Consider the following 52,164-nt stretch of genomic DNA (forward strand, 5'->3'; position numbering starts at 1 on the left):
ACGGCATCGCTCTGTCCCTCGACCATCGCAAAAAGCAGCAGTAGAGCGCCGTATCTCTGCGCCCAACCGTGCGATCAGCCCCGAAACCTCAAACAACAACCAAGCTCGACGTTTTGACACGGCCTGGACCCTTTCAGGACGTTCAAGCCAGTCCCGCCGTTCCTCGAAAGCCGCCGCTCCCGATCGGTAGGTCACACGGGTTCGGGAAGGCCAAGCCAGCGGCGCCACTGTCGTGCCGCTTCGCTGCGGTCGTTCAAGACGTAGGTGGTCGGTGGGAGTAGCGCCCATTCGCCGTCCGCAGCGTGCGCTTCGAGGTAGCGTCGCTCCCGCTCTCCCGGTTCTGCGGCTTCGTCGCGGAAGAAATCGAACTCGATGCCCCGAAACCCGGTCCATCCAAGATGGCTCTGGATCAGAAGAAACTCGGGAAGGGTGTGATCGATGAACCAGCCCGGAGCGTCGGAGCCGGTGTGGTTCAGCCAAAGAAGGCGACCGGCTTCATCCGCACGGTCCACTCCAATATGGTTGCCCCCAAGGTCCATTCCGAGGGGAAACGCTCGATCCCACCATTGCCGGTGGCGCTGGTAGTGGAGCCGCACCCCCGGATCGTCGGCTTCCATCGTCTCTACGTCGCGAAAGTTCTGCTTCCACACCTCCATGTCCCTCAGAAGCATGGGAGTCTCATCGAGAAAGAAGCGGATATGGCCGGCATTGATGGTCGGCTCGACGGGATTGGGCGGCTCGCCCACCGGCTTGCGGAACGGCGCGGGAGGAACGAGATCGTAGACGACGCTCGACCAGCCTTCCGGCATGACGACGCGTCGCCCGGGCAGCAGCCATTCGATCTCCAAGCCCGCCGAAACGTCACGATAGAAGCGGCGGAGTGCCGGCGGGATGGGCTCGCCGATCTCACGCTCCACGGCGCCAACCGCCTCCTCGCCGGCCGGCGGGCGGATGTCGACGGTGATCGGCACGGCTGGCCGATCCCAACTTCCCGTGAGGCCGAGCCGGGCAGCACCGGCACGGAAGCCTTCCACGTTGCGCAGCACCGTGTCCCACGTCTCGTCGCCCCTCGTCGCGGCACGCCCGTCACCGTTGCGCATGACGACTGGCAGCGTCGTCATCAGGACGAGAAAGGTCCGCCGGGTCGTCAATTGCCAACCTCCTGTGCCTCTCGATCTCGCCACCTGCTGAGTCGAGAGCGATCACGCATGCGAGCGGGTCGGTATCATCCGCTTCTGACCCAACCGTAGCTAGAACCGGACCGTCGCAAAGCCACCCTAAAATAACCTGGTCCGTGCGGCTCACTCGGGCGCACGGCGGGGTGAAACCGGAAGGCCGCTGCTCAGCTTGACCCCCGGGCGAGGCGTTCAGATGATCAGAAAGTCAGCATAAGACAGGCTGAGCCCGGCCGTCAGTTTGGCGAACTGAGTGCCTTGGATCGCGCCAGATCCGTCGGGGTCGTAGAAGAGCTTTCCGGTATCCGCCTCGTAGATGATGCGATCGTCTCGTTCGGCCGCGATGCCGGTCTGATTGGCCGCGAAGGCGGCCTTGCGCAGCGTGCCGACCGCGCCTGCGTTGTTGAAGATCGCATGATCGAGCACGATGCTGTCGTCGTCGCCGGATCGCGTTCCGAAGTCGACGATCGTATCGACGTTCGTTTTTCCGAGGGCGGTGTCGAAGACGAAGGCGTCGTTGCCCTGGCGTCCGACCAGACGATCCGAGCCGAGGCCGCCCGCCAGGACGTTGTTGCGGGTCGTGCCGGTGATCGTGTTCGCGAGGGCGTTGCCGAATCCGTCCAGGTGAGCGCCACTGACAAGCGTCAGGTTCTCGACGTTGACGGGAAGCCGATAGTCGACGCTGGAGGACACCTTGTCGGTTCCGCCACCGGCAAGCTCGACGATCGTGTCGCCGATGTCGTCGACGACGTAGCTGTCGTTTCCGGCCCCGCCCGTCAGGATGTCCGCGCCCCGGCCGCCGTCGAGGATGTCCGCGGCAGAGCCGCCGGTGATCGTGTTGACGGAGCCGTTGCCCTTCCCGTTGAAGGAGGCTGTTCCGGTGTAGATCAAGTTCTCGAGGTTTTCGGCAAGGGTGAAGCGCGCGAGGCCGGTCCGCACGGTGTCCATGCCGCCGCCGGCCGCCTCGGTGATGGGCGTTCCCGCGACATCGATGACGTAGGTGTCGTTCCCCATTCCCGGCTTGGTCGGATCCACATCGTCGATCTCGACGACGATCGGGTGATCGGACAGGGTGAAGGAGACGCTTCTTCCGTTCTGAACCGTCTTCGTGGCCGTCGTGCCGAGGAGCGGATCGAAGACGGAGATCGAGTCGATGACGTCGTCGAACGTCACGGTGACGGTCTGCCCGGCTGCCGAAATCGGCTTGTCGTTCGCCTCGTCCCAGATGTCGGGCTCGGCCCATAGAACGACCTGGAACGTGCCGTCCGTCTTCTGCGTCAGGTAGCTTTTGGCGCCCGGCGGCAAGCCCGCCATCGTATAGCTGAGGCTTCCGCTGATGAAGCTCGAGGCCGCGCTGTCGTCGTCCTGGAGTATCGAGGTGAGATTATGGACGGCGGTCGCTGCGGGCTTGGGATTGTAGCGCGCGTCGAAGAGGCCGAAATGGTTCTCCTGGTCGGCGCCTGATCCATCTGCGGGCGAGTTGAGCAGCTGATAAAGATAGGTTCCGCGCGAGCCGAGACTGGCCGCGTCCATGTAGGCGTTGAGCGTGAGCTTGGCTTGCGTGATCAGGTCGACGCCTTCCCAGCCGCCGCCCGTGTCGGCGCCCATCGAGTTGTGGTAGCCGAGTTCCGTAAGGACGAAGGGCTTGTTCGGGTCCAGGCTCTCCAGCCTCGCCTTCGCATCCCTGATCGCGTTGAAGGGCTGACCGCCGTTCTTCGGATAAACGTGCTCGTTGCTCCAGTCCGAAGCGGAGGAGGTGTTTGGCCAATCCGTGAAGCCCAGCACCGGGATCGATCGCAGCAGGGCGTCCGCGTTGACGCCGTTGTAGAGGTCGGACTGAAAAACCTTTGCCGCCGACGTTCCGGTCAGCCCCTTGTACGAGACGGGGAAGTTGTTGACCTCGTTCAGGCCCTCGATGCCGACGATCGAGCCCGGATGAATATCCTCGAACGCGTGGAGGTTCTGCACCACGTCGCGAGGGTCCTCCTTGCCGAGCGGGTGGAAAACGAACTTCAACCCGGCATCCGCAGCCGTTTCGAGGTTCTTCTGCCCGACCAACGCATAGGTCGGATTGGGGGCTCTGGCGCGGACGTGATCGATTCCGAGATAGTCGAGCGCCGACAGAACCTTGTCGATTGGCGCGTAGACACCGTCGGTGAAGGTTATGGGAGCGACGACGCCGAACGTATCGACAAGATCAGATGCCCGCACTGCGCGTTCGATGGCCAACTTCCAGTCTCCAAACTCAAGTGGCTATTCTGGGCGAACCAGTAGCGGTTGGAGCTTGTGCCATGGTGTCCAGGCTGCAACATCTGTACGGCCGGCTGAGTGGCCGTGCGTAACGTGTCCATGAATGTTCGCTGGCTGATGGTTGGGGCACCTGAGCGCTTGAACACTCGAAGGATGATTGGTTTGCAGCTGGTTCGAACTGGAAAGTAACCACATCGACCTGCGATCATCGACAAGCCGACGCTGTCGGCATCAATCGTCGGAAAATTCCCGCGGCAGCTCGCCGAACTTGGCGAGAAGCACCGGCTCGCCTTGAGGGTCGCCGCTCTCCTCGTCGACGTCCATCTGCAGAGCGATGAAGCCGACGAGCCGGCCGTTGAAGTTGTCACGGCCGCGCTCGGCGCGCCGACGTGCCTCGTCGGCCGTCTTGAACGGGAAGGGCGTACCGGGACGGAAGCCCTTGCCCTTCCTTTCGAATCCTTGCGCCAAGTAGACGGTCTTCGTGGGCATGCGATCCTCCGGGTACGACGGGTCAGGTGCCGTCAGGGCTTCGACGTCAGGCGGTGGCGGACGTCGCCGCGCCGCACCGACGCGTCCAGGCGGTCGACCTCGATCCACGCACTGCGTAGCAAGATTTCCCACACCGCGTCGCGCCTGTCGCCGCCTCGACGCTTGCCTTGAAGCCGGGAACACCTCCGGAACATCGCGTGGCACCTCGTTCCACGGATTGCCGCCGTACGCCATCCGTTCCGCGCGGGAGACGCAAGGCAAGCGTCGGAAGGCTCTTCGAAGCTCTGGGAATAAGAGGATTGCTGGAGCGGGCGATGGGAATCGAACCCACGACATTCAGCTTGGGAAGCTGATCTAATTACCGTTCGCAGTGTTTCGCCGATGTTCAGGAATCCTAGAAAAGCAGGGCTTTGCGTTGACTTTTGTGTTCGCGCCGGTTTGTGCTGATGCGCGGTTCCGCGCCGCCATCCGTCCAATATCCGTCCAAATCCGTCCAAGGCAACCGATGCCCGACCTGCCTCCGACCAAAGCCGGTATCGACGCGCTGCCGCTGCCCGAGAAGAACGCTGTCGACTACCGCGACCCGAAACAGTCGGGCCTCATCCTGCGCGTCTCGCCCGGCGGCACGAAGTCGTGGTCCGTGCGCGCCGACAAGGGCGGCCGAGGCGAGGTGGGCCGCTCGAAGAAGATCACCATCGGCCGCTATCCGGATTTGCCCTTGAGCCTGGCGCGGGAGAAAGCGCGCAAGATGCTCTCGGCCGTCGCCGACGGCATCGACGTCGACGGCGAGAAAAAGGCGGCAGCCGCCGCGAAAGCGAAGCGCCGTGTCGAGACGATCGAGGCGGTCGGGCGCGACTACATTGAGCGGACCGCCACTGGTCGGCATCGCTTCAACGGCAAGCCGATGCGTCCGCGGCCGCGCGCGCTGGAAAAGGACTACCTTGAGCGCGTCGTCATCCCGAAGCTCGGCAAGCGGCCACTTGCCGACATCACGCGCGCCGAGCTGCAGCGGACCGTCGACGCGATCGAGACGGAGTTCTCGCCCGGCGCCGCGCGACACGCCCGGAACGTCATCCAGAAGATCTTCGCCTTTGCGGTCTGGCAGGAGATCGTCGCCAACGATCCAACCCGCTTCGTCTCCTCGCCGACCTGGACGGAGCGCGAGCGGGTGCTCACCGACGAGGAGATGGCGGCCCTTTGGCGGGCCCTATCGAACCCCGGCGCGCTGAAGGGCGTCAGCCTGTCGGTCGCGATCGCCACGGCGATCAAGCTCGCGGCCGTCACGCTCCAGCGCCGCGGCGAGGTCAGCGGCATGCGCCTCGACGAGATCGACCGGAAGGCGCGGACCTGGACGATGGCCGGCGAGCGTACGAAGAACGGCCGGACCCACGTCGTGCCGCTCTCCGCGCTTGCGATCGAGCTCATCGACGAGGCGCTCGCCGCACGCACCAAGGCGGGAACGAAGAGCCAGTTCGTTTTCCCGTCGCCGCGCAACCCGGCCCAGCCGGTAGCGCCGAACGCGATCACGCATGCCTGGGGGCGGTTCCTGCCGCTCCTGCGTATGGAGAAGGACGGGGAGGAGGTGCCTGTCACGGGGATCACCCCGCACGATCTGCGCCGGACGGGCTCGACGGCCATCACGAGCGAGCGGATCGCGATGCCGCGCTTCGTCGTCAGCCAAGTGCTCAACCACACCAGCGACAGCGGCGGCACGGCGGCTGTCACGGCCGTCTACGACCGCAACGCCTACCTGAAAGAGAAGCGCGCGGCCCTCGACGCCTGGGCCGCGCTGCTTGCCGAGATCGTCGGGCTCAGGCCTCCGCCTGCGCCTTGACGTAGGTTTCGAGGTCCCGTTGGCGCCAGCGCTTGAGGCGCTGCCCGTAGGTGATCGCCTGCGGAAAGGCCTTGTCGGTGCGCTCGAGCTTCCAGAGCGTCGTGCGGCCTATCTTCAGGAAGTCGCACGCCTCAGCCGTCGTCAGCAGTGTGCCCCCGGTCGTTTCACCCATCGCGGTCTGCCTTTCCTTCGTCACCCACGGCGACCCGCGCACCGTGCAGCGGGCAGCCGACCGTCATCCAGAAGAGGCCCGAGCCGAGGTGTCCCTCGCCGCGGGCGTTGTCGACGACCGGGCAGCGGCAACCCGGCGTACCGGCGAACGGGCTGCCTGGGTTCGGCACCTCGTCGAAGTCAGCCGTGCTCATGTTGTGACGCCCCTCTTTCGATCTCTTCTGCGCTTGTCCTTCCGCCGAAGGCTCTCTCGACGCGCCGCCGCGTATTCGGGATCGGCTGCCATCCGTAAGGCGCGGTTCTGCTTCTGGGTCAGGTATCTGGACCTGACCTTCTCCTTGTGCTGCTCTCGATAAACCGGATCCTCCTCCATTCTCTTGGCATGCCGCTGCTGGCGGCGGATTTCGATCTCACGGATGACACGCCGCGCGATCGGATCAGGCAGCCCGGCCCGCGCCCGGGCGAGGCGCAGGCGATGCTTAACCGTCTCGTTCAGGATGACAGCTTCCATCAGCTCCGGCGGAGCGTTGTGGATGGCGAGGCGTGCGGTCACCCCAAGCCAGTTCGGGAAGAGAACCCAGTTCGAGGCATCGGTGTTGAGGCGGTCGCCATCCCTGGCCTTGAGCACGTAGCCTTCCGGGAGGGGGCCGTTCGCCTCCTCCCAGTTCAAGTGGCTCAAGAGCTTCCAGCGCCGGGCGTTGGCTACCTTCTTGAAGACGTGGCCGTTGTGGATGGCCACGCTGCCGACGGGCTCCGGACGGCCCCTCATTCGTCCCTCTTTCCCTCGATCGATCGCAGATATGGGGCGGGATCATTGCCGTAGTCGACAACGAGCTTGGCGGCCGAGACGGAAAGCGAGGCGAGGCGAACCACCTGATCTGCGACGCCCGTCATGGCCTCGGCGCGCCGGGCCTCGGCCTCGATCTGCTCGGCGGTGAGCCCCTCCTCGCCGAGGCGTTCGAGTTGGGCGAAGAGGTGGTTGTTGAGGTCGACAAGCTTGTTCTTCACTGGCCAGTATCCTTCACGAGAGAGGCGGCGCGAGCAGGGATCTCAGCGCGTATGAAAGACGCCATGTCGTCATGTCGGCGCCGCCTCGCGACCTCATCCTCAGGCGTCATCGAGTGACTGGCGGGCTCGACTGCGTCGGAGCGGTTCACAGCGCACCTCAGTTCTTCGGTAGATCCACGACCATGCCGAGCGCCTCGAGGTAGAGGTCGAGGATGGCGTCCTGTTCAGCGCGCTCGTTGGCGTCCTGCTTGCGCAGCGAGATGACCTTCCGGAGCACCTTTGTGTCGAAGCCATTGCCCTTGGCTTCGGCATAAACGTCCTTGATGTCGTCGGCGATCGTCTGCTTTTCCTCTTCCAGACGTTCGACTCGTTCCACGTAGGACCGCAGCTGGTCCTGCGCGACTTCCTGCACTTCGCTCATGGGTATGCTCCTGGTGGTGCGGAAAGGGGGTGGGGATGAAGGGGAGGGCACGGCCGGAGGGGCGCTCACGCGTCGTGGCGGATCTCGGCGCGCAGGCCGGCGCAGGTGTTCACCGCCAGCACGATGAGGCTAGCGATCGTCGCGACGTCGGTGTCGTCCATGACGCTCTCCACGTCGACGACGAGGATCTCCTCGCCATCGGCGGCGAGGATGGCGCCCAGATCCTCGGCGCTCTCGCGCAACGGCAGCGCGACGCCGATCTCGGCGAACATCGCGGCGAAGCGCTCGCTGACGGTGGGGTTCTCGATACGGAGATCAGGCACCAGGGGCCTCCATAGAATCGATGTTGCAGCGATGGACGGTGAAGGTGAGGGCGCAGAAATGGAGGGGCCGGTCTGCCATCATGCCGCCTTCGCGACCGGCGCGGCCGCGACTAGGGCGTCGACCCAGGCAATGAACGCGCGCAGGACCGGCTGGACGTTATAGTTGTCGATCTCAGCCAGGCGACATAGCCGTGCGCGTGCGCTAAAACCTCGTACGGCACCGGCTGCGGGCTTCCCGCGGCGACCCAGGCCTGCAGCGGCGAGGCGCAATCATTGGCGGCGACGCGCGGCATCGAGGCGCTGTGCCCGGCAGGATTGCCACGCTCCTTTGCCGCGCGTCGCCTCGCCGTCATCCCCGCACCTTTGCCTGTCGGGTGACGGTGGTCTCGCTGTTCTCGTCGGCGTTTGCCTCGGCCGCCCGCGCGATCGCCTCGTCGCGCAGCCGCTCCAGCAAGGTCCGGCGCCGCGCGCGAGCCGCGACGGGATCGGGCCGCTTGTCGACGGCGATGCCGCGATCAATCTGGCGGCGACGCGAGAGCGGCGAGGCCTCGTCCAGCTCCTCGATGTCGAGAAGCGCGAGGTTGTGCTCGACGAGGACGAGGAGATCGTCCTCGTCCGTCAGCACCCGCTGCGCCGACGATGTCGTGCGGCGGCCGATCGGCACGAGCCCGTGCTCGCCCACGATGATGATGGCGGCGGCGCGCTCGCGCTTCGATAGGGCGCGCCCGTCTGACCAGACGGTGTCGGGATCGGCGAAGGACTCGTCGGGCTGCCGGTCGACGTCGGCGAGGGGATCGTCGACGTTCGTGCCGTCCTCGAAGGGCGGCAGCTGCGAGAGATCGTCCTCGACGTCGGCCGTGCGCGGGTTGGCCTTGCAGAAGGCGAGACCGCGCGAGATGAGCTCGTGGCGCGGATAGCCGGTCGCGGCCGAGAGCGCGGCGAGGTCGCGAGCCGCGGGATTGAGGTGAACGCGCGGCGTCATCGGGTGACCTCCGGTCGCGGCCGTCGCGACAGGTCGACGCCTGCGATGGCCAGCGCCTCTTCGATCGAGGCAAGCGTCGTGCCGCCGCCCGCGGTGTCGATCGCGAGAAAGGCCTCGCGGGCGGCGAGGAGCGCGGCCACCATCGGCAAGTGAGCGTTCCAGGAGAGGACAAGGCGCTCGGCGAAAGCCTCCGCGACGACGGGCCGGCGGGTGATGCCGCCGGCGGCGAAGTCGACGATCAGCGTGCCGCTGCCGTCGGCGACGACGGCGCGCGCCATGGGGCCGCCGGGATTGGAGGGGCGCACCTCGAGCGTGGCGGGGAGGATGCCGATCACGACGCGCTCCCCTCGATCCCGGCGAGGAGCTCGTCGACCTTCGCGACGCGATCCTTCAACGCCGCGACGACATCGGCCGGCGTGTCGCTCGGCAGACGGTCTAGGGCGATCTGGAGTGCCGCCCGGTCGTTGATCGCGCTCTCGACGAGCCGGTCGTGCGAGTTCCAGGCGAGCCGGATGAAGGCGGCGTTGGCTTCGTCGTCACCGCGCGGCAGCTGGCCGCTCTCGGTGCTCGCGATCAGCGCGCCAGTGTCGGCGGAGTAGAGGCGGCAGGTGAGGTCGCGACCGGCATCCCCGGTGTGGGCCGGCCGGATGAGGCCCGGCGTGCGCCCGCCGCGCGGCGGAGCAGGGGTGAACTCGGCGATCATCTTGCTCATCGAGCGGCGCTCACCAGCATGACGACATCGCCGCCGGCCGGAGCCGAGGTGCTGCGGTCGCCCAGCACCGAGAAGGACGCGACTAACGCGATCACGGCGGCGAGGGATGCGATCTCTTTGAGGATGGCCATGCGTGCGCTCCATCAGGTAATGGAGGCATTCAAGCATCACTTGAATGTTCAATCAAGTGATGCTTGACCAAAAAACCTAACTGACCCCTCTCGACACTCTAGGTTCCGGTATCGATCATAGAACGAATCATGAACGGAGCGAATCATGGCGCTGGCCCAGGAGGTCGTTTTTCGTCACGTCCGGGCAGTTCGCATCGAGTGCGGTCAGTGCGGAAAGAACCGTTGGAGGAACAAGGAAGATTTGCGCCGCTTCGGCGTCCGCGAAGAGACGACGCTCAATGACTTCGCGTGCAAACTGCGCTGCACCTATTGCCGGCAGGAGGGCGTTCCGGACGATCATTTCACGGTCGAGCCGCTGTTCTATGACGAGGTGCAGAGGACGAAAGCCCTCGGCCGGCACCTCAGAAGCCGAGAACTTCTTTCCAGGGGATCACACGGTGAACGGCCTTCACCTCTCGCGGATCGAAGTCGATTTCGGCTGAAGGATTGAACTGCGAGACCAGGATCTTGGACGTGGACCGCTTGACCAAGCGCTTGATGAAGCCTCGCCCCGCCGGTGCATCCTCGGTCGGCAACATCTCGATCACGCAATCGTCGCCGGGCACGGGCGGGCGACCGCCGCAGTACACCATGTCGCCCGGCTCGTAGCGTGGAGACATGCTGTCTCCGAGCACATGGAGCGCGAAGACGTTGGAGAGGTTCGCTATGCCTGCCGGGCGGCGAACGTGCCCGATGATCTCGCCGTTGAAGCTGAAATCCCCGGAGCTGCCGCCGACTGTGAGGCCCAATACCGGCACATCAAGAGGGCCAAGTGCGGGGCGACCGACATCGGAGACGCGCTCGACCTCATTCGGCGGAGCGGCATCGTCAAGGAGAACGACCTCGCCGCGATAGGCGGCGGTCGCGTCGATCTTGAGGAAGGCCGCGACGGTCCGCAGGTTTTCCATCGTAATCTGATTGTCGCCGCGCTCCCATTGGCTGACCGCCTGCACGGAGACACCGACGTGGTCCGCCACGTCTACCTGACGCAGCGCCCGGCGCTTCCGAGCGTTCTTGAGAGCTGATCCGACCGTCGCTTCCATCACCGCCGATGTGAATAATGGGGACGGCTCGGGTCCACTAAAGAGATGCTTGATTTGATAATCAAGCGGTGCTTGAATAGGCGTCATGAGTGATCGTGATGCGATGAGCGCGGCCCTGGGGGCAGCAATTCAGGCCGTTGGCGGGCATGCCGTCGTTGCCGACAAGCTCGGCATCTCGACCCAGGCTGTGTGGCAGTGGTCGATTTGTCCTCCCGTCAGAGTTCTGCCGCTCGAGGCCCTCTCCGGCGTTTCCCGGCATCGGCTCCGACCCGACATGTTCGGCGAGTGCGACGAAGGTTGCTCGCTCGTCCCTGCCGCGGAGGCGGGGCTTGTTGCGGAGGCGACGCAATGATCGAGAGCCTCGCCATCCTCCTTGCGTGGCTCGCGTTCGCGCTGATCGGCGGCATCGTGCTCGGCCGGCACTTGAGGCGCCTGCGCCGCGCCCACCCGGTCGTGCGCTGGGCTGCCAACGACGACTTCATCCGCTTCTCACCCCCGTCTCGCCGCCGCCGCGCTCGTCGCGGCGGCTGATCTCTCGACCCGTCCAAGATGTCGCATCCCTCGCGCCACTTCACGGAAATTCGCCGCCTACCGGTTTCCGCTCCTCAAGGCCTGACCATGATCCAGCCCTTCACCGATCTCGACGAGCGCGCACTGAAGACGCTGACGGGCGAGCTCGTCTCTGCGGTCGGCGGCACGGCCTCGGCCGGCGAGGCGCTCTGGTACGTCGACGCGAAGGGCGAGCGCCGCGCGTTCTCCGAGGCGCGGATCTCCGGCTACTGCACCCCGAGCGACATGTCGCGCTCGATGCCTATTAGGCAGGTCGTGCGTCTGGAGATCGCGGCGAAGGCGCCGATCGTCAGCCGCTGGATGCTCAACCGCACCCAGCGCGACGGCTCGACCAGCCGCGCTCCGGCCTGCGTTCAGGACCTGCACCGCATCGTCCGCGAAACCTCGGATCTGCACCGCGCGATGTGCGACGCGACCGACGACGACGGCCAGGTAAACACGGCGGCCGAGAAGGCGGCCGTGCTCGACGCCATCACGGACCTGCGGCGCGTCCTCGACGATCTCGAAGCGAAGGTGGTGTGACGATGCCCGCCTCGCTCCCGCAGCCGCCCTGATCCCGTGATCGCCCGCGCGCGCATCCTCCCGTAGCGCGCGGGTCTCCCGCCGGCCCCGCCTTCTTCCCAATCAAGCGGGGCCGGCACCCTTTCACATCACCGACATGGAGCACGCCGATGGCACCCGTCCGGCGCAACGTCACCACTTTGTCTGCTGAAACCGCCGCCGAGCCGAAGAAGCCGGGACGCAAGTTGAGCCGCCGGCCGAGCGCCGCCGTCGCGGCCGAGCGCAAGGCGCTGGCGATCCGGCGTCACGCCGAGAAGGCCACGCCAACTCAGATCGCCGCCGAGGCGAACGTCTCGCTGCAGACGGTCAAGACCTGGATGCGCGACAAGGTGGCGTTCCCGCCGCATTCGCCCGAGCCACCCGTTGGGTCTGCCGCCGAGCCGTCCTTGGTCGACCCGCTCGTCGAAGCCATCGCCGCCATGTGGGCCGAGGGGAAGACCTATGGTCCGATCATGCAGGCGACGGGCCTGACGAAGGGCCGTTTGTCCTGGATCATCAAGTGCAATCCCGCGCGCTTCCCCAAGCGGGATCGCTCGGCGAGCGGCCGCGTCGCCGGCGCGCGACGCCGCGCTGGGCCGGACCAGCTGACGCCTGCGATCTCCAACGGCTCGGTCGAGGTTGACGAAACGACGGTTTCGATTGACACGGCGCCCGTTTCCGCGCCGATCGCGGCCGATCCGGTTGACGCGGCGCCTGCGGAGGTTGCCGACGGCGACACGGGGCCGGCCGAAGCTGCCGACGAGCGGCCGGCGCGCGACGATGCCTTCCGTCCGCTGCCGGGCTTTCAACCCGTCCCGCTGATCGATGCGCTCTCTGCGACATGCCGCTGGCCCGTTTACCCGGCCGGCCGGACCCGCTTCGGCGTCGCAGTCCATTGCTGCGGGCGCGCGACGGGCGACCTGAAGCGCTCCTACTGCGACACGCACACCCGCATGGCGCGCGGCGCCGGCTCCTCGGCCGAGCGCGCCGCGCACAAGGTGTCGCGCCTGCAGTCGCCCGGCGCGGTGCCCGTCTTCTTCGCCTCTCAGGCAACGGGAGCCTGAACCGTGCAGGCGCTGCGCCCCTCCGCCATCGTGCAGGCGCCCGGCAGCCTGGCGAACGCCTGCAGCGTGCTGGCGGAGCGTGTCGAGCTGTCGGGCGCGGCCAACGTCGACCTCGACGAAGACATCGCCGACTGGCTCGGCGAGGTCCCGGGCTTCCGGTCCGATGATCCGGCGAAGGCCCGCACCGCGATCTGGGTGTCGTTCTGCGGGCGGTTCGTCGGCGACCTGACCGCGACCGATCGGCTCCTCGACGCGCTCTTCCCGAAGGCCCGCTACCAGTTCGATAGCGGCCAGCGCGGCGCGAGCCTGCCCGCCGCCTTCGTGCGCGTGCCGGGCGTCGTCGTTCCCTTCGCCGGCATCGCGCCGGTGCGCGCCAACGCGCTCCTCGCCGCGACGCTGCGCGCGGCCGCCGACTGGCTCTCTTCCATGCCCCCGCCCGCGGCCAACGACGCCGCGCCCGTCCTCCTCTCCATCGTCACGTCCGAGGCCGCCCCATGCCCGCTTCCGCCCATCGCTCCATCATCGACCCCGACCAGGCCATCGGATCCATCATCCAGCGCCGCCGCGAAATCGCCGGCCTCTCGGCTTCGGCGCTTGGTCGGGCGTTGGGGCTGACCTACCAGCAGGTCCGTAAGTACGAGGGCGGCCAGAACCGCGTTTCGACCGGCGCACTCCTGCGGATCGCGGAGGCGCTCGGCTGCACCGCCGTCGAGATCGTCGCCGAGGTGGAGCGGGCACTGCGGCCGGCGGGCGAGATACCTTCGGACGGCGAGGCAGTCGAAATCGCTCGCCAGATCGCGGCGCTGCCGGTCGCGAGCCGGCAGAGCGTCGTCAACATCATCGGCGCGCTGTCGGGCGCCGGCGTCGGCTATCGTGCGGAGCGGGCGCCGTGAGCGCTTCGGCACGCGGGCTCTTTCACGCCACCGGCAAGCGCTCGAAGCCGGTCCATACGCGGGATCTCCTGACTGGCGAGATCGTCGTGGCGCCTGCGCTCGCACGTCGCGCCGGCGAGTTCTATGCCACACCGCCCGAGCCGTCTCGCGCCCTCGTCGCCGCCGAACTCAGCCGGCTGCGCACGTTCCCTGCCATCTGGGAGCCGGCGGCCGGCGACGGTGCGATCGCGCGCGAACTGGAGTCGGTCGGCCTGCCGGTGATTATCTCCGACCTCGTCGATCGCGGCTGCGGCGCCATCGTCCGCGACTTCTACGACTTCGACAAGGCGCCGGCTGCGGCGATCCTCACGAACCCTCCCTTCGACCAGTGCTCATGGAAGGGGGCAGAAGCCCGGTGGATCTATCACGCGCTGGAGCGCTTGCGCGTCGCTTACATGGCCCTGTTGCTGCCTTGGGGCTGGCCGGGCGCGGCAGGACTGGCCCACCTCTGGCGCCGGTTTCCGCCGGCTCGCGTCTACCTGATGCGCTGGCGCGTCGACTTCACGGGGCAGGGCGCCTCGCCGGCGCTGAACGCCTGGTTCGTCTGGGACTGCACGCATCGCGGCGCACCCGCCCTTCTCATGCTGGATCGAGCCGACGCGCGGCAGTTCGACATGTTCGGAGGCGCACGCTGATGTCGCAACCGACACGTCCTGCACTTCGCTGGTTCGGTGGCAAGTGGCGCCTGGCCCCCTGGATCATCGAGCATCTTCCGCCGCACCGGACCTACGTGGAGCCCTTCGGTGGTGCGGCGTCCGTGCTGCTGCGCAAGGAGCGTTCCTACGCCGAAGTCTACAACGACCTCGACGACGATGCCGTTTGCCTCTTTCGGATCCTGCGCGACCGTAAGCAGGCGGCGGAGCTTGAGCGCCTTCTCTATCTGACGCCCTTCGCGCTGTCCGAGTTCCGCGCAGCCTACAAGCACACCGACGATCCTCTCGAGCGATCTCGCCGGCTGCTTGTTCGCTCGTTCATGGGCTTCGGCGCCAATTCGGCGACGACGTTCGAGCGCGGCGCCAACACCACCGGCTTCCGCCGCTCATCATCGCGCAGCGGCACCACGCCGGCGCACGACTGGCGGAACTACCCGGAAGCGCTCGGCGCGATCGTCGACCGCCTGCGCGGCGTCACGATCGAGCATCGCGACGCTCGCGAGGTCATGGCCTACAACGATCGGCCGGATACCCTGCACTACGTCGATCCGCCCTACGTCCACGCGACGCGTTCGTTGCGGAACCCCTATTGTAAGAAGAGCCGGTACCGGCACGAGCTCAGCGATGCTGATCACGCCGAGCTGCTGGCTTTTCTTACGCATCTCACGGGCATGGTGGTTCTCTCCGGCAATGCGACGGCGCTGTATGACGAGGCGCTGGCAGGCTGGAAGCGGGTCCAAACGGTCGCGATGGCCGACCAGCAGCGCCGGCGGCTTGAGGTTCTCTGGATCAACCCCGCGGCTGTGGCGGACCTGAACCTCTATCGCAGTCGCGGGCTGCTGCCGCTCTTCGGTTCTGAGGTGGCGGCATGACCGAGCTCGCCCGATACAAGATCCCGTTCCCGATCTCGGTCAACGCGATGTACGCGCGCATGGCCGGCGGCATCCGCAAGTCCAAGCGCTACAAGGCCTGGAAGAAGGAGGCCGGGCTGGAGATGATGATCCAGCGCCCGCGGCCGACGAGCGGGCCGGTGACGATCGTTCTGGAGCTGACCGCGCCCGACGATCGGCGGCGCGACGCCGACAACCTCGCGAAGTCGGTGCTCGACCTCCTCGTCACGCAACGCGTCATCGCCGACGACAATCAGCAGTTCGTCCGCTGGGTCAAGCCCGAGTGGGTGAAGAGCACCACGCCCGGCTGCGTCATCGTGATCGCGCAGGCGGAGGACGTGCCGTGAGCCGCCGCATCGATCCTCGCATCATTGGCTGGATGCGCGCGCACCGCTCGGAGCTTCGCGAAGCCTATCGCCTGGAGTTCGGTACCGACGAGCCGCCGGCGCCCGAGCCGCTCCCGGTGCGCGGGTCGACCGTTGGGCTGACGGAGAAGCAGGGCACCGCTTACCGCTTCATCTGCGACTACGCCGACGAGCGCGGCCACACGCCGAGCTACGACGAGATCGGAGCCGCGCTCGGCCTCGCCTCAAAGTCCGGCGTCCATCGCATCGTGACGGCGCTGGAAGAGCGCGGCCGCATCCGGCGCCGCCCGAATCGTGCCCGCGCGATCGAGATCGTCGAGACGCGGCCATGACGCTTCTCGCCGTCGTCCTCGCCGCGGCCGGCACCGCGCTCGCCCTGTCGGGCCACTCCCTCATCCTCGGCCGCAACGGCCCGGACCGCACCAACCCTCGCGCCGGCGCGGTCTCCCTCGCCGTCGGCAGCGTTCTCCTCGCCGCCTGCATCCTGGTGTCCTGATGTCCTCCGTCATTCCCGACGCGCGCGTCCTCGTCGCCGTCGACCTCCTCACCGGCGCCGGCCAGCGCATCGTCGCGATCGACGAGGCGGACGGCCTGCACCTCGCCGCGCTGCGGCCGACGTCGGCCACCGTCCTGCAGTCCGAGCAGAGCTTCACCCGGGAGGGCGCGCTGCGCCTCGCCCAGATGGTGCTCGCCGGCCATGAGCACGCGATGACGGCGCCGCATACGCTACGCACCATCGCCGCCGCCCTTGCGGCCGAGCACGCGCTTGCCGCGGAGGGCGCGTGACATGGGGCTCCCGCATCGCGACCTCTTCGCGCCGGCCGAGCGCGAGTGGAGCGAGCCCTTCGGCCCGCACCTGTCGCGCCCGACCGGCGAGCAGCTGACCGGCCGGCGCTTCAGCGGTCAGGTTTCGTTGATGCTGGCGCTCGCCACGCGCAACGACATCCCGGCCGCCGGCCTACGCAAGGTGCGCCGGCGGCTCGCCACCGAGCGCGGGCTTCTCCTCACCGTGCGCGAGATTTGGACGCTGAACCATCGCGACTGGGCGCGGCTCGGACGGCGCGAGGTGCCGTCCTACGCTGAAGCCTTCGAGCGCGCCGGCGCCGACTTCCACGTCCTCCTCGCAGAATCGGACCGCAAGCTGTGACGCGCTCTCGCCAAGCCACACTCGTCAACGACGGGCGCCGGATCCTTCAACCCAGCGCCCGTGCCTGGTTCTCAGCTCAGCGGCTGCCCGCTGTGACTCTGCATCGCTCTCGCGGCGACCACATCGTCGACCTCGGGCGCGAGGATGCCAGCTCGCTTGGCGAAGCTGACAAAGGCGGCTCGTGCAACCTCCGCATCGAACCCGCCTTCAATAGCGCCGAGGCAGGCGTTCCGAGCCAGCCGGTGCGGCAGGGTCTGAAAGTCGCCGGCGTGCTCGGTGAGGAAAGAATACGCCTGAAGCGGCGTCTCGATGTTCCGCGGCGCCTGCAGTCCGATGGCGACGCGAACGGGCTTTCTGAAACGGCTGTGCCCCATCTCAAGCTCCTGGTGAACGAGGAACGGAACGCCCGACAGACGCACGAGCTCAGAAAAAGTTCCCGTAGCTGCAGGGTGCCGGCGTGAGCGACCTCCTCATCACCCGGGACGCCGTGATCGACGGCGCCTACCGCTACTGCCTGACGCGCGACCTCGGCATGCCCGGCCGATCGGCGGCGATCGTCATGGTGAACCCGTCGACAGCCGATGCCGAGGAGGACGATCACACCATCCGGAAGCTCTACGGCTTCGCCATCCGCAACGGGATCGGCCGCTTCACCGTCGTCAACAAGTTCGCCTTCCGCTCGAAAGACGTCGTCGCGCTGCGTCGGGCAAAGGATCCCGTCGGCCTACTCAACGACACGTGGATCGGACGAGCCGTCGCCGAGAACGACATCGTCATCGTGGCCTGGGGCGCGCTCGTGAAGCTGCCCCAGCCGCTGCGCTCTCGCTGGCGCGCCGTTGCCGCCATCGTCGAGGCCTCCGGCAAGCCGATGCTCTGCCTCGAAGCCTGCGGAGACGGTCACCCGTTCCATCCGCTCATGCGCGCCTACGACACCCCCCTCGTGCCGTGGATGCCGCCCACATGATCGCCGGCAGCTCCCACGATCGTTCAGGCCGCATCGCGAACGTCGAGCACCGCCTGCTTGCCGAGGACGGCCAGCGCCGCCTCGAGGAGCGGCAGGCCCGTCGGATGATGCGGGTCGAGGATGCGGCGCGCCTCGGTCTCGCGCTTGCCGAGACGGCGGGCGAGCTCCGTCTTCGTGATGCCGGCCGAGCGGAAGGCGAGGATCACCGCGATCTTCAGCGCGTCGGCCACCGAGACGGCGATGACCTCGCCCGCCGTCGCACGCGGCTCGGGCAGGGGCTCGCCGGCCTCGACATAGCCGCGCAGCGCCAGGCCGAGCGCCTCGCGCGCGCTGGCGAGCGCAGCCGCGCGATCGGGCGCGTCGACGGTCACTTCCGGCACGTCGGGAAAGACGACGCGGATGTCGTCGTCCTCGGGCTCGAAGGAGGCGCGGTAGGCGTACTGCATGGGTGGTCTCCTGAGGCTTCGAGGTCGGAAGGAAGCGGGACGCCGGAAGGCCGGGGATCAATCGATCCCCAGCTGCTTCCTGATGTCCTTCACCCGTTGGGGCTTCAACTCGCCGCTCTGGATGATCGTTCGCTTGGTTCCGAACCGGACGAGGTAGTGGGACCCCTTGCCCGCGTTCGGTGTGACGACGAACTCCACACCGGCTTGTCTGGCCAACTGGCGAAGCTCTCGGATCAGGGCTTCGCGCTTCATTCCGACCGCCTTTCGATGAAGAGATATTCGCACATCCAAGTGCGAAGCGCAACAACAATCGCACATGAAAGTGCGAGACAATGGGTGCGCTCGTGAGCGACTGGGGCAAGGTCCCGCGCGAGGTCTTCATGGACAAGCGCCTGACGCGCCTGGACATCCAGGTGCTCGGGATCCTCTGCGCGCATGCCAACGGGAGGACGGGCATCTGCACGCGCCGGCAGGAGGCGATCGCAGCCGAGGTCGACGCCAAGCGCGAGAGCGTGAACCGCTCGCTGAAGAAGCTCGGCAACCTCGGCTACGTGCAGGCGCGCGCTCGCGCGGGCATGAAGCGGAGCCTGGAATATCGCGTCCTCATCAACGAGGGCGCGCCAGGCCAGCTCGGCCTCTTCGACGCTCACGAAGCGCCTCGCGCGGCCAAGGCGAAGGCCTCCGCGCGGGCCGCAATACGTGATCGGCAGATCACATCTGATGTGACCCCAGACGTCACATCTGTTGTGACCTCTGACATCACATCCAATGAACAGACCCCCGTTAACAGAAGCTGTGCTGCTGCGCCTGCGGCGCCCGCGAACGACGATCGTCCGGCCGAGGTGATCGAGGAGGCGGGTGCCGTCCCGCTCCGTCGCCCGCCTCAGCCGGCCGAGCCTGCCGGCCAGGTGCCGTCCTGGACGCGGGCTCAGACGGACGCTCTCGGCGCCCGGCTTCGCGACGCGGCCGGCGCATCGATCAACTCGGCTTCGCCCGGCTTCCTCGTGCTCGCCGAACCCATCGGCTGGCTGGCGGCCGGCTGCGACCTGGAGCTCGACGTCCTGCCGGCCGTGGCCGGCCTCGCCGCCCGCAGCCGCGGTTCGCCCATCCGATCCTGGTCCTACTTCGCCGGAGCCGTCCGCGAGGCGCGGGACCGGCGCATCGAGATGGCGAAGCCGGCCGGCACCGGCAGCCCCACCGATCCCCGATCCACCGCCAGAGGAGGCGACTATCATGCCCAACGATCTCGCGGCCCGTCGGGCCATCGCGCCGGCTCGGGGCGTCGCAATCATGCCGACGAGCTCGACGCCGCTTTCGACGACGCCTTCGCCGCTCTCCTCGGCCCTGTCGATGCTGGATAGCCTCGATGCGAGGACGCGCCAGGTCGCGCCCGGTCTCGTGCGCTTCGCGGCCGGCGCCGCGCCGACCGACGAGGAGTGCGAGGCGGCGTTCGCCGTCGTGATTAGGCTCGAGCGCGATCTGGCGCCAGGCTTCGACGTCGACGCGCTGAAGAGCGAGGTGCGCCAGCTGAAGGCCGCCATGACGAAGCCTGCCGACGGCTTCGACGCGCCGGGCATGGTGGCGGCGCTCATCCGAGTGCTTCCCGGGCGATCGGGCGCCGCGTTCAGCGAGGCGGTGCGCCGCGTCCTCGACGACGACATTCCGGCGGACTTCTCGGTCGTCTACATGCCCACCGTGCCGCAGCTCATTCGGCTGACCAAGATGGTCGAGGGGGAGTGGCGCGTCGCGGCCGAGCGTCTGCGCCGCATCCTGGAGGCCGAGGAGGAAGAGCCGCCGACGCCTGTGCCCGATCTGACGCCCGGGCAGCGCGCCGACCTTGAACGACGCATCGCTGCGCTCGGCAAGAAGGTGCCGCCGCCTGATCGGCCGGCTCCGGCCAAGCTCGAAGGATCCTCCCCAGCCGCTCGCGTCGCTGCCGAGACCGCAGCACGGAAGGCGGCGCGCTCTCAGGCTGAGATCGGGGAGGGGCGCTTGCCGGCTGCTGCGAAGGATGGCATCCGGAGCGGCGATCCCACCGACTGATGCTCGCAGATGAAGGAGCGACCAGAACCCATGCGCATACTCCTTGGCACGAACCAGCTACAGAAGGATGCCGGCGCCGAGGTTCTGCTGGCTGAGTTCGCCCTACATTGCCGGAAGGCGGGCGCGGACGTCGTCGTATACGCCAATTGGGACGGCTTCCCCATGACGGGGAAGATGCAGAAGGCACGGATCCCGATCGTAACGGAGCCGGGCGCCATCCGACCGCTCGATTTCGACCTCGTCTACTTTCAGCACCAGGTCGCGGGCCTCTTCGACTACACGCCTCACCCCGAGAACGCCGAGCGCTCGCTGGTCGTCTTCGCCAAACTGGCATCCGAGGGGTTCATGGAGTCATCCGGCTGGGAATTGGAGAACGCTCTCGGCGACCTGATATTCGCCAGATCCCCGGAAACGGCGGCGGTCGCCGCGGCGCAGGGCAGCACGCTTCCCATACACATGTTCTACAACGCGGTCGCAGGTGACTTCGACGAGCCGCGGCCGCGCGCTCTGCCGAGCTCCCCTCGGCGCATCATCGCCGTCGCCTGCCATCCCGAGTCCGACTTGAACAAGGCGCTTCAGCTGCTCGGCGATCAGGTGCAGGTGCAGCACTTCGGGCGGACGAGTGACCTCGCAAAAGCCGGCGCGGCCGCGCAGCTGCTGAACGCCGACCTCGTTATCGGCCTTGGTCAGACGGTTCACTATGCCCTTGCCGCCCGCACCCCGGTCTACGTCCACAATCAGTATGGCGGTCCAGGGTACCTGAACGACGAGAACTTCGAAGCGGCCGAGAAGGCGAGTTTCTCAGGCCGATGCACATCGCAGACCCGAAGTGCTCAGGCGATCGCCGCGGATCTCATGACCGGGTATGAGGAGGGGCGCCGGTTCGTGACATCGCTCCCGAGCGACTTCGTGGGACGCTACAGCCTCTCTCGCCAGTTCGATCGGCTGCTCCACGCTCCTCGTGCGTCGAACGCCGATCGTCAGGAACGGCTTGCGAGGATCCAGGGCGCGATCTCACGAGAGCGCAACCTGGCCGAATACGTGCGATCGACATACCGCAAGATCCAGATGCTGACGCGCATGACGAAGGCGTAGTGCCTTAGGCCGCTCCTCGAAAGCAGCCGGTGCGAAGCTCTGGAAAGAGCCTCTGATCCTGCGATCGAGATCAGGCTCGGCGCCGATTGTGGTCCGCCCGGTTGAACCTTCTGCTATCTCACGGTATATGTACAGCCGTCACATTCTGTCTCCACGGGATGATGCCTGATGGCTCGGCGGGATAGATGTCCTTCCGGGCCATCGCCTTTTATGCGAAAGGGCGGCTCCTGTAGCGTCGTCCAAAATCGCACAATTTGTCGACATGGGTGGAACTACACCGATCGCTAGACGGTGGCGGATGCGATGTATATCGTAGCTGTATGCCGACATTGGCCCGGCATCTCCAACTCTGACGTCGAAATGGTCGGGCCGGCTCTGGCGCGACGCATCGGCACGAAGGCATCAGCATGGGCGCTCAACCGAACAAGGTCGAAGATCCGGAACGCCTCGCTCTACGCAAGCGGGGTGGGGTCTGGCTAAAGGAGCGCCGCGAGGCGGCCGGTCTGACGCAGCGCGAGTTCGCTGAGAAGGTCGACGTCGGCTACTACACCTTTATCTCGCAGATCGAGCTCGGGCGAGGTCGTATCCCGCCGGAGCGCTACCACGACTGGGCCGTGGCTCTCAAAATGGAGCCACGCGAGTTCGTGCGCGAGCTGCTCGCCTTCTATGAGCCGGGCACCCACGCGATCTTATTTGGCGATAGCGAAAATTCGTAGTCGCGTCGTTGGAACTGCTCTGACGGGATGATGGCCCCTCCGCCACATCGGCAATCGCGGCTATCGCGGGACGGCTCCGCATCTTCTTGGCTCCGCCCCAGCCATTCATCGATGAAGATCATTAACATAGGTCTAGCCGAAACCCTCTCCGTGCCCATTTCTCGTCCCGGTTCCGCCCAGCGGTGCCAGATTGCAACACGGTTTCGAGGGTCTGTTCAGGTTCGGGAAATGTTTGCATCCCACTGTACAAGGGCACTTGCCAAGGTAGTGTCGCTGCTGTAGCAAGTCCGGCGTCCGGAGGAAAAGGTCACACAGTTCTGGTTCGAAGTAGGGTGGCTGCAGCAAGTCTGCAGTCGGCCGACGGGATTTCTGTGCCTTCACTCCTAGTAGTTCGCAGGTACTGAACCTGCATAGATAGATTGGGTAGGGGCAGCCCGACCCTTACGAGTGCTTTTGCACTCACTTCACGTGGAGAGAAGCGTGGCTACGATCGACGATATCCGCCAATATTTCAGCAACATCCTGCAGCGCTCCGGCACTGAGGTCTCCGACGCCGAGATCAACTCGTACGTCTCGGCCGTGGACTCGGGCGCCCTGACGCTGGCCCAGGCCCGCGCCGCCCTGATCAACTCGCCGGAAGGCCAGGACGTCCAGGACGTCGTCCGCCTGTACCAGGTGGTCTTCGGTCGCGTTCCGGACCAGGCCGGCCTGAACTTCCAGGTCGACGCGCTCCGCGGTCCGGCCAACGAGCAGAACATCGCCGAAGGCTTCGCCGCCTCGCCGGAGTTTGCCACCCGCTTCGGCGGCAACACGGTCAACACGGCCTTCATCAACGCCGTCTACCAGCAGGTCCTCGGCCGCGCTCCGTCGGCTGGCGAAGTCCAGTTCTACCTCGACTCCGGCTTCTCGGCCGCCCGCATCGCGCTCGCCTTCTCCGAGGCTCCGGAGTTCCGTAACTCGGTCAACACCGCGGTCACGAACTTCCTCGACGCCGCCGGCCAGGGCACGGCCGTCTACTCCGGTCCGCTTGGTGGTGCTGGTGGTGTTCCGACCAACCCGGGTCAGACGTTCACGCTGACCAACAACATCGACAACGTCGTCGGCACTGCCGGCAACGACTCGGTTGTGGCGAGCTCCACGACGCTCAATGCTGGCGATAACATCAACGGCGGCGCCGGCACCGACAAGCTGTCGCTCTTCATCGATGGCACTGCCATTCCGGCTGTGACGGTTTCCAACGTCGAGCAGATCTTCGTTCAGAACACCGGCGCTCAGTCGATCAATGCCAACACCTTCACGGGTGCGCAGCAGTTCTGGGCTCAGTCTTCGTCGGAGAACATCTCGTTCACCGGTCTCGCCGTCGCTCAGACGGGCGGCATCAAGGGCACGATCGCCGCGGGCAAGAACGTCGAGTTCGCCTACAACAACGTCGGTGGCACGGCCGATGCCGCGACGCTCGCTCTCGACGGCGCTTCGGTGACCGGTGCTAGCACCGTCACCATCAACGGCATCGAGACGCTCAACGTCGCGGGTTCCGGTTCGATCGTCGGTCTGACCGACACCTCGCTCAAGACCCTGAACGTTGCGGCTAACGGTGCTACGTCGATCACGACGGCTGCGACCACGACTGCCACGACGATCAATGCTTCGGCCTCCACGGCCGGCGTGACGATCAACACGGCCGCTCAGGGTGCTTCGGACCAGACCTTCACCGGCGGCGCCGGCAACGACAAGTTCATCGTCGCCAACGTCACGGCTGCTGACAAGTTCGACGGCGGTGCTGGCACCGACACGCTCTCGGTCGCAGGCGGTGACTTCCGTCTCGCCACCAACGACGTCCTGAAGGGTGTCAATGGAGCCACGAACATCGAGCAGCTCGAATTCACTGGCGTCACCGGCGCTCAGGTGAATGGCGACACCTTCACCAACACCACCATCAACAAGCTGATCTTCAACGGCGCCGGCAACGACGTGGTTGAGCTAGGTGGCGCTCGTGTGTACGCCTTCGGCGCCAACAACTCTGGCGACGCGAGCATCGCTCAGCGTGTCGGGTCGACCACGCTGAACGTTGCGCTCGAAGGTGCTGCGGCTGCCGACGGTGCGAACGCTGAAGTTGGTACGCTGACCACCAGCGGTGCGACGACCATCAACATCGCTTCGAGCGGCGTTGCTGGCGTTGCCGCCAACACGATCGGCTCGATCGCTGTTGCCGCAAACACGGTTGTGAATGCCACGGGTTCGCAGGCTCTCACGATCGGCGGGTTCACCGCCCCCGTCTCGTTCGACGGCTCGGCTGCCGCTGGTGTGCTCACCATCACTGGCTCGACCGGTATCGACGTGCTGAAGGGCGGCTCCGGTAACGACGTTCTGAACGGTGGCGGCAGCGCTGCAGTGGCCGCGGTCGCTGAGGTGCAGAAGTTCACCGTCACCAACGGTTCGGATGCGGACGGTGGCACCGTCACGATCGCTGGTGTTGACGTTGTCATCGGCAACTCGCAGTCCATCGACCAGGTTGGCACGGCCATCCAGGGTGCTGAAGCTGCGATTAAGGCTGCTAACGCCAACATCGATACCGTCACCTACGATGCGGTCACGGACACTGTTAGCGTCACCTACAAGAACACTGCGGGTGATGTTGCCACCACCACGGCGACCGACAAGGCTGCATCGACTGGTGTGACCTTCGGCACGGTCACTGAGACCACCAAGGGTGTCGCTGGCTCGGCTGGTGTCGCCTTCACGGCGGACACCTTTACCGGTGGCGCTGGCAACGACAAGTTCATCGTTGGCACCGCCAGCGCTGCGACTGCTACGGATGCCGACGTCATCACCGACTTCCTCACGAAGGCGGACACGATCGACTTCCAGGCTTACGCTGTTGCAGGCAGCGCGACGACCTACAAGGAAGCCACGGCCGCTGTTGCGGACTTCACGGCTGCCAAGACGGCTGCGGACGCCCTGTTCGCCGCCGACACCACGACGGTGTACGTTGCTCAGCAGGTTGGCTCCGACACCTACGTGTTCGCTGCCGCTGCCGCTGGCAATGCCTCGGAGCAGGTGGTCAAGCTGACCGGCGTCTCGCTCGCCGGCATCGAAGCTACCGACATCGTCGCCTAACACTCCAAGTCAGGAGCTGCCTTCCGAGGCAGCTCCACCATCTACCAAGGGGCGGCAGGGGGTCTACTAGGCTCCCTGCCGCTTCGTTGTGGAAGGTGCACTTACTCTCAGAAGGCGCGGTTATGACTGCTTGGACTGACGGCTACGTGGCCGATCTCGGCTACACCTATGGCTTCTACCGCGAACTGACGCCGCAGATGCTGAGCTTCGGCGCGCTAGCCGCTGGAGAGACGCCGCTCGATACAGCCTCACCGTTTCGCTTCTGCGAGCTTGGCTGCGGCCAGGGCTTCTCGGCCAACCTCCTCGCGGCCGCCAATCCGCACGCCCAGTTCTACGCTACCGACTTCAACCCCTCGCAGGTTGCCAACGCTCGCGCCCTCGCCGCCGAAGCGGGGCTGTCCAACGTCACCTTCTTCGACACGCCCTTCGCCGCTTTCGCGGACGAGCCGGACCTGCCGGAGGAGTTCGACGTCATCGCGCTGCACGGGATCTATTCCTGGATCGGCCTCGAGAACCGGCAGGCCATCGTCGACTTCATTGCCCGCAAGCTGAAGGTCGGCGGGCTCGTCTACATCTCCTACAACGCCCTTCCCGGCTGGTCGGCCGCCGCGCCGCTGCGCCACCTCATGTACCTGCACGGCAAGGCGACGGGCGGGCCGACCGCCGGGCGGCTGGAGCCGGCGCTGCAGTTCACCGACGCGATGCTCGCGGCCGGCGCCGGCTTCTTCCGCGCCAATCCGGCGCTGAAGGAGCGTTTCGACAAGCTCAAGGGCATGAGCCGCAACTATCTCGCCCACGAATACTTCAACGACGCCTGGGCGCTGTTCTACCATTCCGAGGTGGCGCAGGATCTCAGCGCCGCCAAGCTCACCTTCCTCGGCTCCGCCGCGCTTCTGGAAGGCGTCGACGCGATCAATCTCACCGCCGAGCAGCAGCAGCTTCTCGCCGGCATCGCCGATCGCACGCAGCGCGAGGTGATGAAGGACTACATGTTCAACCAGCAGTTCCGCCGCGACGTCTTCGTCAAGGGACCGCTGCCGCTCCCGCCCCGCCGCCTCCAGGAGGTCTGGGCCGAGCAGCGCTTCGCGCTCTCGACGCCGCGCGCCGACGTGCCGCTGACGGTCAAGGGCGTGCTCGGCGAGGCGACCCTCCAGGCCGAGGTCTACACGCCCATTCTCGACGGCCTCGCCGAGGGGGCGAAGACGCTGCGGGCGCTCTGCGCCGACAAGGCGGTCGAGGCGCTCGGCTGGGCGAAGCTGACCCAGGCGCTGACCATCCTCGTCGGCGCCGGGCACGTCCAGCCCTGCCTGCCGGCCAAGGACGAGAACAAGCGCGCCAAGTCCACCCGCGCCTTCAACGCGGCGGTCTGCGAGCGGGCGCGCGACAATGCCGATCTCGGCTTCCTCGCCTCGCCGGTCACCGGGGGCGGCATCGCCGTCGACCGCTTCGCCCAGCTCTTCCTCCTGTCGATCGGCGCCGGTGCCAAGCAGCCGAGGGACTGGGCGGACTTCGCTTGGAGCGTCCTCGCCGCCCAGAACCAGCGCATCGTCAAGGACGGCAAGCCGCTGGACACGCCGGAGGAAAACGTCGCCGAGCTGGCCGCCCGCGCCGCCACCTTCGCCGAGAAGACCCTGCCGGTGCTCAAGAGCCTCCAGGTGGCGTGAGGGAGGGGCGGGCGGAACGGATAACCGCTCCGCACCATCATAACGGCTAGTCGGCCGACGGACGCGGCGGCCCGTCGCAGATGTCGATGCTACTCGGGGCCGTTCCGCACAGGGTGCAACAGAAACGGCTCTGATAGCCGGCCGGGTGGAGGCCGGGATCGAGCACGCGGCGGAGCGCCTGGCACGAGGCGTAGGTGTGCTTGCCGCATCCGCCGCAGATGATCCGCACCCACGCGCCGTAGCGGATGCCGTCCGTCAGATCTCGAATCACCCGGTAGCCCATCGCGCCATAATGCCGGAACGGAGCGAGAACGACAGCGACTGGGACGATCTTCCTAGCGCGGGTGCAATCTGGCATATCTCATTGGCTGGACCATAGGATTTAGGACTGCCTCCCGTGCAGAGGGATGCAGGCGTAGTGCTGGACCGACTGACTGACACCCGATCTTCCGACATCGTCGTCGCGGCCGCCGCCGCATCATCGAATCGTCCCCGCTTCGAAGCGCTCTCCGGCCTCGCTGCGCGCTGCGCCGAGCTCGGCATCGCCGCGCCGACGCCGCAGCAGCTCGCCGCGATCCGCCGGAAGGCGCGGGCCGAGGATGTGAGCGAGGATGACGCGCTCGACGCCTGGATGGCGAAGGCGCAGCGCCGCGCCGCCAACCGTGCTGCCGAGCAAGCCCGAACGGCCCGCAAGACGCGCCTCACTGCCCGGTCGGAGCGGATGGCAAGGGCACTGGCGGCGCGCAGCACGGCACCGAAGAAGCGGCGCGCCGCCGTCGCGCGGACAGAGGAAACGGAGCCGCGGCGCGAGCTTCATTATCGCGACGTCGAGAACCCGTTCTTCCAGAAGGAGCACCAGGGCGCGGCCGGCAATCCGGAGACGATCATCGTCGCCGTGAACTTCGGCGAGAGCCCGCTCGTGCGTCTCAGCGAGAGCGGCGTGCTGCAGGCGGCCGAGGCCCAGGCCGGCCTGCGCTTCCGTGATCTCTACGAGCGCGCCGGCAAGCGCTCGCCGTCACCCGGCGACGTGAAGGAGCGCGTCGACGGCGGCAGCGCGCCGGACGCCTTCAACGACGGGCGCATGGCCGCCGGCTTCGAGCTGCGCAGCGCGTACCTCGCCGTTGGCGAGCGGAACTACGGCATTGTGCGCTTCGTGGCTGGGGAGGGGCATTCTCTTCGGGAGCTGTCGAAGAAGATCAAAAGCAGCCGGCGCACGGCTCGCAAGGTGCTGCGGGCCGCGCTCGACGCGCTCGTCCAGCACTGGGGCCTGTCGAATGGGCCGGCGCGTGACCTGGACGAGGATGATGGGCGAGCGAAGCACTGATCCGGCCGGCACGCCCGGCCTCTGCGACCGCATCGAGGTGCTCGCCAGCCGGGTCGAGCGGCTCAGCCTCTCGCATCGCGATCCGGAGGCGTTCTTCGAGGAGCGCTCCGAGATCGCGCACGCGCTGCGCCGCGAGGCAGCAAGGGCGGCTCGGGGAGGGGCTTGACCCCGGGCGCCACGAGTGGCAGTAAATGCGTATTCCACAGAATTGCGAGTAGGCCGAAAACGGTGCGTTTTTAACGCGCTTGACCGCGTTCGCGCGGTGCGGCAACTCACCAGACAGAAGCGCGGAACGGGGTTCGAACAAGCCCGTTCCGCGCTCTTTTCTTGCGCTCCGGATGGGCCGGGCGCGAGGCATGGCGGTCCTACGTCATTGTCGTCCAGCCCGGGCTGCGGCTCTGCACAGCTGCAGCCCGTGACGGCGCTAGGCGCCATAACCCACTCCATCTGTGGATAGTTCCGCCAGGTCGCGCAACCCTGCGCCAGGAGGCGGCCAAACCGGAAGCCTGTCTCGGAGGTCACCATGGCATTGGCGGGCAGCGTGCGGGTCATGCTGCACTGGTCGGATGTCGGTGGGCTCCGGCGCTTCGAGGACGCGATCCGCGCGCTGGGCAACGACACGTCGCGCAAGGTGCTTGCCCGCGCCGTCAACCGCACCGGCGAGATGGCGCGCACGAAGGTGCGCAGCGCGCTGACGAAACAGACCGGGCTCAAGCGCAAGGTCATCGTCGCGGCGGTCAAGACGAACCGGTCGGACTGGGAGGACCTGACGTTCTCGCTGTATTCCAGCGGCGGCGACGTCAGCCTGAAGTTCTTCGAGCCGAAGGAGACAGACCAAGGCGTGAGGGCCAAGCCCTTCAACCGCTCGACCGTCTTCCCCGCGACCTTCCTGCGGGGCGGCGAGTGGCCGGGCGGCCGCGGGGCGCTGCTCGCCGGTGGCCATGCCTTCTTCCGCGCTGGCACGAAGCGCCTGCCGATCGAGCGGGCGCGTTCGGGCGTGATCATCCCGGCCGAGATGGTGAAGGACGCGAGCGCCGAGGCGTTCACGTCGACCGCGGCCACGGTGCTGCCGCGTCGCGTCGAGCACGAGATCAAGCGGGTGACCAAGGGCGTCGTCTCGTAGCTGCCCACCTCAGGGTTGTTGCGGCGCACCATCAGTCAACCTGCGGTGTGTCTTTTTGTGTGACAGTGTTGCATTTTTGCACCAAGCAGGCCCCCGGGTCGGGTCCTCCCCGACCTCCCAGGTACTGCGGTGGGGATCAGCCCGATCCCTCACGCTGCGCAAAATCTCTATAGGGGGGTTCAGGGGTGAAATCGCGGCAGACGCCGGCGACCTCATCGCCGGCTAAGTCGCGGACGAAGCTGGCCAATCGCGACGAGGCCGGCTCCTTCGAGCAGATCGGCGACGCGCTTCCGGACGCGGCACGGGGTTCAGCCCTGCGCGGTCGGGCGAAGAAGCCAGCGGCATCGCTGCCGACCGAGGTGTCGACCAAGGATTTCGGCGACCTCGTCGGCATCTCGGCCCGCACCGTGCAGAACCTCATCGCCGAGGGGACGATCGAGCGGACGGCGTCCGGCAAGATCCCGCTGGCTGAGGCGACCGCCGCTTATTGCGAGCGGCTCCGCAAGTCCGCGGCTGGACGCGCCGAGGCCGGTGACCTTGACCTGACGGCCGAGCGCGCGCGCCTCGCCAAAGAACAGGCTGACGCGCAGGAGATGAAGAACGCCGTCGGGCGCGGCGAGCTTCTGAAAGCGGCCGACGTCCAGCGCGCCTGGGCCGACATCCTGCGCATGGTACAGGCGCTGATGCTCAGCCTGTCGTCCAAGGTTCAGCAGAAGCTGCCGCACCTCACCGCGCACGACATTGATGAGATTGATCGCGTCGTGCGGCGCATCCTGGAGGAGGCGAGCGGTGGAGCTGCTTGATCAGATCCGGGTCAAGGCGCTCGCCTCGCTGCGACCGCCGCAGCGCCTGCCGCTCTCCGAGTGGGCGCCGCGCAACATCAAGTTCCCGCAGGGCGTCAACAACGATCCCGGCTGGATGGAGCTCTGGCCGCCGCAGCGGGGCATCGGGGACGCGATCACCGACCCGTTCCTCGAGCGCGTGACGGTCCTGAAGTGCGTCCGCGTCGGCTACACGACGCTCCTGACCGCGGCGATCGCGTCCTACGGCCTCAACGAGCCGTCGCCGATGCTGCTCTACATGCCGACCGACGACGACTGCCGCGACTACGTCGTCTCCGACATGGAGCCGATCTTCGACGCCTCGCCGGCGGTTGCGGGCCTTTTCTCGACGGATGCCGACGAGAGCGGCCGATCGACGATCACGCAGCGCCGCTTTCCCGGCGGATACCTGAAGGTGCTGGCGGCGAAATCGCCTCGCAACTTCCGGCGACACTCCGCGCGCGTCCTCCTCATTGACGAAGAGGACGGCATGGAGCCGACGAAGGAAGGCGATCCGGTGACGCTTGCCGAGCGCCGGACGCTGGGCTTCGTAAACCGCAAGATCATTCGCGGCTCGACGCCGACCGACGCCTCGGTGTCGACGATCCTGCAGGCCTATCGCGAGAGCGACATGCGGATCTACGAGGTGCCGTGTCCGTCCTGCGGCGCACGGCATCAACTCGTCTGGGCCGACATCCGGTTTCCCGAAGGGCCGGAGAGCGCGCACTGGCGCTGCCCGACCTGCGAGGAGGCGATACCCGAGCGCTTCAAGGCCGAGATGGTTTCGAAGGGCGCCTGGCGCGCGACGCGGCCGGAGGTGAAGGGCCACGCGGGCTTCCATCTGAACGCCCTGATCTCGCTGTTCCCGAACGCGTCATGGGCAAAGCTCGCCGACGAGTTCCTGCGGGCGCACAAGGATCCCGAGCGCCTGCGGGTGTTCAAGAACACGCTTCTCGCGGAAGCCTGGGAGGACGCGGCCGACACCATCGACGACGAGGTGTTGTTCAAGCGCCGCGAGCGGTTCGGGCTCGGCGTTGACTGGGCCGACGAGGACGGCGAGCTGCACCGCCTCGACATGCCCGAGGCGGTGGTGATCATCACCTGCGGCGTCGACGTACAGGACGACCGCGTCGAGGCGACCGTGATGGGGCACGCCGAGGACGGCACGGCCTTCGTGCTCGCCCACTTCGTCTTCTACGGCTCGCCCGAGGACGAGGGCACCTGGCGCGAGCTCGACGAGATGCTGCTTTCGCGCTGGAAGCATCCTCTCGGCGGGATGATCGGCATCAGCGCGGCCTGCGTCGACTCGGGCGACGGCGGCTGGACGGACGAGGTCTACGCCTTCTGCGTCCCGCGCATGCGGCGCGGCGTGATGGCGATCAAGGGCATGGCCGGCTTCTCCCGGCCGGTGATCGAGCCCTCCAAGGGCAAGATCCGCGGCGGCACCGAGATCGGGCGCGGCACGCTCTGGATCGTCGGCTCCGACGCGGTAAAGACGCAGATCATGAACCGCATCACCCGAGCGCCGGAGAGCATGCGGTTTTCCGCGAGCCTGCCGCGCGTCTGGTTCGAGCAGTTCGCCTCCGAGCGACGCGTGGTGCGGCGCATCGGCGGCCGGCCGGTCCGAAAGTACGAGCGCATCGGCGCCAAGGCCGCCGAGGCGCTCGACTGTTCGGTCTACGCGCTGGCAGCGCGGGCGGCGATCCCGCTCGCCGACTTCGACAAGATCCGGGCGCGCCTTCGCGGCGAGCCCGCCACCCAGCCGGCCGCGAGGTCGACGGCGCCGAGGGACTACCTCGGCGACACCAGCAACTTCCTCTGAGGGCACGATGGCCGCGACCGACTACACGCCGGATGACATCGAGGCGTTCATCGCCTGCCTCGAGGAGGCGATCGCCTCCGGTGCGCGCCGCGTCACCTTCATGTCCGCCGGCACCCGCCGCGAGGTCGAATACAACTCGCTCAACGATCTCCTGCGCGCCATCGACTACTGGAAGGCCAAGCGGCCGAGCTACGAGCGGCCGTCGCTGACGACGCTGGCGAGCTTCTCGTCGTTCTGACCGTGAACGCGCTCGACCGGGTCATAAACTGGGTCTCGCCGGCGAGGGGGCTGGAGCGCGCCCGCGCCCGCGCGGCAAGCGAGGGCCTTGGCGCGGCGCGCATGCTCTTCGACGCGGCGCAGGCCGGCCGGCGCACCGAGGGCTGGCGCGCGGTTGCGACCGACGCCAACGCCGAGATCCGCGGGCAGGGCGACCGGCTGCGCAACGTCGCGCGCGACATGGTCCGCAACAACCCGCACGCCGCCCGGGCGAAGGCTGTCATCGCCAACAACGTCGTGGGCGCCGGCATCATCCCAAGCATCCAGGCCGCGAACCCGAAGGTCCGCGCCGAGCTCGATCGCCTGATGAAGGCGCACTTCGACACGACGGCGTGCGACGCCAACGGCCTTCATGACCTCTACGGCCTGCAGCACCTCGCCATGGGCACTGTGGCACAGGACGGCGAGGTCCTGGTGCGGTACCGGCCGCGGCGTCCCGAGGACGGGCTGCCGCTGCCGTTCCAGCTGCAGGTGATCGAAGCCGACCATCTCGACAACGCCATCGACGGGCCGCTCTCGAATGGCAACTGGGCGAGCCAGGGCATCGAGTTCGACCTGCGCGGCAAGCGGGTGGCCTACTGGCTCTTCCAGGATCACCCGGGCGCCATGACGGCGATGGGCATCGGCCGCTCGGTGCGCGTGCCGGCCGAGTTCGTCGCGCACATCTTCCGCGTCGACCGGCCGGGGCAGGCGAGGGGCGTCAGCTGGTTCGCGCCGGTGATCATGCGCCTGCGCGATCTCGCCGACTTCGCGGACGCGCAGCTCATGCGCCAGAAGATCGCCGCGTGCTTCGCCGGCTTCATCGAGATGGCGGACCCGCAGGTCGGCGCACCCTACGGCGAGAAGCAGGACGGGCAGCCGCACCCGGTCGAGAAGATGGCGCCGGGCATGATCCGGCGCATGGGCATCGGCGAGAAGATCACCTTCGGCGAGCCGCCGCAGGTGGACGGCTTCGGCGACTACATGTCGGTGAACCTCCACGAGATCGCGGCGGGCGTGGGCATCTCCTACGAGGCGCTGACCGGCGACCTCAAGGGCGTCAACTTCTCGTCGGGCCGCATGGGATGGCTGGAGATGCAGCGCTCCGTCGGCACGTCGCAGAACCACATCATGATCCCGCAGCTCTGCCACCGGGTGAGCGCCTGGACGCTGAACGCGGCCTCCGTGATCCTGTCCGGCCGCGATCGCGGCGCGACCATCGGCTGGACGCCGCCGCGCCGCGAGATGATCGACCCGACCCGCGAGGTGCCGGCCTCCATCATGGCGATCCGCGGCGGCCTCGCCTCGCGCTCGAACGAGCAGAGGAAGCTCGGCTTCGATCCCGAGGACCTCGACGCCGAGATGGCCGCCGACAACGCGCGGGCCGACAAGCTCGGCCTCGCGCTCGACAGCGATCCGCGGATCCTCAGCCAGGCCGGGCAGACCCAGGCCGTCACCATCCCGCCCGAGCGGGACTGAGCGCCAGCGCGCGCCACGACACAGGAGAACATCATGGCGCACCGGCTTCTCGTCGGCGGCGAGCTCGTCCTTTACGGCGACGTCGGCCGCATGTGGTACGACGACGACGGCTTCACCGCGACCGACGTCATGGAAGCGCTCGCCGAGTTCGGCTCGGGCGATCTCACCGTCCGCCTGAACTCCGGCGGCGGCCTCGCCTTCGAAGGCATCACGATCTTCAACCTGCTGCGCTCGCACGACGGCAGGATCACCATGATCATCGACGGCATCGCCGCCTCGGCGGCGTCGGTGATCGCGATGGCCGGCGACAGCCGCATCATGCGCCTCGGCTCCATGCTGATGATCCACGACCCGTCCTCGGTGACGTGGGGCGACGCTCGAGATCATCGCAACTCGGCCGACCGCCTCGACGCCCTCGCGACGAACGTTGCCGGCATCTACGCGAGGATCTCCGGCAAAGGCCTCGACGACGTCCGCGACATGATGCGGGTCGAGACCTGGATGAGCGCCGAGCAGGCGCTCGAAGGCGGTTTCGCGACCGCCGTCGACGAGGAGGCCGCCGAGGAGATGTCGGCCTTCGCCTACGACGCGTACCAGCACGCGCCGTCCACGATCCCGCAGGCGGCCTACCGCCAGCGGCCCGACCTTTCCGCCAACCCCTCGGCCCCGGCCGCGAAACCCAAGGATCACGACGTGACCGCACATAGCGCCACGGCCGCGCAGCTGGCCGCCACCACGACCCTCACCCCGCCCGCGATGGCGGCAGCCGCCGCGCCCGCGGCCGCGCCCGCTCCCGCCGCGCAGCCGGCGCCGGCGGCGCCCGCGGCTACAACGCAGCCGACGATGTCGGTGCGCGATGCCACCATGGACATCATGTCCCGCTGCCGCTCGGCGAAGCTCTCCTCCGACCAGACCTTCGAGGTCGTCGAGAAGGCGGCCGGCAACGTCGAGGCCGCGAAAGACCTCATCATCACGATGATGGCCGACCGCGACCCGCAGCCGAACATCACCTCCGCGAACCGCGTCACCGCCGACGGCCGCGACCGCTTCCGCGAGGGCGTGACGCTCTCGCTGATGCACAAGGCCGGCATGCAGGGCGGCCAGGTGAACGAGTTCACCGGCTATACCCTGAAGGAGCTGGCTCGCCTGTCGCTCCAGCACGCCGGCATGAAGTTCGACTATGCCGACCCGCTCGAGATGGCCGGCGCCGCGCTCGGCATGGTGACCATGCTGGGCGGCACCCACACGACGTCGGACTTCGTGACCGTGCTCGGCAACGTCGCCAACAAGTCGATGCTGCGCGGCTACGAGGAGGCGGAGGAGACCTTCGAGATCTGGACCGCGCGCGGCGTTCTCAACGACTTCAAGGAAGTCTCCCGCGTCGACATCGGCCTCTTCCCCTCGCTGAAGGAGGTGCCGGAAGGCGGCGAGTACAAGTTCGGTACCGTCGGCGACCGCGGCGAGAAGATCCAGCTCGCTACCTATGGCCGCATGTTCGCGATCTCGCGTCAGGCGATCATCAACGACGACATGAACGTGTTCACGCGCATTCCCCAGCGTATGGGCCGGGCGGCGCGGCGCACGATCGGCGATCTCGTCTACGCGATCCTCGTCGACAACCCGCCGATGGCGGACGGCAAGGCGCTGTTCCACACCGACCACGGCAACCTCGCGGCCACCAACGCCGCGCCGACCGTTGTCTCTCTGGACGCCGCCCGCGCCGCCATGGCGAAGCAGAAGGACGTCGACGGTCAGGCGACGTCCCTCAACATCCGGGCGAAGTACATGCTCGTGCCCGTCGAGCTCGAGGGCGTGGCGAAGACGCTGATGGCCGCCGAGTTCGATCCTTCGAAGACGCAGCGCGTGCCCAACAGCGTCCGCGACATGGCCCAGGTCGTGTCGGATGCCCGCCTGTCCGGCACCGCCTGGCACCTCGCGGCCGATCCGAACACCTACGACACGATCGAAGTGGCGTACCTGAACGGCAACTCGCAGCCGACGCTCGAGCAGCGCCCCGGCTGGTACGTCGACGGCGCCGAGTTCAAGGTCCGCATCGACGCCGGCGTGAAGGCGATCGGCTACCACGGCCTCTACAAGAACGCCGGAGCCGCGCCGGCCTGACCGCCCGCCTGATCGACGGCTGCGCCGGCGCATAGCCGGCCGGTACTCACAAAGGCGGCGCCGGGCGCCGCCTTCCTTGTTTCTCCGGAAGGACTTCCTCCATGAAGAACTATGTTCAGAACGGCGACACCGTGGGCCTGCCCGCGCCCTACGCCGTGAACTCGGGCGAGGGCGCCCTCATCGGCTCGCTCTTCGGCGTCGCGCTCGCCAAGTACGCGAACGGCGATCCGAAGGCGCAGTGGCGCACGGTCGGCGTCGTGAGCCTGCCGAAGACCTCGGCCCAGGCCTGGACGCCCGGGCAGAAGGTGTACTGGGACGCGACGAACAAGGTCGTGACCTCGACGGCGACCGGCAATACGCTGATCGGCGCCGCGACCGCCGTGGCCGCCAACCCGTCGGCGACGGGCGAGGTCCGCCTCAACGGCGTCGCCGTCTGAGGCCGATCGCATGACCGACTGGTTCCGACTGGCCGCCATGGTCGATCGACAGATGGACCGCAGATGGTCGGAACCCGTCCGCCTCTCGCCCCTGAAGAGCGAGAAACCCGATCCCTCGCGCGGTATCCTCGATCTCCGCGCGATCCTGTCCGACGGCGGCGGCAGCGAGAGCGGCGGTTCGCGCGGCGGCCCCCAGATGGGCGGCGGGCAGGCGCAGCTCATGATCGACCGCAACAGCTATCCCGACCTCGTCGTGAAGGAAGGGGACGCGGTCTGCGCCACCGGCCGCCGCGGCCGACCCTGGTATTCCGTGCTGCGCGTCGACGATCGCGGCGACACCCACCTCGTTCTGGAGCTCGGAGAGAAGTGAGCCTCGCCCGCGTCGCCCTGCGCATCGCCGCCGTCGAGGCCCTTCGGGGCCGCACTCGCATCGGCGCCAACGTCCTCGACAGCCAGATCGGCATCCTCGACGTCGCCGGCGACGGCGGCTTGCGGACCGACGAGGATCGGCCGTTCCTCGCCGTCTACACCGATGCCGGCAAGTCCGAGGGCGCCGAGGCGCGGAACCTGCGCGAGAATGGCGAGATCGACCTCGTCTTCGTCGTCGGGGTGATGACGGCGCTCACCGAGATCGACCCGGAAACCGGCGCCGCCCGGCTGATCGGTCTCGGGCTTCCGGGAACGGATGCCGCCTTCGAGTTCCTGCTCGACCTCGTCGACCGCCAGATCACGGCCGTGCTCACCGATCCGGCGAACGAGTGGTCGGAGATCTGGCGCAAGCTGGTCGACGAGGTCGTGCGCGTCGTGCGCCGGCGCGACGCCAGCGCCGGCGACGCCGACCGTCTCGCCGCCCGCGAGATCCGCCTGACCGTGAAGGTCAAGGCCGACCCCTTGTTCAACGCGACCCAGGCCGAGGGCTCGGTCTGGTCGAAGTTCCGCGCCAAGCTCGCGAGCGACCGGCCGGAGCTCGCCGCCGAGGTCGAGGCGCTGTTCGGCACGGTCGGCGCGGACCTCGCCCCCTTCGACTTCCAGCGCATGCGCGGCGCCAACGCCGGGGAGGCGAGGGCGCTCGGCTTCGCGCCGCACGATCCGGCGAACCCTGGCGCCACCATCAAGGCCGGCCTTCTCGCCGGGGGCCCGCACCTTCGTGCTCCCTGAGGACCTGCCGGGCCAAGTCGCCTGGCTCGTGCGTCAGCTCGCCGAGATGCGCCGGCGCGAGCGCAACCGCTCGCGCGAGGGCACGATCGTCGACGCCCGGCCGGCCGACGGCCTCTACCGCGTCCGTTTCCGCGACCCGGAGGGCGACGCGCCGGCCTTCGACGGCCCCTGGATGCGCGTCGAGGCGCTCTCGAGCGGAACGGTGAAGATCCAGGGCGAACCGGTGATCGGCCAGTCGGTGACGGTGCGCTCCGAGAGCGGCGACCTCACCGACGGCGTCATCGTGCTGTCCTCCTTCTCGGACGCCAACCGGCGCCCGCACGACAAGAACGGCGAGCTGAAGATCACGGTGGGCGAGGGGTTCGCCAGCCTCGTTTCCGCCGACGGCTCGGAGGCGACGAAGGCCAAGGCCCGCGTCCACGAAACGGCCGGCGACGTCATCTTCCGCTCGGGCGGCATCGTCCGTTTCGAGTAATGGCCAAGCCCGTCGCGACCCTCGGCGATCCCGGCTCGCATCCCGGCCGGATCGTCACCGCCTGCGCGCGCCACCGCGCGGACAACGGCCAGCTGATCGCCCGCGAGGGCGACACCTTCGCCTGCCTCATCCACGGCCCTCAGCCGATCCGCTCCGCCGTCTCGGCGAAGCTGATGGTCGAGGGCGCCATGGCCGCGCTCGACGGCTCGGTCGCCGCCTGCGGCGCCGTGATCCGCGCCGGCGCGTCCAGCCCCGAAGCCTGACACACCCGAAAGGACCCGCCCGTGAGCGATCCCGAGACCTACACCGTCGAAATCGAGGGCTTCATCCTCGGCGACTTCTACGAGAAGGGCGCGCCCGTGCTCCTCACCGAGCGCCAGGCCGTGACCTTCCGCCAGGAAGGCCGCGTGACGAAGGGCGCGCCCAAGTCCGCCAAGAAGGCCGACTGATCCATGCCGGCCTCGGCGGGCGTCGACGGCGCGACGGGTAAGCCCCTGACGGACTGGGGGCACGTCGCGCAGTCGATCCGGATCATCCTCCTCACGCCGATTGGCAGCCGCGTCATGCGGCGCGAGTTCGGCTCCGAGCTGCCGCTCCTGATCGACCGGCCGATGATCGCGCCCGTCATCCTCGCCGTGCGCGCGGCCGTCGCCAACGCGCTCGCCCGCTGGGAGCCGCGCTTCCGCCTGACCGGCGTCGAGGTCAACGGCGACGCCTCCGGGCTTCTCTCGCTCACCGTCATCGGCCGGTACCTGCCGCGCGGCCACCGCGGCGACGCCTCGCCAGCGAGCGACGAGGCGCGCTCTGTCGTCATCTCGACCCGAAGGACCGCCTGATGCGTGCTCCGACCGCCATCGACCTGTCGCGCGTGGCGGTGCCGGACGCGATCGTCGTGCCCGACTTCGAGGGAATGCATGCCGCCTTCGTGGCGCGCTTCCTCGCCTTCATTGCCGCCCGGCGTGGGGTCGACCCGTCGATCGCGCCCTTCGACGTCGAGAGCCTCGAAACCGATCCGGCGATCATCGCGGGCGAGGCCTTTTCGCAGCTGCGCGTCTACGACCGCCAGATCGTCAACGACGCTGTGCGCGCGGTTCTCGCTCCGTCGGCGAAGGGCGCCGACCTCGACAACATCGCCGCCGCCGCGGGCGTCCTGCGCCTCGTCCTCGTGCCGGTCGATCCCGAGCGGGGCGTCGCAGCGGTCATGGAGAGCGACGCGTCGCTGCTGCGCCGCTACCTCCTCGCCTTCGACAAGGCCGCCGCCGGCTCTGCCGACCGCTTCGTCTTCGAGGCCCTGACCGCTTGGCCGGCGCTCGGCCGGCCGGAGAACCCCGGCGACGTCAGCGTCGTCGGCCGCGCCGTTCACGGGCGCCGCGGCGACGTCGACATCGTCGTGTCGGGCCCGGGCGGGCGCGATCCGACGCCGACCGAGCTCGGCGTCGTGCGCGCCGCCGTCACGGCGTCCCACGTCGCGCCCGAGGCGGTCGCCGTGAACGTCCTCGCGGCGAAGCGCCGGCTCTACGCAGTGCGCTTCGAGATCGAGGTGCCGGAGGGGCCGGACAAGACGATCGTCGCGACGGAGGCGGCGCGCCGCGTTCGCGCGGCCGCGGACGCCCGCCGGCTGGTTGGCGGCGAGGTGCCGGCCGGGCTTCTGCACGGCGCCGCCTACGGCCCGTCCGTGATCAAGGTGCGGCCCGAGGCCGAGCCCCTCGTGATCGCGCCCGACGCCTACACAGTGCCGATCTGCACGGCGGTGACGATCGCCGTCATGGCCGGTGATCAGCTTGTCCTCGAGGTGGCGGCGTGATCACGGCCGACAAGCTCGTCCCGGAGGAGAGCGGTCTCGTCGCGCTGGCGCTCGCCTTCGCCATGTCCGACGAGCTGCCGGTGCCGATCCGGCAGATCATGGATCCGGCGACGACGCCGGCCGCCTTCCTGCCTTTCCTCGCCGCGCATCGCTCGGTCGACCTCTGGTTCGACGACTGGCCGGAAGCGAGGAAGCGCCTGATGGTGGCCGAGGCCGTGAAGCTCGCGGCCCTCAAGGGCACACGCGCCGCGGCCGCCGCCTTCCTGCCCTTCGTAGACGCCGAGATCCTCGATCGGATCTCCTATCCGCAGCGCTTCGTCCTTGGCTTCGGGGCGCTCGGCGTCACGCCGATCGACCACAAGCCCTTCACCACGCACTTCCTGATCAAGGTGCCGCTGCGCGCACCCGTCGCGCCGATCGTCCTCGGTCAGACGGGTCTCGGCGACGGCGCCCTTCAGGAGGTCGACCTCGATCCGATCCGGCGCGTCAACCGCGCCCTCGTCGTCTCCAAGTCGCCCGAGACACTCCTCTCGGCCGACTTCGCCCACCGCCGCCCGCTGACCTTCGGCGATCGCCCCAAGCTCGACGGCACCCACCGCGTCGGCGGTTGGGTCGACCGCAAGACGTTTCAGGACCTTCCATGAGCCAGCGCCGCAACTACGCTCAGGCCGAGATCCTTGGCCCGGCCGACCTCAACGATATGGGCCTCTTCGCCCAGGCCGCCGGCGACAATCTCGCCGGCGACGCGGTTGGTTATCCGTCGCATTGGGCAGGCTTCACCGTCGCGATCCGCTCCACTCAGGAGCTCCGGATTTCAGCCGGGCGCTTCTTCGAGGGACGTGTCGTCTATGCCAAGGGCGACGAAACCATCGTCAACCTTCAGTCCCACATCCCGCGCATCGCCACCGACGAACGGTGGGTGGCGATCCTGGTGAACGGCAAGGTCGAGACGATCGAATCGGATCGTTCCTTCCGGACCGGCACCGACCCCGAGACGGCCACGGTCGTCACGAAGAAGTCGCCCTCTCTGGTAGACCGCACGTTGGAGTTCCGCGTTCAACAGGCCCAGAACGCGCCGCCGCCGGCGCTTCGCCCGGTGGTCGCCGCCACCGACTGCTGCGTCGCCTATGTCCGCCTGACCGCCTCCGGCATCCAGACGATCGAGCCGGGCGAGGCCTTCCGCGTGAAGAGCCTCTTCGAAATCGGCGGCCGTGTCACCGACATGGAGCTCAATCTCACCTCGCTGCGCTTGCGCACCGAGGCGATCGAGACCAACCTCGCCAACGTCAACGAGAAGATCACCACCATTCCGCGCCCGGAGCTGATCCGGAACCTGATGCGCGACGCCGCCACCGTGCGGAGGCTTCTCAACTTTCCCCGCGAGGCACGCCAGTATTGGTACGATCCGGGCCTCGTGCCCGATCAGTGGGGTGGCCCCAAGCAGGGTTCCACGGGCGATGCCGATTGGCTCGCGCGCGTTCGCGAGGGCGTCCGTTTCCCCTGGGAGGCGTCCAAGCAGGGCCTTCTTCGCCCGAAGAACGAAGACGATCAGCGCATCCGCCTCAAGGGCCGCAAGATGATGCCGGTCTATACCGAGGCGGTTCGCATCCAGAACCTCGGTTCTGACGGCTCGCGCAACATCAGCCAGTTGCAACACACGATCACGACGGCGGTTCAGCGCACCGTGTCGCGCTCGGCCGTGTCGTACGGGCCGACCGTCCAGCAGTGCGAGAACGTCGCCGAGTGGGCGAACCTCGTCGACCGCCAGGCCGGCGAAACCTTCTCGAAGGGCAATGAGACCTTCCAGGTCGTCGGTCTCGCCGACCACTACAACAACACCGTGCCGGAGCTGACCGAGCTGCACGCCGTCTACAACATCCGCGAGGTGCAGACCCGGTCCTGGACGGAGACCTACTGGGACTACGTCACCGAAATCGTCGGCGTGAACGGCTCGGTCTATGCCCAGACGTTCCTCAACGCCCAACCGATGGTGGTCACCGCCATCAACCTGTTCGTCACGCGCAAGGGGACGGACGGCGATATCCATCTGTTCCTGTGCGAGACGACGGACGGCGCGGCGCCGCGCTTCGACAAGGTGCTGGGCAAAATGACGCTGAAGTACGAGGACATCGTGCTCGGCAAGAACCGCTGCGAGGTGCCGCTCGCCTTCCTGGAGCCGGGCCGCCGCTTCGCCTGGTTTACCGTCACCACGGGCAACCACGCGCTGGCGACGACGGGGAACAACAAGTTCCAGGGCGGCACGCTGTTCTACGGCACCGATGGCGGCTTCGCGCAAGGCGACCTTCTCGATGACTTCGCCTTCGAGATCGTGGCGGCGCACTTCACCAACGTCCGGACCGTGGTCGACTTCAACGCCATGGATCTGCCCGGAGGCATGACGCAGTTCGACCTCCTCTATTCGTCCTGGGCGCCGGCCGGCACCGGGCTCGAATGGTTGATCAAGCCAGACGGCTCGAACGTCTGGTTCCCGCTGAAGATCTACGGCGTGGACAACCCGCTCGTCGGCCTGCCGGCTTCGTGCGAGCTTCGCCTCGTGATGATCGCGACGCCCGACCTTGGGCCGATGATCGAGATCGACAACGTGGCGACCTGGACGACCTCGCGGCCGAGGAACGAGATGCGTGCCGTGTCGGACACGATCACCTTCGCGGCGGCGACATCGAAGATCCAGACCGACGTGGTGGTCGACGCCTTCGACGGCGACGTCAACACGGCGGTGCCGCGGCTGAAGGTCGGCGGGGCGACGCTCACCGCCGACGTGATCACCATGACGCCCGATCCCGACAAGCCGACGCGCCGCCGGTATCTGGCGACCTTCATCCTCGGCACTCCGACCACCACGGCGAAGCTGCGCTTCGACATGGCCACCACGAACAAGGTGGTCACCCCCTTCATCCAGAACGCCGCGGCCTACGCGCATTGAGGAGACACGGCCATGGCCAAGTTCGACGACGAGGCGGCCTACGACGTGACGCTGACGCGCCTCGTCAAGGTCGTGGGGATCGAGTTGCTGCCGCGCGACAAGCACGAAATGCGCGGCGGCTTCCTGAACCGCTTGGTGGAGGAGAACGGCCGCGATGCTGTTGACACCGCCAAGCGCCTCTAACGGCTACCACGTCACGGCGGAGCACGAGCTTTCCGACGAGCTTCTGAACGCGATCTTCGGCGACGTGCATGTGCGCCTCGTCGTTCTGGAAGCCGTCAAGCTCGATGCGCAGCTCGCCATCGATCAGGTGCTTGCGCTCTCGGCCGAGACGGTGGTCGCGACCCTCGCCGAAGAGATCGCCGCCGGGCGCGCCGGCCTGGCGCAGACCCAATCCGAGTTCGCGGAACTTCGCGAGGAGTACGAGGCGCTTCAAGCTGGCGGCCTCTTCGCCGCGCGCATCCAGGTCCAGCCGATCACCGGCTACACGGTCGCCAACGTCCAACAGGCGTTGGAGGCCATCGCGGGCCGGCTGGACACACTCACAGATCGCTTCAACGCACAGCGCCAGATCAATATGGCGTCCGTCTTCTTCGCGGGGCAGTAATGGCCGCCATCAACCAGGGGGTCGCCCCCGCAAACACGAACGTCGCGACGATCTACACCGTCCCGGCAAATCGGCAGGCCGCGCTCGTCTGCAACATCACGGCGCTGCTTGCTTGCAAGGTCCGCATGGCGGTCGGAAGCGGCGCATCGCCGGCTGCGACTGACTGGATCGAATATGACCTACCGCTGGGGGTCGGCGGCACGGTCGAGCGCACCGCCCTCGTCCTCAAAGCGGGCGACAAGGTGTTCGTGAGGACCGACACGGCGAACGCGATTGCCGCGCGTGTCTGGGGCGTCGAAGAGGCGGCTGGAAGCTGATGGGACGGAACGCAAACACGAATGTAGCCAGCGCCGGGCCCCGTCCCGAGCGCGCCACCGGGCCGGGCTCCAACGGCTACTGGCGCCGCGACATTTTCTTCCGCCCTGGCACCTACACTTGGAAAGCCGAGAAGGCTGGCAAGATCAAGGTGCAAGGTCTTGGCGCTGGCGCAGGCGGCAACATGATGCGCAGCGGAGCGAGCGCAGCTTTCGGCGAAAAGACGCTTACGGTTGCTATCGGCGACACCCTGACGATCGTTGTCGGCGAAGGCGGCACGGGTAACAACAGTGCGACGGTCCGCTCGGCCAACGGCACGTCCACGTCGATCAGCGGCACTCCGGTTGGCGGCACCCCGCTTACGTTTGTCGGGGCAACAGGGGTGAGCGGAGACGGAACCCTTGCTGGCGCCCCCGGCACGGCGACGGGACCTTGGGACAAGTCAAATCCTGGCGCAGTCGATACGGCCGGTCAGAAGGGCGGCCCTTCATCTGGTTCCCCTTTCGGTCCCGGCATCGTGTCGCAAGGCGAGGGTGGGGCGGGATGGGGTGGCCCCGCGACCGGCTTTGCGGGTGGTGGGTCTCACACGCCCGGCGTAGGCCAAGAGGCCGGCTCGGGGCTTCGCAGTCGTGCGGTTCGATCCCAAGGGGCTGTTGGTATCAACGATGGCTCCTTCGTCGGCGAATATGACTTCTGGGATCTTGCCGATGTTGATGGGCCAGGAGGCACTAGCGTCTTATACGCGAGCAGCCAATACTTCGGCTTCGCTCCTGGACCGGGCGGCGGCGGTCCTGGATCAGGCACAGCGACGGGAGTTACTCCCGGTCAAGCTATGAGCTTGCTTGGGGGAGGTCCCGGATCGGTGGGCAATGGATCTACAGGCGCCAAAGGCGGCTTCGGAGCCGGCGGGGGTAGCAGCAACGGAGGCACAGGCGGCAAGGGTGGCGACGCCATCGTGTTCATTTTCTGGGATGAGGCTGCGTGATGAAGCTCTGGGCACGCATTGAGAACGACCGCGTCGCGGAGACCTTCGAGCATCCGACCGACCCGACGCCGCTCTTCGTCCCCGATTGGACGTGGATCGAGGCGCCGGAGGGCACCCGCCAGGGCGCGACCTATGACGGGTCGACCTTCGCGAACCCCGAGCCGGTCACGCCTGATGAGCCTCCGGCTCCCGAGCCGGCGCGCCGCCTCAACCTGACGCCTGCGGAGTTCCGGAACAGCTTCTCGGCCTTCGAGGAAGTCGCGATCGTCGACTTCGCCGCGGGCGCCGAGGCCGAGACGGACGCGCAGGCGAAGACGATCCGGCGTGTCGTCGGCGTGTTCTTCGACCGGCTCAAGGACCCGCATTTGCAGACGGTCGACCTCGCCGATCCGCGCAACCTGGCGGGGCTCGACCTTCTCGTCGGCGCCGGCATCCTGACGGCGGAGCGGCGCGAGACCATCGCGAAGGGCCTGCCGGCGTGACAGCCGTCGACCACTGCACCGGCTGGTTCGAAGGCTGGTGGGCGGCGGCCTGCGCCGCGCACGACACCGCCTATGGTGCACAATCCGGCCGAGCGGCCGCCGACGCGCAGCTCTTCCACGACGTCGCCGTGAGCCTGCCCGCCTGGGCGACCGCGCACCCGGCGCTGGCCGTTGCCGGCGCCGCCGCGTCGGTGACGGTGGCCGGCGTCATGTGGCTCGGCGTCCGCTTCTTCGGCGGCCCCTTCTACCGGCAGGGCGGGCGCGACAAGCGCTGACCTGACCTTCCGACTTCAGCTCTGACCCAACCGCTAGGGCTCGGCATCTGCCGGGCCCTCTTCGTTTCCACGCCCGGCCGCCGCGCGCGCCGGATCTCGAAAGGTCCCCTTCATGGCCCTCCCGTTCCACCACGGCGCGCGCGTCAACCAGAGCGCCGAGGAGCTGACGCTCGTCCGCCTCTTCGACACGAGCACCGTCGGCATGATCTGCACCGTGCCGGTTGCCGACGCCTCGAAGTACCAGCTGAACACCCTGATCCACGTGAAGAAGCCGGCCGACGCCGCCGGCCTGCCGGCGCACGTTCAGGACCACATCGATTCGATCTTCGACCAGGTCATCACGAGCATCCTGATCGTTCTCGTCAGCGAAGGCGCGACGCCGGCCGCGACGATGGCGAACATCCTCGGCAACCAGGCGCAGAAGACCGGCATCCATGCCTTCATGAAGGCGACCGCCATGAACGGCATGCCGAAGCCCAAGCTCCTGCTCGCGCCCGGCCTCACCATGTCCTCGCCGGCCGACGGCGTCGCCTCCGTCGCGGTCACCACGGCCGGCCTCGGCTACACCGACGCCGTTACGGTCACGATCGTGCGGGCCGGCAGCGACACGACCGGCACCGGCGCCACCGCGCACGCGGTCCTCAACCAGGACGGCTCGATCAACGCCATCGTCGTCGACAATCCCGGCTTCGGCTACACCGCCAATCCGACCGTCACGATCGCCGGCAACGGCGCCGGCACGGGCGCCGCCGCCACGGCCGCGCGTGGCTCGGTGATGAGCCCGGTGATCGCCGAAGGCATGGGCGTCGCTGAGAAGCTGAAGGCCATGTTCTACGCCGACGGGCCGGACGGCACCGACGCGCAGGCCGTCGCCGCCCGCGCACTTGTCGGCTCCAAGCGCGTCGCCTTCTGCGACCCGCGCGTCCTGAAGACGATTGAGGGCGTCAACGTCGCCAAGCCCGCCTCGGCGATCTTCGCCGGCCTCCAGGCCAAGCGCGACCGCGAGCAGGGCGTCCACTGGGCAGGTTCGAACATGGTCCCGAACGGCGTCGTCGGCCTCAACCGGCCGGTCAGCTATCCGGAGGACTCCAACTTCCTGAACGCCAACCGCATCAACACCTTCGTCAACCGCGGCGACGGGCTTCGGGCGTGGGGCGTGTGGACCTGCTCGACCGATCCGCTCTGGCAGTTCATCCCCGTGGTTCGCACCCACGACGCGGTCAACGAGGCGATCGAGTTCGCCTTCCTGGAGTTCGCCGACCGTCCGGCGACGCTTGCTAACCTCGACTTCATGGTGATGAGCGGCCGGCGCGCGCTCGCCGACTTCGAGGCCGCCGGCATGCTCCTGCCGGGATCGGAGTTCCGCCTCTCGGGCGAGAACTCGCCGACGCAGGGCGTTCAGGGCGTCTTCCACTTCGCCATGAAGTACGAGGTGCCCGCGCCCATGGTCGACATCCGGATCGCAGCCTACCGGAACGTCGAGGTGGCCTACACCCTCCTGTTCGACTCGGTGACCGGCGAAGTCACCTACCGCTGACGGGGCGGGCGCGAGCCGCGCCCCTCCGCTTCCCTTTCCGACATCGTCATCACCTACGCCAGCGCGGCCCGCGCCGGCGCCTGAGGAGCCGCACCCATGGCCGACAACCGCCCCGCTTACGTGCAGAAGGACTGCACCCTCTTCGTCGACAAGCAGGCCCGCATCGGCCAGTGCTCCGAGATCACCGTCCCCGTCCTGCAGGAGACGGTGGAGACCATGCGCAACGCCGGCATGATCAAGGGCCGCGAGATCATGATGGGCTACGAGCCGACGACGGCGAGCTTCAAGGAGACCGCGCTCGACCCGAAGATGCTGAGGCTCTACGGCATCGGGCCCGGCTCCACGACGCCGATCATCGCCTACAGCTACCTCGAGGACGAGGACGGCGTGGAGCACACCGTGCGCTGCGAGATGGAGTGCCGGATCAAGACGGTCGACATGGGTGCGTGGGCGCCCGGGCAGAAGGCCGAGACGCAGTACGACCTCGCCAACCATTCCGGCCGGCTCTTCATCGACGACGAGGAGATCTTCGCCTGGAGCGACCTCGAGGTCAGCGTCGGTGGTCAGGTGCGCCAGCCCGGCCGTCGCGCCGCGCTGCGCATCGGCTGATCCGCGGATAGGGCAGGGCGGCACCCATGACGAAGAACCTTCTCGCGGTCGGCGCCGGGTCGGCCGCGACGACGATCGAGCTGCGCCGCGTCACGAAGGCGGACGAGGCGACGATCGGGAAGCTGTCGAACCACAACCGGCAACTCGAGGCCTATCTCTGCTTCGGCACCGGGCTCAGCCTGTCGGAGCTCGGCGAGCTGCGGCTCGCCGATGTCGGCAACATCGTCGTCGCGCTCGCGAAGGTCGAGGGATGCGAGATCGACGAGCCGGTCGGCCTGCCGGTCGACGACGGCATCATCTGGATGACGGCCGATGCCGACGATCGGGCGCCGATCTACCGCGGGATCGAGCAGATCTACGCCGTGTTCGCGACCGACGCGCCGCGCGCCGACGTCGTCGCGCCGGCCGAACCCGAGCCGGAAGAGCCGGCCGAGCCCGAGCTGCCGGTCGAGTACTTGGCGACCGCGGCCGAGATCTCGGTGCCGCTGCAGTTCCCGTTCAAGCTGGGCGAGGAGGCTGTTTCGGTAATCCGCCTGCTGCCGCCGTCCTTCGGCGACGTCGAGGCGGTGTTGACTGGGCGCATGGCCGAGATCGAGATGATCGGCCGGATGGCCAGCGTCTCGGTCGCGGCCCTGCGCGCGCTGCGCTGGCCCGACGCCGAGAAGGTGACCGCCGTCGCGCGCATCCTGATGCCGGCCACGTCCACCCCTTAGTTCGCCCCGGCCGCCGGCGTCGCCTCTTCGTCCCGCCAGAACTTACACTCCGGCCGATCATCAATGCCTGGGCCGACGTAGACCTCGGCCTTGGAGAGCTTCAGCCGAACGCCTTCGCCGCCAAGGCCAGCCTGGTCGAAGGCCTGTTGCATGAAGTCTTTCGAGCTCTCGAAGTCCATGCCGGTCAGTCCGGCGAGGCTTGCAGCGCAGACATTTCGGTAGATCGAATAGGATGTCGCGTCGGCCAGTTGCGGGTGAAGCACCTGCCCGTACGTGTCGATCTGGATGTCGCCCACAGACGCCGAGCACTTGCTGTCGTCGGGGCACGCACCGAATTCAGGCACGACGAACGTCGGCTCGATACCGATCTCGGCATCAATGACCGCAAGCGTCGCCTGCATATTCTCTTTCGGCCCTGCGACGCATGGAGCCGTGAGCAGCGCGAGGGCAACCAAGCCGCCAGCAATCCTGATCATCGTCTTCGGTTCCTCCCCGTCGGCTTCGCAGATGGCGCAGCCGATCATCCAATGAGAAAAGGATCGCGTCTTGGCAAGGCTGACTTCCGAACTCGTCCTCAGCCTGACCGACAAGGTGTCCGGCCCCGCGCGCAAGGTGGGGAGGTCGCTGGACGGGCTCGACAACGCCGTGCGCCGCAGCGGCAAGATGAGCGCCGCAACGTCCATGGCGATGGGGCGCGCTAATACGGCCCTGGCGGCCGGCATGGCGCAGGTCGCCGGCGTCCTCACGCCGGCAGCCATCGGCTACGGCGCGGTGCAGAGCATGCGGCGCTTCGCCGACGCCGAGCTTGCGGTCGAGCGCATCGGCATCACGGCCGGGTCGACGTCGGAGGAGACGCGCTCGGCCTTCGGCATCATCCAGAAGGCGGCGCACGACTATGCCATGACACAGGACGAGGTGACCGAAGGCCTCGGCACGCTCGTCTCGACAGGCCGCGACATGAAGGACGCGCTCGCCTTCCTGCCGTCGGTAACGGCGACCGCGCAGGCGTCCGGCTCGGCGATCGTCGACATCGCGAACACGGCGGACGCGGTCGGGCGCAACTTCAACATCGCCGGCCAGGACATGCAGAAGGCCTTCGACATCCTCGTCGCCGGCGGCAAGGCGGGCATGTTCGAGTTGCGCGACATGTCGGCTTACCTGCCCTCGCTCGCGCCCGCCTATCAGGCCCTCGGCTATTCGGGCGAGGAGGGGCTGCAGCGGATGGTCGCGACCCTTCAGGTCCTGCGCGCCGGCTCGGGCTCGGCCGAGCAGGCGGCGGCGGCCGCGATGAACGTCTTCTCGAAGATCAATTCCAATGAGACGGCGAGCAGCTTCAAGAAGTTCGGCGTGGATCTGCGCAAGGAGTTGGAGAGGGGCAAGCGCCAGGGCCGCGACCTCATCGAGGTCTTCGTAGACCTGACGCGCAAGACGGTGAACGGCGACTTGGCGAAGCTGCCGCAGCTGTTCGGCGATCAGGAAATGCAGATCGGCATGCGAGCGCTCCTCAACAACACGGAGCTTTTCGCCGAGGTGATGGGCAAGCTCGGCCGGTCGGCCGGCGCCACGGGTCAGGACCTCGCCCGCGTCCTCGACACCACCGACAAGAAGATTGCGCAGCTCTCGTCCAGCTGGGACCGGTTCGTTCAGAGCCTTGGCGCTGCCGTGTCGATCGCGGCGGTACCCGCGATGGAGACCTTCTCGAATGCCATCAACTCGGAGATTGACTACTCGGCCGGCATGGCGCGTGAGGAGGAGGCCGGCGGCAGCTTTGCCGAGAGCTTCGCGGAGTACCGACGGCTCTACGAGGAGGTGAACGGTAAGGGCCTCTTCAATGGCAACGCGATCCGAACCGCCTACAAGCAGGCGATGGGTGCCTTCGGGCGCGGTGAGATCGCCTCGCCCTACGAGCTGATCGAAAAGGAGCTGCGCGCGCGCCGCGGCGAGGGCGGTATCTCGCGCGAGCACAAGTACGCGCTCTCCGGCCTTGATGCCGCGCCATCAATCGACGGCGCACGCTCGACCGGCCGCATTCCCATCCCGGGCGAGCAGGGCGGCTTGACCGAGGCCGAGCAACGCGACCGATACAACCAGGCGCGGCGCCGAGCGGAGCGCTTGGCTCGCACTCCAACGGAGCGCGTCTTCGAGGATAGCGTGGACCGAGCGGAGGGCGTTCAGAGGCGGATCGCAGGCTCCATCGAAGGCCGGCCGACCGGCCCCGCCGCCGGACGCTTCGGCGGTGCCGATCCCGGCCGCTTCTCGGGCGCAATGCCCGACGTTGGCGGAACCGAGGCTCTGCGCGCATCGGTCGACCGTCTGACGGCCGTCATGCAGGCGGCCAACTCCGGTCGAGGCGGGCAGGTCGGCGACGGCCTCGGCCGCTCGACCGGCGCGCTCGCCACCCCGACCGCTCGCCCTGACGTCGCCGAGCCAGCGCGCCAGGAAGCGTCGATCGCCCGGCAGATCTTCGAGACCGCCGCGCAGGCGATGCAGGCGGTCATGAGCTTCACCGTCGCGCCAGGCGTCGACACATCGGGGATCGACGCCGCCATGAGCAAGACCGATGCCTTGGCGGCGAAGCTGCGGGCCCTGCCGGCGCTCGCCGCCCAGGCGGCGCAGGCGACCGCCAACGCGAACAACGCCGCCGGCCGGCAGGCAGGGCGCGTCGTGCGCAGCCAGTTCTCCGACGGAGGCGTGTGATCCATGGCCGGCCCTTCGACCCTCGCCCTCGGCGGCTTCGCTTTCGAGGCCTTCGGGTTCAGCTACGAGGAGCGCTCGCGGCGCCTCGACGCGCGCTGGGCTTCGGTCCCAGTCGCCGGCGCGGTCGACGCGCGCCAATGGACGGGTGGAACCGGACGCACCGAGACGATCCGGGGCGTCCTCTTCCCGGCCGAGTTCGGCGGTCTCGCCGCGCTCGACGGGATCGCGGCGCTCGCCAGCGCCGGCCAGCCCGTCCCCTTCGTGTCGATCGGCGACGGCAACAACGTCTTCGGCATGGTGATCATCGAAGAGATCGAGGAGGACATCGGCTTCGTCCTCGCCGACGGCACGCCGATGAAGAACGGCTACCGCATCGAGCTCGCGCACTTCCCCGGCCGCGACTTCACGCCGGCATCCGTCCTCACCGGCCTAGTGGGCCTGTTCTGATGGCCGACACCTACACGATGCGCCAGGGGCAGACCGTCGATCAGGTCTGCCGCGAGATCTACGGCGACGAGAGCGGATTCGTCGAAGCTGTGCTCGCCGCCAATCCCGGGCTTGCCGCCAAGGGCTTCTTCCCCGGCCTCGGCACGGTCATTGTCGTTCCCGACCTCGCGCCCGCCGACGAGGTGCCGGCGCCCGTGACGCTCTGGGACTGAGACCATGCGACCACAATGCAAGATCACCGTCGACGGGCAGCTCGTCTCCGGCGTCTTCTCCTCGCGCATCGTTTCCTGCGAGGTGATCGACCAGGAGGGCGTCTCGGCCGACACCGTGTCGATCACCCTCAACGACGATCCGCCGGCCGCGCTCCCTCGCATGGGCGCGACCATCCGCGTCTGGATGGGCTATGCCGGCCGCCTCGTCTTCATGGGCGCCTTCGTCGCCGACGAGGTCGAAGCCGAGTTCAAGCCGTACCAGCTGACGATCACCGGCCGCTCGGCGGATCTGCGCAAGGCCAAAGCCAAGCAGAACCGCGAGCGGCACTGGGACGACAAGACGCTGGGCGAGATCGTCTCGCAGATCGCCTCCGAGCACGGCCTCGCGCCCCGCGTCGATGCCGAGATGGGCGCGCACGTCTACGACTGGCTCGGCCAGCAGGGCGAGAGCGACATCCACTTCCTCGAGCGCCTGGCAGAGCGGCACGGCGCGACCTTCGGCGTAAAGGACGGCAACCTCGTCTTCGCCGCGAAGGGGGCAGGGCGCTCGGCCTCGGGCGCAGCCCTTACGCCGATCGTCGTCACGCTCGCCGACCTCGTCGAGGGCACCGGCCGGATCCGCCTGTCGGACAGATCGCAGTACAAGGCGGTGACGGCGAGTTACCAGGATCGGGAGAAGGCCAAGCGCGTCGACGTCGAAGAGGACAGCGACGAGGCGGGCGAGGCGATCTACCGCCT

General features: G+C 67.7%; 71 protein-coding genes (1 of these 71 only partly in view). 51 read left to right on the plus strand and 20 right to left on the minus strand.

Translation table 11 applies throughout. The features are described from left to right. Window positions 1-191 precede the first annotated feature (191 nt). The 3 genes from FZN60_RS13155 to FZN60_RS13165 form a co-directional block, all read right to left on the minus strand. The gene (locus tag FZN60_RS13155; protein WP_158873951.1) at window positions 192-1,151 is read right to left on the minus strand and encodes an SMI1/KNR4 family protein; all 960 of its coding nucleotides are present in this window, start codon (window positions 1,149-1,151) and stop codon (window positions 192-194) included. Between the two features lie 216 nt (window positions 1,152-1,367). After that, the gene (locus FZN60_RS13160; protein ID WP_158873952.1) at window positions 1,368-3,404 is read right to left on the minus strand and encodes a calcium-binding protein; all 2,037 of its coding nucleotides are present in this window, start codon (window positions 3,402-3,404) and stop codon (window positions 1,368-1,370) included. A 252-nt stretch (window positions 3,405-3,656) separates the two neighbouring features. Further along, window positions 3,657-3,914 (minus strand): hypothetical protein, encoded by a 258-nt coding sequence (locus FZN60_RS13165; protein WP_246726770.1) that lies wholly within the window; start codon window positions 3,912-3,914, stop codon window positions 3,657-3,659. A gap of 505 nt (window positions 3,915-4,419) precedes the next feature. On the opposite strand from FZN60_RS13165, the gene FZN60_RS13170 reads away from it, so the two are divergent. After that, complete coding sequence (locus FZN60_RS13170; RefSeq protein ID WP_158873953.1) at window positions 4,420-5,748, plus strand: tyrosine-type recombinase/integrase; 1,329 nt, start codon at window positions 4,420-4,422, stop codon at window positions 5,746-5,748. On the opposite strand, the gene FZN60_RS13175 is transcribed toward FZN60_RS13170, so the two are convergent. The 12 genes from FZN60_RS13175 to FZN60_RS13225 all read right to left on the minus strand — a co-directional run bounded on the left by FZN60_RS13175 (window position 5,726) and on the right by FZN60_RS13225 (window position 10,665). Further along, window positions 5,726-5,920 (minus strand): helix-turn-helix transcriptional regulator, encoded by a 195-nt coding sequence (locus FZN60_RS13175; RefSeq protein WP_158873954.1) that lies wholly within the window; start codon window positions 5,918-5,920, stop codon window positions 5,726-5,728. The genes FZN60_RS13170 and FZN60_RS13175 overlap by 23 nt on opposite strands. Then, window positions 5,913-6,113, minus strand: a complete 201-nt coding sequence (locus FZN60_RS13180) for a hypothetical protein (protein ID WP_158873955.1) — start codon at window positions 6,111-6,113, stop codon at window positions 5,913-5,915. The genes FZN60_RS13175 and FZN60_RS13180 overlap by 8 nt, the downstream gene beginning before the upstream one ends. Continuing rightward, the gene (locus FZN60_RS13185; protein ID WP_158873956.1) at window positions 6,110-6,658 is read right to left on the minus strand and encodes an HNH endonuclease; all 549 of its coding nucleotides are present in this window, start codon (window positions 6,656-6,658) and stop codon (window positions 6,110-6,112) included. Before FZN60_RS13185 ends, FZN60_RS13180 begins: the two co-directional genes overlap by 4 nt. Window positions 6,659-6,684: 26 nt before the next feature. Next, window positions 6,685-6,927 carry a hypothetical protein gene (locus FZN60_RS13190; RefSeq protein WP_158873957.1) on the minus strand — a complete coding sequence of 81 codons (243 nt, stop codon included), beginning with the start codon at window positions 6,925-6,927 and terminating at the stop codon, window positions 6,685-6,687. A 157-nt stretch (window positions 6,928-7,084) separates the two neighbouring features. Further along, complete coding sequence (locus tag FZN60_RS13195) at window positions 7,085-7,348, minus strand: DUF2312 domain-containing protein (RefSeq protein ID WP_158873958.1); 264 nt, start codon at window positions 7,346-7,348, stop codon at window positions 7,085-7,087. Between the two features lie 65 nt (window positions 7,349-7,413). Further along, window positions 7,414-7,671 (minus strand): hypothetical protein, encoded by a 258-nt coding sequence (locus FZN60_RS13200; RefSeq protein WP_158873959.1) that lies wholly within the window; start codon window positions 7,669-7,671, stop codon window positions 7,414-7,416. Window positions 7,672-8,020: 349 nt separating this feature from the next. After that, complete coding sequence (locus FZN60_RS13205; RefSeq protein ID WP_158873960.1) at window positions 8,021-8,653, minus strand: hypothetical protein; 633 nt, start codon at window positions 8,651-8,653, stop codon at window positions 8,021-8,023. Further along, complete coding sequence (locus tag FZN60_RS13210) at window positions 8,650-8,988, minus strand: hypothetical protein (protein ID WP_158873961.1); 339 nt, start codon at window positions 8,986-8,988, stop codon at window positions 8,650-8,652. Before FZN60_RS13210 ends, FZN60_RS13205 begins: the two co-directional genes overlap by 4 nt. After that, window positions 8,985-9,365 (minus strand): hypothetical protein, encoded by a 381-nt coding sequence (locus FZN60_RS13215; RefSeq protein ID WP_158873962.1) that lies wholly within the window; start codon window positions 9,363-9,365, stop codon window positions 8,985-8,987. The genes FZN60_RS13210 and FZN60_RS13215 overlap by 4 nt, the downstream gene beginning before the upstream one ends. After that, window positions 9,362-9,496 (minus strand): hypothetical protein, encoded by a 135-nt coding sequence (locus FZN60_RS29145; RefSeq protein ID WP_255475975.1) that lies wholly within the window; start codon window positions 9,494-9,496, stop codon window positions 9,362-9,364. The genes FZN60_RS13215 and FZN60_RS29145 overlap by 4 nt, the downstream gene beginning before the upstream one ends. A 127-nt stretch (window positions 9,497-9,623) precedes the next feature. Further along, complete coding sequence (locus FZN60_RS13220; RefSeq protein ID WP_158873963.1) at window positions 9,624-9,896, minus strand: hypothetical protein; 273 nt, start codon at window positions 9,894-9,896, stop codon at window positions 9,624-9,626. A 1-nt stretch (window position 9,897) separates the two neighbouring features. Then, window positions 9,898-10,665, minus strand: coding sequence for an XRE family transcriptional regulator (locus tag FZN60_RS13225; protein WP_246726774.1), 768 nt, complete (start codon window positions 10,663-10,665; stop codon window positions 9,898-9,900). Here FZN60_RS13225 and FZN60_RS13230 point away from each other — a divergent pair. From FZN60_RS13230 to FZN60_RS13285, 13 genes are all read left to right on the plus strand, one after another. Further along, complete coding sequence (locus FZN60_RS13230) at window positions 10,664-10,930, plus strand: transcriptional regulator (RefSeq protein WP_158873964.1); 267 nt, start codon at window positions 10,664-10,666, stop codon at window positions 10,928-10,930. The genes FZN60_RS13225 and FZN60_RS13230 overlap by 2 nt on opposite strands. After that, on the plus strand, window positions 10,927-11,109 hold the full coding sequence (locus tag FZN60_RS13235) for a hypothetical protein (RefSeq protein WP_158873965.1): 183 nt from the start codon (window positions 10,927-10,929) through the stop codon (window positions 11,107-11,109). The genes FZN60_RS13230 and FZN60_RS13235 overlap by 4 nt, the downstream gene beginning before the upstream one ends. 87 nt (window positions 11,110-11,196) lie before the next feature. Further along, window positions 11,197-11,670, plus strand: a complete 474-nt coding sequence (locus FZN60_RS13240; RefSeq protein WP_158873966.1) for a hypothetical protein — start codon at window positions 11,197-11,199, stop codon at window positions 11,668-11,670. Window positions 11,671-11,819: 149 nt separating this feature from the next. Beyond that, window positions 11,820-12,752, plus strand: coding sequence for a helix-turn-helix domain-containing protein (locus FZN60_RS13245; RefSeq protein ID WP_158873967.1), 933 nt, complete (start codon window positions 11,820-11,822; stop codon window positions 12,750-12,752). A 3-nt stretch (window positions 12,753-12,755) separates the two neighbouring features. Next, on the plus strand, window positions 12,756-13,367 hold the full coding sequence (locus FZN60_RS28910; protein ID WP_246726776.1) for a hypothetical protein: 612 nt from the start codon (window positions 12,756-12,758) through the stop codon (window positions 13,365-13,367). Next, complete coding sequence (locus FZN60_RS13250; protein WP_369413041.1) at window positions 13,358-13,645, plus strand: helix-turn-helix domain-containing protein; 288 nt, start codon at window positions 13,358-13,360, stop codon at window positions 13,643-13,645. Before FZN60_RS28910 ends, FZN60_RS13250 begins: the two co-directional genes overlap by 10 nt. Continuing rightward, a complete protein-coding gene (locus tag FZN60_RS13255; RefSeq protein WP_158873969.1) occupies window positions 13,642-14,319 on the plus strand; it encodes a hypothetical protein in 678 nt (225 codons plus the stop codon). The genes FZN60_RS13250 and FZN60_RS13255 overlap by 4 nt, the downstream gene beginning before the upstream one ends. Further along, a complete protein-coding gene (locus FZN60_RS13260) occupies window positions 14,319-15,209 on the plus strand; it encodes a DNA adenine methylase (protein WP_158873970.1) in 891 nt (296 codons plus the stop codon). Before FZN60_RS13255 ends, FZN60_RS13260 begins: the two co-directional genes overlap by 1 nt. After that, on the plus strand, window positions 15,206-15,574 hold the full coding sequence (locus tag FZN60_RS13265; RefSeq protein ID WP_158873971.1) for a RusA family crossover junction endodeoxyribonuclease: 369 nt from the start codon (window positions 15,206-15,208) through the stop codon (window positions 15,572-15,574). Before FZN60_RS13260 ends, FZN60_RS13265 begins: the two co-directional genes overlap by 4 nt. Further along, window positions 15,571-15,924 carry a LexA family protein gene (locus FZN60_RS13270; RefSeq protein WP_439647308.1) on the plus strand — a complete coding sequence of 118 codons (354 nt, stop codon included), beginning with the start codon at window positions 15,571-15,573 and terminating at the stop codon, window positions 15,922-15,924. Before FZN60_RS13265 ends, FZN60_RS13270 begins: the two co-directional genes overlap by 4 nt. Next, a complete protein-coding gene (locus tag FZN60_RS13275; RefSeq protein WP_158873972.1) occupies window positions 15,921-16,088 on the plus strand; it encodes a hypothetical protein in 168 nt (55 codons plus the stop codon). Before FZN60_RS13270 ends, FZN60_RS13275 begins: the two co-directional genes overlap by 4 nt. Further along, window positions 16,088-16,378: a hypothetical protein gene (locus FZN60_RS13280; protein WP_158873973.1), complete on the plus strand. Its 291-nt coding sequence runs from the start codon at window positions 16,088-16,090 to the stop codon at window positions 16,376-16,378. Before FZN60_RS13275 ends, FZN60_RS13280 begins: the two co-directional genes overlap by 1 nt. Before the next feature lies 1 nt (window position 16,379). After that, complete coding sequence (locus FZN60_RS13285; protein ID WP_158873974.1) at window positions 16,380-16,739, plus strand: hypothetical protein; 360 nt, start codon at window positions 16,380-16,382, stop codon at window positions 16,737-16,739. A gap of 71 nt (window positions 16,740-16,810) precedes the next feature. On the opposite strand, the gene FZN60_RS13290 is transcribed toward FZN60_RS13285, so the two are convergent. After that, window positions 16,811-17,113, minus strand: coding sequence for a DUF982 domain-containing protein (locus FZN60_RS13290; protein WP_210253418.1), 303 nt, complete (start codon window positions 17,111-17,113; stop codon window positions 16,811-16,813). 83 nt (window positions 17,114-17,196) lie between these two features. Between FZN60_RS13290 and FZN60_RS13295 the strand changes: the two genes are divergently transcribed. Then, window positions 17,197-17,703 carry a DUF1643 domain-containing protein gene (locus tag FZN60_RS13295; RefSeq protein ID WP_158873976.1) on the plus strand — a complete coding sequence of 169 codons (507 nt, stop codon included), beginning with the start codon at window positions 17,197-17,199 and terminating at the stop codon, window positions 17,701-17,703. Between the two features lie 23 nt (window positions 17,704-17,726). Here FZN60_RS13295 and FZN60_RS13300 read toward each other — a convergent pair whose 3' ends face one another. Then, the gene (locus tag FZN60_RS13300) at window positions 17,727-18,149 is read right to left on the minus strand and encodes a type II toxin-antitoxin system HicB family antitoxin (protein WP_158873977.1); all 423 of its coding nucleotides are present in this window, start codon (window positions 18,147-18,149) and stop codon (window positions 17,727-17,729) included. Window positions 18,150-18,206: 57 nt separating this feature from the next. Next, window positions 18,207-18,401, minus strand: coding sequence for a hypothetical protein (locus FZN60_RS13305; RefSeq protein WP_158873978.1), 195 nt, complete (start codon window positions 18,399-18,401; stop codon window positions 18,207-18,209). 80 nt (window positions 18,402-18,481) lie between these two features. On the opposite strand from FZN60_RS13305, the gene FZN60_RS13310 reads away from it, so the two are divergent. The 6 genes from FZN60_RS13310 (at window position 18,482) to FZN60_RS13335 (ending at window position 26,784) form a co-directional block, all read left to right on the plus strand. Further along, complete coding sequence (locus FZN60_RS13310; RefSeq protein WP_158873979.1) at window positions 18,482-19,510, plus strand: helix-turn-helix domain-containing protein; 1,029 nt, start codon at window positions 18,482-18,484, stop codon at window positions 19,508-19,510. Beyond that, on the plus strand, window positions 19,500-20,192 hold the full coding sequence (locus FZN60_RS13315; protein WP_158873980.1) for a hypothetical protein: 693 nt from the start codon (window positions 19,500-19,502) through the stop codon (window positions 20,190-20,192). Before FZN60_RS13310 ends, FZN60_RS13315 begins: the two co-directional genes overlap by 11 nt. Before the next feature lie 30 nt (window positions 20,193-20,222). Beyond that, the gene (locus FZN60_RS13320; protein WP_158873981.1) at window positions 20,223-21,287 is read left to right on the plus strand and encodes a hypothetical protein; all 1,065 of its coding nucleotides are present in this window, start codon (window positions 20,223-20,225) and stop codon (window positions 21,285-21,287) included. A 407-nt stretch (window positions 21,288-21,694) separates the two neighbouring features. Next, window positions 21,695-22,003 carry a helix-turn-helix domain-containing protein gene (locus tag FZN60_RS13325; RefSeq protein WP_158873982.1) on the plus strand — a complete coding sequence of 103 codons (309 nt, stop codon included), beginning with the start codon at window positions 21,695-21,697 and terminating at the stop codon, window positions 22,001-22,003. Window positions 22,004-22,483: 480 nt separating this feature from the next. Next, entirely contained in the window at window positions 22,484-25,120 is a 2,637-nt protein-coding gene (locus FZN60_RS13330; RefSeq protein ID WP_158873983.1) for a DUF4214 domain-containing protein, read from the plus strand. Window positions 25,121-25,242: 122 nt separating this feature from the next. Continuing rightward, window positions 25,243-26,784 carry a methyltransferase regulatory domain-containing protein gene (locus FZN60_RS13335; RefSeq protein ID WP_158873984.1) on the plus strand — a complete coding sequence of 514 codons (1,542 nt, stop codon included), beginning with the start codon at window positions 25,243-25,245 and terminating at the stop codon, window positions 26,782-26,784. A gap of 46 nt (window positions 26,785-26,830) precedes the next feature. Here the strand turns inward: FZN60_RS13335 and FZN60_RS13340 are convergent, their stop codons facing one another. Further along, on the minus strand, window positions 26,831-27,055 hold the full coding sequence (locus FZN60_RS13340; RefSeq protein WP_158873985.1) for a hypothetical protein: 225 nt from the start codon (window positions 27,053-27,055) through the stop codon (window positions 26,831-26,833). A gap of 147 nt (window positions 27,056-27,202) precedes the next feature. Here FZN60_RS13340 and FZN60_RS13345 point away from each other — a divergent pair, with 147 nt between their 5' ends. The 26 genes from FZN60_RS13345 (at window position 27,203) to FZN60_RS13470 (ending at window position 48,070) form a co-directional block, all read left to right on the plus strand. Beyond that, a complete protein-coding gene (locus FZN60_RS13345) occupies window positions 27,203-28,108 on the plus strand; it encodes a DUF6456 domain-containing protein (protein WP_158873986.1) in 906 nt (301 codons plus the stop codon). Beyond that, window positions 28,089-28,274, plus strand: a complete 186-nt coding sequence (locus tag FZN60_RS13350) for a hypothetical protein (protein ID WP_158873987.1) — start codon at window positions 28,089-28,091, stop codon at window positions 28,272-28,274. The genes FZN60_RS13345 and FZN60_RS13350 overlap by 20 nt, the downstream gene beginning before the upstream one ends. A gap of 357 nt (window positions 28,275-28,631) precedes the next feature. Beyond that, window positions 28,632-29,231, plus strand: a complete 600-nt coding sequence (locus tag FZN60_RS13355; RefSeq protein WP_199266558.1) for a hypothetical protein — start codon at window positions 28,632-28,634, stop codon at window positions 29,229-29,231. A 185-nt stretch (window positions 29,232-29,416) separates the two neighbouring features. Beyond that, on the plus strand, window positions 29,417-30,034 hold the full coding sequence (locus FZN60_RS13360; protein ID WP_158873988.1) for a terminase small subunit: 618 nt from the start codon (window positions 29,417-29,419) through the stop codon (window positions 30,032-30,034). Beyond that, window positions 30,021-31,874, plus strand: a complete 1,854-nt coding sequence (locus FZN60_RS13365; RefSeq protein ID WP_158873989.1) for a phage terminase large subunit family protein — start codon at window positions 30,021-30,023, stop codon at window positions 31,872-31,874. Before FZN60_RS13360 ends, FZN60_RS13365 begins: the two co-directional genes overlap by 14 nt. A 7-nt stretch (window positions 31,875-31,881) precedes the next feature. Further along, a complete protein-coding gene (locus FZN60_RS13370; protein WP_158873990.1) occupies window positions 31,882-32,112 on the plus strand; it encodes a phage head-tail joining protein in 231 nt (76 codons plus the stop codon). Window positions 32,113-32,114: 2 nt separating this feature from the next. After that, a complete protein-coding gene (locus FZN60_RS13375; protein ID WP_158873991.1) occupies window positions 32,115-33,608 on the plus strand; it encodes a phage portal protein in 1,494 nt (497 codons plus the stop codon). A gap of 33 nt (window positions 33,609-33,641) precedes the next feature. Beyond that, window positions 33,642-35,729, plus strand: a complete 2,088-nt coding sequence (locus tag FZN60_RS13380; RefSeq protein WP_158873992.1) for a ClpP-like prohead protease/major capsid protein fusion protein — start codon at window positions 33,642-33,644, stop codon at window positions 35,727-35,729. Between the two features lie 101 nt (window positions 35,730-35,830). Beyond that, window positions 35,831-36,166: a DUF2190 family protein gene (locus tag FZN60_RS13385; protein WP_158873993.1), complete on the plus strand. Its 336-nt coding sequence runs from the start codon at window positions 35,831-35,833 to the stop codon at window positions 36,164-36,166. Window positions 36,167-36,176: 10 nt separating this feature from the next. Then, window positions 36,177-36,536 carry a hypothetical protein gene (locus tag FZN60_RS13390; RefSeq protein WP_158873994.1) on the plus strand — a complete coding sequence of 120 codons (360 nt, stop codon included), beginning with the start codon at window positions 36,177-36,179 and terminating at the stop codon, window positions 36,534-36,536. Beyond that, the gene (locus FZN60_RS13395; RefSeq protein WP_158873995.1) at window positions 36,533-37,324 is read left to right on the plus strand and encodes a hypothetical protein; all 792 of its coding nucleotides are present in this window, start codon (window positions 36,533-36,535) and stop codon (window positions 37,322-37,324) included. The genes FZN60_RS13390 and FZN60_RS13395 overlap by 4 nt, the downstream gene beginning before the upstream one ends. After that, complete coding sequence (locus tag FZN60_RS13400) at window positions 37,314-37,799, plus strand: phage baseplate assembly protein V (RefSeq protein ID WP_158873996.1); 486 nt, start codon at window positions 37,314-37,316, stop codon at window positions 37,797-37,799. The genes FZN60_RS13395 and FZN60_RS13400 overlap by 11 nt, the downstream gene beginning before the upstream one ends. After that, entirely contained in the window at window positions 37,799-38,062 is a 264-nt protein-coding gene (locus FZN60_RS13405) for a PAAR domain-containing protein (protein WP_158873997.1), read from the plus strand. Before FZN60_RS13400 ends, FZN60_RS13405 begins: the two co-directional genes overlap by 1 nt. 21 nt (window positions 38,063-38,083) lie before the next feature. Next, window positions 38,084-38,248: a hypothetical protein gene (locus FZN60_RS13410; RefSeq protein ID WP_158873998.1), complete on the plus strand. Its 165-nt coding sequence runs from the start codon at window positions 38,084-38,086 to the stop codon at window positions 38,246-38,248. Between the two features lie 3 nt (window positions 38,249-38,251). Next, window positions 38,252-38,635: a GPW/gp25 family protein gene (locus FZN60_RS13415; protein WP_158873999.1), complete on the plus strand. Its 384-nt coding sequence runs from the start codon at window positions 38,252-38,254 to the stop codon at window positions 38,633-38,635. Then, the gene (locus tag FZN60_RS13420; protein ID WP_158874000.1) at window positions 38,635-39,603 is read left to right on the plus strand and encodes a baseplate J/gp47 family protein; all 969 of its coding nucleotides are present in this window, start codon (window positions 38,635-38,637) and stop codon (window positions 39,601-39,603) included. Before FZN60_RS13415 ends, FZN60_RS13420 begins: the two co-directional genes overlap by 1 nt. Next, entirely contained in the window at window positions 39,600-40,247 is a 648-nt protein-coding gene (locus tag FZN60_RS13425) for a phage tail protein I (protein ID WP_246726779.1), read from the plus strand. The genes FZN60_RS13420 and FZN60_RS13425 overlap by 4 nt, the downstream gene beginning before the upstream one ends. After that, complete coding sequence (locus FZN60_RS13430) at window positions 40,244-42,547, plus strand: hypothetical protein (RefSeq protein WP_158874001.1); 2,304 nt, start codon at window positions 40,244-40,246, stop codon at window positions 42,545-42,547. The genes FZN60_RS13425 and FZN60_RS13430 overlap by 4 nt, the downstream gene beginning before the upstream one ends. A gap of 12 nt (window positions 42,548-42,559) precedes the next feature. Next, window positions 42,560-42,730 (plus strand): hypothetical protein, encoded by a 171-nt coding sequence (locus FZN60_RS13435; RefSeq protein ID WP_158874002.1) that lies wholly within the window; start codon window positions 42,560-42,562, stop codon window positions 42,728-42,730. Further along, window positions 42,702-43,154: a hypothetical protein gene (locus FZN60_RS13440; protein ID WP_158874003.1), complete on the plus strand. Its 453-nt coding sequence runs from the start codon at window positions 42,702-42,704 to the stop codon at window positions 43,152-43,154. Before FZN60_RS13435 ends, FZN60_RS13440 begins: the two co-directional genes overlap by 29 nt. Then, window positions 43,154-43,471, plus strand: a complete 318-nt coding sequence (locus FZN60_RS13445) for a hypothetical protein (protein WP_158874004.1) — start codon at window positions 43,154-43,156, stop codon at window positions 43,469-43,471. The genes FZN60_RS13440 and FZN60_RS13445 overlap by 1 nt, the downstream gene beginning before the upstream one ends. A gap of 982 nt (window positions 43,472-44,453) precedes the next feature. After that, on the plus strand, window positions 44,454-44,936 hold the full coding sequence (locus FZN60_RS13450; RefSeq protein WP_158874005.1) for a hypothetical protein: 483 nt from the start codon (window positions 44,454-44,456) through the stop codon (window positions 44,934-44,936). Then, window positions 44,933-45,211: a hypothetical protein gene (locus FZN60_RS13455; protein ID WP_158874006.1), complete on the plus strand. Its 279-nt coding sequence runs from the start codon at window positions 44,933-44,935 to the stop codon at window positions 45,209-45,211. Before FZN60_RS13450 ends, FZN60_RS13455 begins: the two co-directional genes overlap by 4 nt. A gap of 112 nt (window positions 45,212-45,323) precedes the next feature. Then, complete coding sequence (locus FZN60_RS13460) at window positions 45,324-46,748, plus strand: phage tail sheath subtilisin-like domain-containing protein (protein ID WP_158874007.1); 1,425 nt, start codon at window positions 45,324-45,326, stop codon at window positions 46,746-46,748. Window positions 46,749-46,844: 96 nt separating this feature from the next. Then, complete coding sequence (locus tag FZN60_RS13465; protein ID WP_158874008.1) at window positions 46,845-47,357, plus strand: phage major tail tube protein; 513 nt, start codon at window positions 46,845-46,847, stop codon at window positions 47,355-47,357. 26 nt (window positions 47,358-47,383) lie between these two features. Beyond that, window positions 47,384-48,070: a phage tail assembly protein gene (locus tag FZN60_RS13470; RefSeq protein ID WP_158874009.1), complete on the plus strand. Its 687-nt coding sequence runs from the start codon at window positions 47,384-47,386 to the stop codon at window positions 48,068-48,070. Here FZN60_RS13470 and FZN60_RS13475 read toward each other — a convergent pair. Beyond that, window positions 48,067-48,594, minus strand: a complete 528-nt coding sequence (locus tag FZN60_RS13475; protein WP_158874010.1) for a hypothetical protein — start codon at window positions 48,592-48,594, stop codon at window positions 48,067-48,069. The two genes, FZN60_RS13470 and FZN60_RS13475, sit on opposite strands and share 4 nt — an antisense overlap. A gap of 22 nt (window positions 48,595-48,616) precedes the next feature. Between FZN60_RS13475 and FZN60_RS13480 the strand changes: the two genes are divergently transcribed. The 4 genes in view from FZN60_RS13480 to FZN60_RS13495 are tightly spaced (at most 4 nt apart) and all read left to right on the plus strand, a layout consistent with a single transcriptional unit that may run on beyond the window. Next, complete coding sequence (locus tag FZN60_RS13480; RefSeq protein ID WP_158874011.1) at window positions 48,617-50,767, plus strand: phage tail tape measure protein; 2,151 nt, start codon at window positions 48,617-48,619, stop codon at window positions 50,765-50,767. A gap of 3 nt (window positions 50,768-50,770) precedes the next feature. Next, window positions 50,771-51,214, plus strand: coding sequence for a phage tail protein (locus tag FZN60_RS13485; protein ID WP_158874012.1), 444 nt, complete (start codon window positions 50,771-50,773; stop codon window positions 51,212-51,214). Then, a complete protein-coding gene (locus tag FZN60_RS13490; RefSeq protein WP_199266559.1) occupies window positions 51,214-51,426 on the plus strand; it encodes a tail protein X in 213 nt (70 codons plus the stop codon). Before FZN60_RS13485 ends, FZN60_RS13490 begins: the two co-directional genes overlap by 1 nt. Before the next feature lie 4 nt (window positions 51,427-51,430). Further along, window positions 51,431-52,164: the 5' portion of a phage late control D family protein gene (locus tag FZN60_RS13495; RefSeq protein WP_158874013.1), read on the plus strand. The gene runs 328 nt beyond the window's last position; 734 of the gene's 1,062 nt are visible here — the first part of the coding sequence; the start codon lies at window positions 51,431-51,433; the stop codon falls past the right edge of the window.

It is taken from the genome of Antarcticirhabdus aurantiaca (genome assembly GCF_009765365.1).
In the GTDB taxonomy this organism is placed as follows: Bacteria; Pseudomonadota; Alphaproteobacteria; order Rhizobiales; family Rhizobiaceae; genus Antarcticirhabdus; species Antarcticirhabdus aurantiaca.

What these genes read in the sequence shown, in the direction of transcription:
- FZN60_RS13355 (WP_199266558.1), top strand. Translation starts at nt 28,632, where the DNA reads ATGGCATTGGCGGGCAGCGTGCGGGTCATGCTGCACTGGTCGGATGTC.
- FZN60_RS13175 (WP_158873954.1), bottom strand. Translation starts at nt 5,920, where the DNA reads ATGGGTGAAACGACCGGGGGCACACTGCTGACGACGGCTGAGGCGTGC.
- FZN60_RS13310 (WP_158873979.1), top strand. Translation starts at nt 18,482, where the DNA reads ATGGGTGCGCTCGTGAGCGACTGGGGCAAGGTCCCGCGCGAGGTCTTC.
- FZN60_RS13235 (WP_158873965.1), top strand. Translation starts at nt 10,927, where the DNA reads ATGATCGAGAGCCTCGCCATCCTCCTTGCGTGGCTCGCGTTCGCGCTG.
- FZN60_RS13305 (WP_158873978.1), bottom strand. Translation starts at nt 18,401, where the DNA reads ATGAAGCGCGAAGCCCTGATCCGAGAGCTTCGCCAGTTGGCCAGACAA.
- FZN60_RS13260 (WP_158873970.1), top strand. Translation starts at nt 14,319, where the DNA reads ATGTCGCAACCGACACGTCCTGCACTTCGCTGGTTCGGTGGCAAGTGG.
- FZN60_RS13475 (WP_158874010.1), bottom strand. Translation starts at nt 48,594, where the DNA reads ATGATCGGCTGCGCCATCTGCGAAGCCGACGGGGAGGAACCGAAGACG.
- FZN60_RS13300 (WP_158873977.1), bottom strand. Translation starts at nt 18,149, where the DNA reads ATGCAGTACGCCTACCGCGCCTCCTTCGAGCCCGAGGACGACGACATC.
- FZN60_RS13380 (WP_158873992.1), top strand. Translation starts at nt 33,642, where the DNA reads ATGGCGCACCGGCTTCTCGTCGGCGGCGAGCTCGTCCTTTACGGCGAC.
- FZN60_RS13205 (WP_158873960.1), bottom strand. Translation starts at nt 8,653, where the DNA reads ATGACGCCGCGCGTTCACCTCAATCCCGCGGCTCGCGACCTCGCCGCG.
- FZN60_RS13280 (WP_158873973.1), top strand. Translation starts at nt 16,088, where the DNA reads ATGTCCTCCGTCATTCCCGACGCGCGCGTCCTCGTCGCCGTCGACCTC.
- FZN60_RS13440 (WP_158874003.1), top strand. Translation starts at nt 42,702, where the DNA reads ATGCTGTTGACACCGCCAAGCGCCTCTAACGGCTACCACGTCACGGCG.
- FZN60_RS13170 (WP_158873953.1), top strand. Translation starts at nt 4,420, where the DNA reads ATGCCCGACCTGCCTCCGACCAAAGCCGGTATCGACGCGCTGCCGCTG.
- FZN60_RS13325 (WP_158873982.1), top strand. Translation starts at nt 21,695, where the DNA reads ATGGGCGCTCAACCGAACAAGGTCGAAGATCCGGAACGCCTCGCTCTA.
- FZN60_RS13430 (WP_158874001.1), top strand. Translation starts at nt 40,244, where the DNA reads ATGAGCCAGCGCCGCAACTACGCTCAGGCCGAGATCCTTGGCCCGGCC.
- FZN60_RS29145 (WP_255475975.1), bottom strand. Translation starts at nt 9,496, where the DNA reads ATGGCCATCCTCAAAGAGATCGCATCCCTCGCCGCCGTGATCGCGTTA.
- FZN60_RS13405 (WP_158873997.1), top strand. Translation starts at nt 37,799, where the DNA reads ATGGCCAAGCCCGTCGCGACCCTCGGCGATCCCGGCTCGCATCCCGGC.
- FZN60_RS13470 (WP_158874009.1), top strand. Translation starts at nt 47,384, where the DNA reads ATGACGAAGAACCTTCTCGCGGTCGGCGCCGGGTCGGCCGCGACGACG.
- FZN60_RS13465 (WP_158874008.1), top strand. Translation starts at nt 46,845, where the DNA reads ATGGCCGACAACCGCCCCGCTTACGTGCAGAAGGACTGCACCCTCTTC.
- FZN60_RS13225 (WP_246726774.1), bottom strand. Translation starts at nt 10,665, where the DNA reads ATGACGCCTATTCAAGCACCGCTTGATTATCAAATCAAGCATCTCTTT.
- FZN60_RS13335 (WP_158873984.1), top strand. Translation starts at nt 25,243, where the DNA reads ATGACTGCTTGGACTGACGGCTACGTGGCCGATCTCGGCTACACCTAT.
- FZN60_RS13275 (WP_158873972.1), top strand. Translation starts at nt 15,921, where the DNA reads ATGACGCTTCTCGCCGTCGTCCTCGCCGCGGCCGGCACCGCGCTCGCC.
- FZN60_RS13420 (WP_158874000.1), top strand. Translation starts at nt 38,635, where the DNA reads ATGCGTGCTCCGACCGCCATCGACCTGTCGCGCGTGGCGGTGCCGGAC.
- FZN60_RS13460 (WP_158874007.1), top strand. Translation starts at nt 45,324, where the DNA reads ATGGCCCTCCCGTTCCACCACGGCGCGCGCGTCAACCAGAGCGCCGAG.
- FZN60_RS13215 (WP_158873962.1), bottom strand. Translation starts at nt 9,365, where the DNA reads ATGAGCAAGATGATCGCCGAGTTCACCCCTGCTCCGCCGCGCGGCGGG.
- FZN60_RS13350 (WP_158873987.1), top strand. Translation starts at nt 28,089, where the DNA reads ATGGGCGAGCGAAGCACTGATCCGGCCGGCACGCCCGGCCTCTGCGAC.
- FZN60_RS13390 (WP_158873994.1), top strand. Translation starts at nt 36,177, where the DNA reads ATGACCGACTGGTTCCGACTGGCCGCCATGGTCGATCGACAGATGGAC.
- FZN60_RS13435 (WP_158874002.1), top strand. Translation starts at nt 42,560, where the DNA reads ATGGCCAAGTTCGACGACGAGGCGGCCTACGACGTGACGCTGACGCGC.
- FZN60_RS13315 (WP_158873980.1), top strand. Translation starts at nt 19,500, where the DNA reads ATGCTGGATAGCCTCGATGCGAGGACGCGCCAGGTCGCGCCCGGTCTC.
- FZN60_RS13245 (WP_158873967.1), top strand. Translation starts at nt 11,820, where the DNA reads ATGGCACCCGTCCGGCGCAACGTCACCACTTTGTCTGCTGAAACCGCC.
- FZN60_RS13165 (WP_246726770.1), bottom strand. Translation starts at nt 3,914, where the DNA reads ATGCCCACGAAGACCGTCTACTTGGCGCAAGGATTCGAAAGGAAGGGC.
- FZN60_RS13240 (WP_158873966.1), top strand. Translation starts at nt 11,197, where the DNA reads ATGATCCAGCCCTTCACCGATCTCGACGAGCGCGCACTGAAGACGCTG.
- FZN60_RS13265 (WP_158873971.1), top strand. Translation starts at nt 15,206, where the DNA reads ATGACCGAGCTCGCCCGATACAAGATCCCGTTCCCGATCTCGGTCAAC.
- FZN60_RS13230 (WP_158873964.1), top strand. Translation starts at nt 10,664, where the DNA reads ATGAGTGATCGTGATGCGATGAGCGCGGCCCTGGGGGCAGCAATTCAG.
- FZN60_RS13195 (WP_158873958.1), bottom strand. Translation starts at nt 7,348, where the DNA reads ATGAGCGAAGTGCAGGAAGTCGCGCAGGACCAGCTGCGGTCCTACGTG.
- FZN60_RS13445 (WP_158874004.1), top strand. Translation starts at nt 43,154, where the DNA reads ATGGCCGCCATCAACCAGGGGGTCGCCCCCGCAAACACGAACGTCGCG.
- FZN60_RS13180 (WP_158873955.1), bottom strand. Translation starts at nt 6,113, where the DNA reads ATGAGCACGGCTGACTTCGACGAGGTGCCGAACCCAGGCAGCCCGTTC.
- FZN60_RS13385 (WP_158873993.1), top strand. Translation starts at nt 35,831, where the DNA reads ATGAAGAACTATGTTCAGAACGGCGACACCGTGGGCCTGCCCGCGCCC.
- FZN60_RS13370 (WP_158873990.1), top strand. Translation starts at nt 31,882, where the DNA reads ATGGCCGCGACCGACTACACGCCGGATGACATCGAGGCGTTCATCGCC.
- FZN60_RS13415 (WP_158873999.1), top strand. Translation starts at nt 38,252, where the DNA reads ATGCCGGCCTCGGCGGGCGTCGACGGCGCGACGGGTAAGCCCCTGACG.
- FZN60_RS13285 (WP_158873974.1), top strand. Translation starts at nt 16,380, where the DNA reads ATGGGGCTCCCGCATCGCGACCTCTTCGCGCCGGCCGAGCGCGAGTGG.
- FZN60_RS13290 (WP_210253418.1), bottom strand. Translation starts at nt 17,113, where the DNA reads ATGGGGCACAGCCGTTTCAGAAAGCCCGTTCGCGTCGCCATCGGACTG.
- FZN60_RS13485 (WP_158874012.1), top strand. Translation starts at nt 50,771, where the DNA reads ATGGCCGGCCCTTCGACCCTCGCCCTCGGCGGCTTCGCTTTCGAGGCC.
- FZN60_RS13320 (WP_158873981.1), top strand. Translation starts at nt 20,223, where the DNA reads ATGCGCATACTCCTTGGCACGAACCAGCTACAGAAGGATGCCGGCGCC.
- FZN60_RS13490 (WP_199266559.1), top strand. Translation starts at nt 51,214, where the DNA reads ATGGCCGACACCTACACGATGCGCCAGGGGCAGACCGTCGATCAGGTC.
- FZN60_RS13450 (WP_158874005.1), top strand. Translation starts at nt 44,454, where the DNA reads ATGAAGCTCTGGGCACGCATTGAGAACGACCGCGTCGCGGAGACCTTC.